The sequence below is a fragment of the Blautia aquisgranensis genome, from assembly GCF_040096615.1.
Taxonomy (GTDB): Bacteria; Bacillota; Clostridia; order Lachnospirales; family Lachnospiraceae; genus Blautia_A; species Blautia_A aquisgranensis.
This window is the reverse complement of the sequence record NZ_JBBMEJ010000004.1, coordinates 115343-173013: the sequence shown is the minus strand read 5'-3', so window position 1 is coordinate 173013 and position 57671 is coordinate 115343. Positions and strand designations below refer to the sequence as shown.

The window sequence follows — 57671 nt, the reverse complement described above, 5'->3', positions numbered from 1 at the left end:
TTCCTACTGTATCCTGATCATGCGAGGTTTTATGCTGGGAATTCCGAAGGATATTGATGAGGCAGCATGTATTGACGGTTGTAACAAATGGCAGCTTTTCTATAGGATTATCCTGCCGATCGCAAAACCGGCGATCGCAACACTGTTCATTACAGACTTCCTTTCCACATGGAATGAGTACCTTCTGGCCAGCGTTATCATCAACGACAACACAATGAAAACAGTACCGGTTGGTATTATGACCTTTGTTGGTGAGCATGGAACGGATTATGGTTATCTGTGTGCAGGTGTACTTGTTTCCGTTATCCCGGTTATGGTTGTATATCTGATCTTCCAGAGATACTTTGTAGAAGGTATGGCAGGAGCAGTTAAATCCTGATTTACAGAAAGAAAGAGGACGAATTATGAGTACTTGCAAATTTACGGAATCTGTAGAAAAATGGGGAACATTCGAAGCAGAGATGCCGGGAGAACGTGACGGAAATCCGTTTACCGATTATGCGATACAGGGAACCTTTAAAGGCAAAGAAGAGACAAAAACTGTAGATGGTTTTTATGATGGAGACGGAATCTACCGTGTACGTTTCATGCCTTCCTTTGAGGGAGATTATACTTTTGAGATCAAAGGCAGCTTTTCTGATGAAGTGTACATCGGTGCATTCCATGTAACACCTGCAACAGAAGGCAACCATGGACCGGTTCGTGTATCCTATACTTACCATATGGCATACGAGGATGGAAAACCTTATTATTCCATTGGAACGACCTGCTATGTATGGGAGCTTCAGAGTGAGGAGCTTCAGAAGCAGACACTGGAGACACTGGCAGACAGTGCGTTTAACAAGATCCGTTTCTGTGTATTCCCGAAACACTATGATTACAACCTGAATGAGCCGATCAGCTACCCGTATGAGGGAACTCCTATGGACAGCTCTGTGCTGACATCTGATAACTTCCAGGAATATGTTGGCTGTGCAGAAGGCAATAACTTCGATTACAAGAGATTCAATGTGAAACATTTCCAGCACATTGATGACTGTGTGAAGAAGCTGATGGATCTGGGAATCCAGGCTGATATCATTGTAATGCATCCGTATGACCGCTGGGGATTCAGCGAGATGAGCGCAGAGTGCGATGATCTTTACTGGAAATATCTCATCGCCAGAGTAAGCGCATACAGAAATGTATGGTGGTCTCTTGCAAATGAGTACGATCTTTTCCCGAAAAAGGCCACAGAGGACTGGGAGCGTTACGCATCCATCATTCAGGAGAAAGATGTTTATAATCATCTTCGTTCCATCCATAACTGCAAGAGCTTTTATGATTATACAAGACCGTGGATCACACACTGCAGTATCCAGAGACAGGATCTTTATAAATCCTCGGAGATGGTAAATGAGTGGCGTATCCGCTATAAAAAACCGGTAGTTCTGGATGAGATCGCTTACGAGGGAAATATCCAGCACGGCTGGGGAAATATCAGCGGAAAAGAAATGACAAGACGTTTCTGGGAAGCATTCTGCAGAGGTGCATATCCGGGACATGGCGAGACATATATGAATGATGAGGGAATTCTCTGGTGGTCCCATGGCGGCAAGCTTCATGGAGAGAGCCCTGAGAGATTCAAGTTCCTTCAGAAGATCATGGAGGAGACTCCTGCACCTGGACTTCGCCCTCTTGAAAATCAGTGGGATGAGGTTGGGGCATCTGTAGACAACAGTCTTCAGGATATTAAATATTATATTTTCTATTACAGCTTCATGCGTCCGTCATTCCGCGAGTATCATATTGATGATGAAACAGAGTTTGAGGTAGAAGTAATCGATACATGGAACATGACCATCGAGAAAAAAGGAACCTTTAAAGGCAAGTTCCGGATTGACCTGCCGGGAAGAGAGTATATGGCTGTGCGCGTGCGCGAGGTTAAGTGATTTATGGGGAGCTGCCGGAGAGGCGGCTCCCTGCTTTATGTTGACAGGAAAACCAAAAGTGTTTAGAATCAAGGAGAAGTTTAAATCAAGAGGGATCAGAATGAAGATAAAGGCAGCAGATATAGCGAGAAATCTTAATCTTTCCAAGGCAACGGTATCCCTGGTTTTAAACAATAAACCAGGAGTCAGTGAGAAAACCCGACGAAGGATTTTTGATTATATTGGAGAGGTCACAGGAGAAGCAGAACGACAAAAAGAAGAAAAAAACAAGCAGGAATTAGAGAATAAAAATATCATCAAGGTACTTTTTATTGATAATGATCTCAGATTCCTCAAGAATTTTGAATTGGATGTATGCCCGGACAGCCTGACGGTATTTGAACAGGAAGCCAGAAGAATGGGCTGTATCATCAGCGTGACTTACGCTTCTTCACAAAAAAAAGAAGATGTGGAGCGTGTAGTGCGTGAGGCCAATGAGGAAAATGTGGCAGGTGTGATCCTGTATGCAACGGAGATGCAGCCGGATCAGTTTCCACCGTTTCGGGCAATCCGAAAGCCAATGGTGATCTATGATAATGATCTTGGGAATGAATATCATTGCGTTACCTTCGGTGGGGTGGAAGGAATCAGGGATGGTGTGGATTATCTGGTTTCCAGAGGCTGCCGGAATATCAAATATCTGGCCAATACCCAGAATATTTTTAATTTTCAGCAGCGTCGTGCGGGATTCCGTGCAGGACTTCGGAAGAATGGTCTGCCACTGGAGAAAGAATCTATCTACCCGCTGGGAGAAACTACCAGTGAGGTATGTGAGGCAACATTGAAATATCTGGAGACGCATGAATTGCCGGATGCCTTTATCATGGAAAATTATCAGATTTCCATTGGAGTGATGCGTGCGTTACGGCAGAAGAAGATTTCGGTTCCGGAAGACATCTCTCTTCTGGGAGTAGATGAGCTCCCGGATTATCTTACCGGAGATATCCTTCTTACCACGCTTCGGATGGAGCATCTGGAACGTGCACATGTGGCCATGCTTTTTCTGGAACAGGAGATGAAGGGGGCGATTTCCTGTAAATTCAAATCGTTTTCCACCTGTAAGATCATTCCGGGGCAGACGGTCAAATAAAATGGAAATACAGATGAGGAGAAAATAAAATGTTATTTTTTGTAAACGATTACTGCGAGGGAGCGCATCCGGCGATCCTTGAAAAACTTGTGGAGACAAACATGGAGAAGCTTTCCGGATATGGCACAGATAAATACTGTGATTCTGCAAAAGAAAAGGTCCGCAAGGCATGTGGCTGTCCGGATGCAGAGGTGTTTTTTCTGGTAGGAGGAACTCAGACCAATGCGACAGTTATCGGTTCCGTGCTGAACAGATACGAGGGTGTACTGGCAGCTGAGACTGGTCATGTAAACTGCCATGAAGCCGGTGCTATCGAGTATACCGGACATAAGGTTCTGGCACTTCCGGCAGAGAACGGAAAGATCAAAGCAGAGAGTATAACCGAATATATCGAAACTTTTTACGGGGATGAAAGTCATGACCATATGGTATTTCCGGGAATGGTATATATTTCCCATCCTACAGAATACGGAACGCTTTATACAAAGAAAGAACTGGAAGAAATCTTCAATGTGTGCAGACATTATGAGCTTCCGCTGTTCCTGGACGGAGCAAGACTTGGATACGGCCTGGTAAGCCCGGAAACAGATGTGACACTTGAGGATATTGCGAGATATACAGATGTATTCTACATCGGCGGAACCAAGGTAGGAGCACTCTGTGGTGAGGCAGTTGTTTTTACGAAAAAAGCTCCGAAACATTTCATGACTATGGTGAAGCAGCAGGGAGCTCTTCTGGCCAAGGGGCGTCTTCTGGGAATCCAGTTTGATACTTTATTTACAGATGATCTGTATACAAAGATCAGCCGAAACGCCATTGACACTGCTATGAAGCTGAAAAAAGCTCTTCAGGAAAAAGGCTACCAGCTTTATATTGATTCTCCGACAAACCAGCAGTTCATAATCCTGGAAAATAATAAAAAAGAAGAACTTGCAAAAAAAGTCCGGTTTGATTTCTGGGAGAAATATGATGAGGATCATACAGTGATCCGTTTTGCTACAAGCTGGGGAACGAAGATGGAAGATATTGATGCGCTGATCGAATTGCTGTAGTGCGTATCATCCTGAGAAGATCATAAAGTAGAAATAATTGCAGGAAATTTGGTATAAAATAATTCCCTGCAGGATCTGCAAAATCAGGTACAGATATAATATCCTTGGCAGTATGCCCGATGAAGAGATATATTTATATCATCTGTTTTGTAAATTCCTGCGGGGTTTTTATTTTTTGGTCTGTGAGGAATTATAATTTTTTGCCCTTCTCAGCGGCAGCAGTCAGAGCTTCAAATACAGCACTGCGGAAACCGTTTTTCTCCAGTGTGCGTACACCTTCGATGGTAGTTCCGGCAGGGGAGCAGACCATGTCTTTCAGATCGCCGGGATGTCTGCCTGTTTCAAGAACCATCTTTGCACTGCCAAGTACTGTCTGGGAAGCGAATTTGTAAGCCTGTTTACGGGGCATTCCCTGACTTACGGCGGCATCTGCCATAGCTTCGATGAACATAAATACATAAGCCGGTGCACAGCCGCCTACAGCACCTGCAGCATCCATAAGACGTTCGGGTATCACTTCTGTGCATCCGAAGCTGTCTGTGATTTTAAGAATTTCATCGAGTCCTTCTTTGGAAACGCGCTCGTTGGCGCATACAGCAGTCATGCCTTCACCAACCTGTGCGGGAGTATTTGGCATGAAACGGACAACTTTCAGAGGAAGGCCGGCTTTTTCTTCCAGCCATGCAAGGGTCTTGCCCGGGGCAATTCCAATGATAGTGTGATCTGCTGTGAGGCTGTTGTGGACTTCATCTAAGACTTCCTCGTAGAACTGGGGTTTTACTGCAAGTACAATAGTTTTTGCAGATCTGACCACCTCGTTGTTATCCGGAGTGGTGACAACACCGAGATTTTTTTTGCTGCGTTCTCTGCCTTCTTCTGTAAGGTTGGAAACAATGATCTCATCTTTTGAAAAAATCCCCTGTCGGAGAATACCGCCGATCATTGCAGAGCCCATATTTCCACATCCGATAAAACCGATCTTCATAATAAAAATCCTCCTTGAAATTATGTTTTATAAAAAAAGACACGCTCCCAAAAGCGTGCCTCCCTTGGCAATGAAAGCAGATAACGGGAGTCGAACCCGCCTCCTCAGCTTGGGAAGCTGATGTTCTACCGATGAACTATATCTGCCTGCAATCCCAATTATAGCACTGGAAATAAGAAATACAAGAGCTGATTTTCCGTCAGGGAAATTCCCTAGTTTTATTGCGAAATGTTGGCTTATATGACTTTTTGAGATTTATTACCATCCCTGGCTCATAGTGCTGTTATGATATTTTGTAGAATAAGTTACATCTTCTCCGAACCATTCCGGAGCCGTGTAGGCATTGGCAGCTTCCTCTGTAGGAAATTCTACCTCTGCAAGAAGAACCCCCTCGTATTTGCCATGAAAAACATCCAGCTCAATGAAAAGTCCGTCTTTTTCCGGAATCACGTAGCGGTCTTTTGTAATAAGAATCCCATCGGCCTTAGGTTTCAGATGTTCATATGCCTCGGAGGTGAGAGGAAGATTGTATTCTTCACGGGCCATCAGCCCTTTGGATTTATAAGTGAGAAAATAATCATCGTCCTGTCTGCGGATGCGGACGACCGGCGAGGTGCATAAGTATCCCTGTTCGATTCTGTGACAGGGATAGGGAGCCAGATCATCCGGAAGATTTTCTTTCGGGATCAGAAATTTTCGTTCGATTTCCATGAAAAAGATACCTCCTGTCTGAAATTTGCTGAGTCCAGTTTACACGAAAAAGAACAGATTTGCAACGCCGGAGCTTTTTTACCGCATTTTCCTTGACATTTCGGGCAGAAAAAAGCATTATGAAAAGGAAAAAAGATGCCGGCATGAACCGGAGATACACGTAATGAAAGGACGGGAAATATTATGAGCAAAGTATATATTTTTTTCGCAGATGGTTTTGAAGATATTGAAGGTCTGACGGTGGTAGATCTGATGCGTAGAGCCGGTATTGATATTCAGACTGTATCTATAAAAGAGACAAAAGAGATTCGGACTTCTCATGGAATCAATCTTCTTACAGACGCTGTTTTTGGCGAGTGTGATTTTTCTGATGCGGATATGCTGGTGATTCCGGGAGGAATGCCAGGAACCAGATATCTGGAGGAATATAAGCCGCTTACAGACCTTCTCGGCGATTTTTACAGGAAGGGCGGCAAGGTGGCTGCAATCTGTGCGGCACCGGGTGTTTTTGAGAGACTGGGCTTTTTAAAGGGCAGAAATGCCACTTCCTATCCGTCTGTAATGGAACAGCTTACCAGCGCAAAAACCTCTCTGGAGCCGGTAGTCGTGGATGGAAATGTGACTACAAGCAGAGGACTCGGAACAGCTATTGATTTCAGTCTTTCCCTGATCCGTCAGCTGGAAGGAAGAGCGAAGGCAGAGAAAATCGCGGAAGAGATCGTATATTCCACAGAGATTTTTTATTAAAAAGAAGCTTAAGCGTAACCTTTTAAGGATAAGATGGAAGATACAGGACGGAGATTGGAGAGTTTTACGAAAAAGAAAGGCTTTCCGGCTACATAACCCGAAAAAAATACTGGCGTTTTTACAGTGGTTATGCTATACTACAGAAATGACTGTAAATATATAAAATGCGAGTATTAACTATTATATAAGGTATTTAACTCGATATAATTAAGGAGGAACAAGAAACATGAGTTTACAGGTGGAGAAAATGGAGAAAAACATGGCGAAACTTACAATCGAGGTTTCCGCCGAGGATCTTGACAAGGCAATGCAGAACGCATATCAGAAAGCAAAAGGCAGAATTTCCATTCCGGGATTCCGTAAAGGAAAAGCTCCTAGAAAGATGATCGAGCAGATGTACGGTAAGGGAGTATTCCTTGAAGATGCAGCTAACGCTCTGATCCCTGAGCATTACAGCAAAGCACTTGCTGAATGTGACCTTGAGATCGTTTCCCAGCCTAAGATCGATGTAACACAGGTTGAGCCTGGCAAACCATTTATCTTTACAGCAGAAGTAGCTACCAAACCAGAGGTAACTCTTGGCGACTATAAAGGACTTGAGGTTCCGAAGTCTGAGACAGAGGTAACAGACGAGGAAGTTGAGGCAGAGCTTAAGAAAGAGCAGGAGAAGAACTCCAGAACTATCACAGTTGAGGATCGCGCAGCTGAGAACGGCGATACAGCAACAATCGACTTCGAGGGCTTCGTAGACGGAGAGGCATTCGAGGGCGGTAAAGGAACAGATTATCCGCTGACACTTGGTTCCAACACATTCATCCCGGGATTCGAGGAGCAGCTTGTGGGTGCTAAGACAGGTGACCACGTAGAGGTTAAGGTTACATTCCCGGAAGAGTACCAGGCAAAAGAGCTCGCTGGTAAAGAAGCAGTATTCCAGTGCGACGTTAAGAAGATCGAAGCAAAAGAGCTTCCGGAGCTTGACGACGATTTCGCTAAAGATGTATCTGAGTTTGATACACTTGCTGAGTACAAAGAGGATGTTAAGAAGAACCTCGTAGAGAGAAAAGCAGAAGAGGCTCGTCGTGCTAAAGAAGACGCAGCAGTAGATAAAGTGATCGAGAATGCCCAGATGGATATTCCGGAAGCAATGATCGAGACACAGACACGCCAGATGCTTGATGACTTTGCAAGAAGAATGCAGTCCCAGGGTCTTTCCATGGAGCAGTACTTCCAGTTCACAGGCCAGAGCGTTGAGAAGATGATGGAAGACATGAAGCCACAGGCTCTTAAGAGAATCCAGACAAGACTGGTTCTTGAGAAGATCGCTGAGGTAGAGAACATCCAGCCAACAGAGGAAGAGGTTAACGAAGAGATCTCCAAGATGGCAGAGATGTACAAGATGGAAGCAGACAAATTAAAAGATCTCATCGGTGAGAACGAGATGGAGCAGATGAAGAAAGATATGGCTGTTCAGAAAGCTGTTACATTAGTTGCCGATGCAGCTGTAGAGGCATAATAAACCTCGGAAATGGAGGGCAAAATGAGTTTAGTACCTTACGTCATTGAGCAGACCAGCAGAGGAGAAAGAAGTTACGATATCTATTCAAGACTTCTTAAGGACCGAATCATTTTCCTTGGAGAAGAGGTAAACGATGTCAGTGCTAATCTGATCGTTGCGCAGCTTCTCTTCCTGGAAGCTGAAGATCCGTCCAAGGATATCCAGCTTTATATCAACAGCCCGGGCGGTTCTGTAACTGCCGGAATGGCAATCTATGATACAATGCAGTATATCAAGTGTGATGTATCTACTATCTGCCTTGGAATGGCAGCCAGCATGGGAGCTTTCCTCCTGTCCTCCGGTGCCAAAGGCAAAAGATACGCACTTCCGAATTCAACGATCATGATTCACCAGCCGTCAGGCGGTGCACAGGGGCAGGCTACTGAGATCCAGATTGTAGCTGACCAGATCGCAAAAACTAAAAAGAAGCTGAACGAGATTCTTTCCATGAATACCGGACAGCCTCTTGAGATTGTGGAGCGGGATACTGACCGTGACAACTATATGACAGCTGAAGAAGCTAAGGCATATGGGCTTATCGATGGTGTTGTGATCCACAAATAATGCGTAAGAAAAGACTCCTGTAAAAACACAGGAGTCTTATCTTGCTTTAAAAAGAAATTTTAAATGTCTGCGGGAGGCGGACATTTACGCTTAGAAAGGAAACAAAATCATATGGCAGATAAAGTAAGAGAAGGAAAGGTAAGATGCTCCTTTTGCCATAAGACCGAAGATCAGGTACGTAAGCTGATCGCAGGTCCGGATGGAGCATATATTTGTGATGAATGTATCGGTATCTGTTCCGAGATCATGGAAGAAGAGTTCAGCATGTATGACCGCGAAGATGATTACGGAACAGGAATCAATCTTCTGAAACCGGAAGAGATCCACAGCATTCTGGACGAATATGTTATTGGACAGGACGATGCCAAGAAGGCTCTTTCCGTAGCTGTTTACAATCATTACAAGAGAATTCTTGCTTCCAGAAATCTGGATGTTGAGCTGCAGAAGAGTAATATTCTGATGCTTGGCCCGACCGGTTCCGGTAAAACACTTCTTGCACAGACCCTGGCAAGACTTCTGAATGTTCCTTTTGCCATCGCAGATGCCACAACTCTCACAGAGGCAGGCTATGTAGGCGAGGATGTTGAAAATATTCTTCTGAAGATCATCCAGGCAGCAGATTATGATATTGAACGTGCACAGTACGGAATCATCTATATCGATGAGATCGACAAGATCACAAGAAAATCAGAAAACACTTCTATTACAAGAGATGTGTCCGGCGAAGGCGTACAGCAGGCACTTCTTAAGATTCTTGAGGGAACCGTTGCAAGTGTGCCTCCGCAGGGAGGCAGAAAGCATCCGCATCAGGAATTTATCCAGATCGATACCACCAACATTCTGTTCATCTGTGGTGGAGCTTTTGACGGACTTGAGAAGATTATCGAGTCCAGACAGGATACCAAGTCTATTGGCTTTGGCGCAGAAGTTTCCGAGAAGGAAGAGCGCAACGTAGGTGAAGTTCTCAAGGAAGTAATGCCGGAAGACTTTATCAAGTTTGGTCTGATTCCGGAGTTTATCGGACGAGTTCCGGTTGTTGTAACACTGGATTCACTGGATGAGAATGCACTGATCCGTATCTTAAAGGAGCCTAAAAACTCCCTTACCAAGCAGTACGATAAGCTTTTTGAGCTGGATGGCGTAGAGCTTGAGTTTAAGGATGAGGCACTTGAAACCGTTGCACGGAAATCGCTTGAGAGAAAGACCGGCGCCAGAGGACTTCGTTCCATCATGGAGCATACGCTGATGGATCTGATGTACAAGACACCGTCTGATGATACGATCCGTAAGTGTATTATCACAAAAGAGGCAGTGGAGGGAACCGGCGAACCGGAGATCATCCACGGGGAGGCCCCGGCTCCTGCGAAGAAGGCAGGGCACAGAACATCCCGTTCAAGAAAGAAAGGCAAGCCGGAAACAGCTTGATGAAGGGAATGACATAAATGACAAATCAGGTCAATATATTGCCAATGATCGCTCTCCGTGGGACAACCGTCCTTCCGGAGATGATCGTACACTTTGATGTAAGCAGAGAGAAATCGATCCGGGCCGTGGAGGCAGCCATGCTCCATGACCAGAAAATTTTTCTGCTGACGCAGAAGGATCCGGAGGTTGAGAATCCGGAGCTTGAAGATCTGTATCAGGTAGGAACCATTGCCTATATCAAGCAGGTCGTGAAACTTCCACAGGATCTTTACCGGGTTCTGGTAGAAGGACTGGATCGTGCAGAGATCTTAAGCCTGGAGCAGGAGGAACCTTATCTGAGGGCAGAGTGTGAGAGCGTTACAGCTGAGGAAGAAAATTATCCGGAGCCTGTGAAAGATGCCATGCTTCGAAGTATCCGGGAACTTTTTCAGAGATATTGCAGAGAAAGCGGCAAGATTAGTAAAGATCTGGTTAATCAGATCCTGATGATTGAGGATGTCCGTGAGACGATCGACCAGATTGCCGTAAATCTTCCGATGTCCTACCAGAATAAGCAGAAGCTTCTGGAAGCAGTTTCTTTGAATGACCGTTATGAGATTCTGGGCGCGCTTCTCGGCAGTGAAATCGAAGTGATCCATATCACGAAAGATCTTCAGAGAAAGGTGAAATCTCATATTGATAGAAACCAGAAAGAATATATTCTCCGTGAACAGCTGAAGACGATCCGAGAGGAACTGGGTGAGGATAACACAGCAGATGATATTGAGGAATTCAAAAAACAACTGAAAAAACTGGACGCTTCTGATGATGTGAAAGAAAAGATTTCCAAGGAGATCAGCCGTTTTAAAGGAATGGCAGCCAGTGCGGCGGAAGCAACCGTTCAGAGAGGCTATCTGGAGACGGTTCTTTCACTTCCGTGGAATAAGAAATCCGAGGATTCCGAGGATCTTGAGAATGCATGGAAGGTTCTCGAGGAAGGTCATTACGGACTGAAAGACGTAAAAGAGCGTATCATGGAGTTCCTTGCTGTACGTAAGCTTACCCACAAGGGCAAGAGCCCGATTCTCTGTCTGGTAGGCCCTCCGGGAACAGGAAAGACTTCCATTGCCCGTTCTGTGGCAGAGGCTATGAATAAGAAATACGTTCGGATTTGCCTTGGCGGTGTCCGCGATGAGGCGGAGATCCGCGGCCATAGAAAGACTTACGTCGGCGCCATGCCGGGAAGGATCACCGTAGCTCTGAAGGAAGCCGGTGTCAGCAATCCGCTGATGCTTCTTGATGAGATCGACAAGACAAGCAGTGACTATAAGGGAGATACCTCCGCAGCTCTTCTTGAGGTGCTGGATCCGGAGCAGAACAGTAAGTTCAATGATCATTATGTAGAGATTCCACAGGATCTCTCCGAGGTGCTGTTTATTGCAACAGCCAATGATGTGCAGGGAATTCCGAGACCACTTCTGGACCGTATGGAGCTGATGGAGATTCCGGGATATACCGAGAATGAGAAAGAGCATATTGCAAGAGAGCATCTGATTCCGAAACAGATGGAGATCAACGGAATTCCGGAAGGAAAACTGGTGATCCAGCCGGCAGCACTTGGCAAGCTGATCAACAGCTACACCAAAGAAGCAGGTGTCCGTTCCCTTGAGAGAAATATCGGCCGCATTTGCCGCAAGACAGCACGTGCGATCATGGAGGACGGCAAGGATAAAGTCGTAGTCACATCCAGAAATATCTCAAAATTCCTCGGCAAGGAGAGATATGATTATCTCATGGCCAATGAGAAGGATGAAATCGGAATCGCCCGTGGCCTTGCCTGGACCCAGGTGGGTGGAGACACTCTTCAGATCGAGGTCAATATCATGCCGGGAAAAGGCGAGCTGCTTCTCACCGGACAGCTGGGAGATGTGATGAAAGAATCCGCACAGGCAGGTATCAGCTATATCCGTTCTGTTGCAGATCAGTATGATATCAAGCCGGAATTTTTTCAGAAAAATGATATCCACGTACATATTCCGGAGGGGGCTGTTCCGAAGGATGGCCCGTCTGCGGGTATCACCATGGCAACAGCCATGCTTTCCGCGATCATTGAGAAACCGGTACGTGCGGATCTTGCCATGACCGGTGAGATCACCTTAAGAGGCCGTGTGCTTCCAATCGGCGGACTGAAAGAGAAGCTTCTTGCAGCCAAATATGCAAGAATAAAAGAAGTCCTTGTTCCGGCGAAGAACCGTCCGGATATCGAGGAGATGGATAAAGAGATCATTCAGGGACTGAACATTCAGTTTGTTGAAAACATGAAGGAAGTTCTCAGTGAAGCTCTTGCATAAATCAAACATAAAAAGCCCCTGCCCTGGGAATCAGGACAGGGCTTTTGAGAGAAAAGGGAGGAATAACGAATGGTAATCAAAAACGTATCGCTGGACATTGTATGCGGAATCACAAGCAAGATCCCGGACACAGGAAGACCGGAGGTGGCTTTTGCGGGAAAATCAAATGTAGGGAAATCCTCCCTGATCAATGGTCTGATGAACCGCAAGGCTCTGGCGCGTACCAGTGCACAGCCGGGAAAAACACAGACCATCAATTTTTATAATATCAACGAAGCAATGTATCTTGTAGACCTGCCGGGCTACGGCTACGCCAAGGTTTCCGCAGCGGAAAAAGAAAAATGGGGCAAGATGATCGAGGGCTATCTTCACAAGTCTAAAGAGCTCAGGGCTGTATTTCTTCTGGTGGATATCCGTCACAAGCCATCTGCAAATGACAAGCAGATGTATGACTGGATCTGCCATAACGGATATGAGCCGGTGATCATTGCGACCAAGCTGGATAAGCTGAAACGAAGCCAGGTAGCAAAAAGCCTGAAGGAGATCCGCACAGGACTGGGACTTCCGAAAGACGGAAAGATCCTTCCGTTTTCCGCGGAGACGAAGCAGGGAAGAGATGAGATATGGGCACTGATCGATGAGTTGACCGGGCTTTTGGAGCCGGCAGCTACAGAGGATTAAGGAGAACAGAAAAATGGGAATTATCAAGGCGCTCAAGCTGGGATTTGACTATCAGAGATATGACGATGACGGCAATGTTGTAGATACACAGCGTGCAGTCAATGATGTGAACCTGGACATTGAAGCGGGGGAATTTGTGGCAGTTCTGGGCCATAACGGTTCCGGAAAATCCACACTGGCAAAGCATATGAATGCGCTTCTGATCCCTACAGAGGGAACCATGCTGGTGGACGGGATCGACACAGCCAGAGAATCCAAGCTCTGGAAGGTACGCCAGAAAGCAGGTATGGTATTTCAGAACCCGGATAACCAGATCATAGGAACCGTAGTGGAAGAGGACGTAGGTTTTGGTCCGGAAAACATGGGAATCCCCACAGATGATATCTGGAAACGGGTCAATGACAGTCTGGAAAAAGTGGGCATGACAGCCTACCGCTATCAGTCACCGAACAAGCTGTCCGGCGGACAGAAGCAGAGGGTAGCCATTGCAGGAGTTATGGCCATGCGGCCAAGATGTATCATTCTGGATGAGCCTACAGCTATGCTGGATCCTAACGGCAGAAAAGAAGTTCTGGAGGCAGTGCGGGAGCTGAACCGCAAGGAAAAAGTGACCGTTATCCTGATCACACATTACATGGAGGAAGTGATCCATGCAGACCGTGTCTATGTGATGGACAGCGGAAACGTTGTGATGCAGGGAAATCCGAAGGAAATCTTTTCCCAGGTGGATACCCTGAAGGCCTATGGCCTGGATGTACCGCAGGTAACACTGCTTGCATATGAACTGAAAAAATCCGGTGTGGATGTTCCGGATGGAATACTGACTACAGAGGAGCTGGTGAGCGCATTATGTCAATCGAATTAAAAAATGTAACTTATACCTACAGCCCCGGGACAGCCTATGAGAGCCATGCACTGAAAGATGTCAGCCTTGTGATCCCGGACGGCCAGTTTATCGGAATCATCGGACACACAGGAAGCGGAAAATCCACACTGATCCAGCATCTGAATGCGCTGGTGCAGCCGACATCCGGACAGGTTCTCTACAACGGAGAGGATGTGTGGGCGGAGAAATACGACCGGAAACAGCTTCGAAGCGAAGTAGGACTGGTATTCCAGTATCCGGAGCATCAGCTTTTTGAGAATGATGTGATCTCCGATGTATGCTTTGGTCCCATGAATCAGGGACTTTCCAGAGAGGAAGCAGAGAAAGAGGCCAGACAGGCACTGACACAGGTTGGAGTAAAAGAATCCAATTTTAAGAAATCCCCATTTGAGCTTTCCGGAGGCCAGAAAAAACGAGTAGCGATCGCAGGAGTTCTTGCCATGAACCCGAAGATCCTGATTCTGGATGAGCCTACCGCAGGACTGGATCCGAAAGGTCGTGATGATATCCTTGATCAGATCGCAGAGCTTCACAAAATGAGAGGAATTACCATTGTTCTGGTGTCACACAGCATGGAAGATATTGCAAAATATGTAGAACGTCTCATTGTTATGAACCATGGAGAAGCAGTATTTGATGATACGCCTAAGGCTGTTTTTACCCATTATAAAGAGCTGGAAGCCATGGGACTTGCAGCACCGCAGATCACTTACATCATGCATGCACTGAAGGAGCACGGACTTGCTGTGGATGCAGATGCTACAACTGTGGAGGAAGCCAGGGACAGCATTCTTGCTGCACTGAAAGAGGCGGATTCTCCACTTCTCAAAAAAGGAGGGGCGGAAAAATGATCAGAGATATCACTATCGGTCAGTACTATCCGGCCAAATCCGTTCTTCACAGACTGGATCCCCGGACGAAATTTCTGGGAACGATGGGATTCATTATTTCAGTATTTCTGTTCCATACATTTCTGGGATATGCAGTAGCTACGGTATTTCTTGTAGCCATGATCGCGATTTCGAAGGTACCTGTGAAATTCATGTTCAAGGGTCTGAAGGCAATCGTTATGATCCTTCTGATCACGGTTGTGTTCAATATCATCCTGACACCGGGTGAAGTACTGTGGAAATTCGGAATTATAAAAATTACAAAAGAAGGTCTTGTTCTGGCAGGAAGAATGGCTATCCGTCTTGTATATCTTGTGATCGGATCCTCGATCATGACGCTGACCACCACACCGAACCAGCTGACAGACGGACTGGAGAGACTGCTCCGCCCGTTAAATAAAATTCGTGTGCCGGTTCATGAGATCGCCATGATGATGTCCATTGCCCTTCGTTTTATCCCGATCCTTCTTGAGGAGACAGACAAGATCATGAAGGCACAGATCGCCAGAGGTGCAGATTTCGAGAACGGAAACCTGATCCAGAAGGCAAAAAACATGGTACCGCTTCTTGTGCCGCTGTTCATTTCCGCGTTCCGCCGTGCAAATGACCTGGCCATGGCTATGGAAGCCAGATGCTACCATGGAGGAGATCACAGAACCCAGATGAAGCCACTGCATTATGAAAAACGGGATTACGCAGCATACGGAATCCTGGTGGCTTACCTTGCTGTAGGTGTTGTATTCCGCGTAGTGGGACTGTAAAAGGGAGATTGTTTTATGAAACGAGTAGGACTTGTAGTAGCTTATGATGGAACCAATTATTCCGGCTGGCAGACACAGCCCAACGGAACCACCATTCAGGGTGTTTTAAATGATACCTTAAGTGAGCTTCTTGGAGAAAAGATCGAGACCATCGGTGCCAGCCGTACAGATGCCGGTGTTCACGCTCTTGGAAACGTGGCAGTTTTTGATACAGAATCAAGGATCCCCGGGGAAAAATTCTCCTATGCACTGAATCAGAGACTTCCGGAGGATATCCGTATTCAGCTCTCTGAGGAGGTGGAACCGGACTTTCATCCCCGCTACTGCGACAGCGAAAAAACATACGAATACCGTATCCTGAACCGGAAATTTCCGGTCCCTACAGAGCGGCTGTATTCTTATTTTTATCATTACAAGCTGGATGTGGACAAGATGAAGGAGGCCACTTCCTATCTGATCGGACGTCACGATTTTGCCAGCTTCTGCGGCTCCGGAGCCCAGGTAAAAACGACCATCCGGACTGTTACTTCCATGGATGTATGGAGAGATGGTGACATGGTAACGATCCGTATATCCGGAACAGGTTTTCTTTATAATATGGTACGCATCATTTCCGGAACACTGATCGAAATCGGAAACGGACAGTATCCGCCGGAACGTATGGATAAGATACTGAAGGCCTGCAACCGTGGGGCAGCGGGTCCTACAGCTCCGGCTCAGGGACTGACACTTATGGGAATCGAGTTTTTCTGATCATTCAGATTTTTCAAAAGATACATTAGAGGTACAAGATGAAAAATACGCAGGATCTGCTGCATGGAAATATCAGGAGAGAACTGATCGCTCTGACCATTCCCCTGGTGCTGGGAAATATCCTGCAGCAGTTTTATAACACCATAGATTCTTTTATTGTGGGACGATACGTAGGAACAGAGGCTTTCGCGGGCATTGGCGTTGCAGGAAGCATTATGAACCTGTTTATCTTTATTCTGAATGGTGGCTGCAATGGAATGTCCATTATTTTTGCAGAGCTTTACGGGCAGAAAAATTATGAAAAGCTTCGAAAAGAAAGCTTCCTTTCGCTGAGCGCGGGAGGAGGCTTTACCATTGTTCTAAGTGTCATAAGCCTTCTGGTGCTGTATCCGGTACTGGCGCTGATCCAGACACCAGCAGAGGTGGAGCCTTATGCTGTGGCGTATCTCCGGATCATTTTTATCGGGCTTCCGGCAACATTTCTCTATAACTGGTGCTCAGCCGTTCTGCGGGCAGCAGGGGATACGGAAACGCCGTTGTGGACGCTGTTTATTGCAATGGTCATGAATCTGGGGCTGGATATTGTGTTTGTATTAGGATTACATATGGGAACTTCCGGCACAGCACTTGCCACAGTTATTGCCCAGCTGTTTTCTGCCATCGTGTGCTTATGGATCATGAAGAAAAAGCATCCGATCTTTTTCTTCGGGCGAAAGGAAATGGTGATGGATCTGCCGCTTCTGAAGCGGACTGCCAATTTCGGTGCAGTCTCCGCCCTGCATCAGTCCAGCATTTATATAGGCAAGATGCTGGTGCAGGGAGCGGTAAATTCCGGCGGAACGGATATCATTTCCGCTTACACAGTAACGACCAGAATCGAGGGCTTTTCCAATTCCTTCGGAGACAGCGGTTCCACGGCTATTTCTGTATTTGTGGCTCAGAACCGTGGTGCAGGCGACAAAAAAAGAGCACTGAAGGGCTTTCACCAGGGACTTGGACTGATGATCGTATTCGTGATCATTCTCTCTGTACTGCAGGCGGCTCTGACCAGAGGTGCGGTGCTGCTTCTCATGGGAAATCCTTCTGAGGTGGCAATGAAGAACGCAGTGCTCTATATGAATGTGATTTCTGTTTTTTACATTCTGAATTTTATCGGAAATGCAGGTGTGGGATTCTTCCGTGGAATCGGAAAGATCTCCGTCCCGGTGATCGGAAGTACACTTCACATTTCTATCCGTGTGATCCTTTCCTATCTTCTGATTGGAAAAATGGGACTGGAGGCAGTTGCATTTGCTACCGGAATCGGCTGGATCAGCGTTGTGCTCTACCAGATCGTGGTTTACCGGAATGTGCGGAAAAAAGGATTTATCTGAAAAATAAAATAGAGCAGAGGCGGCTTTTCGTAAACGGTCATGTTTTGACCGCCAACTGTGTTTGCATTTTTGAGGTGCAGCAGGTATAGTGGAAAGCAGAGAAAAGCAGCCGGGTTCCTGGGTACGGGATGAACAGGAACACAGCCGGACAACACTGAAACATGTGGTGCCCGGCTTTTTTATATGGCTTGTTCGAAAAAACAGGAATGCGGATGTACATGTTCGCTTTAGTATCTGGAAGAAAAGGAAGAAACGAAAAAGATGGAAAAAAGAGAGTTCAATAAAAACTGGACATGCAGATGTATCACAAGGAAGGAGCCGGAGATAAAAGTAACACTTCCACACGATGCCATGAGAAGTGAGGCGCGTACGGAGGAAAGCCAGGGAGAGGGCAATATCGGATGGTATATTGGCGGAGATTATGAATACACAAAGAGCTTTTTTGTACCTGCTGAGGATGTGGATAAGAAGGCAGTTCTGGAATTCGAAGGTGTATATCATAACGCGGAAATTTATATTAACGAAAAAAAAGCAGCTTTTCGCCCTTATGGATACACGAATTTTTATGTGGAGCTGAATGAATTTCTGCGTTACGGAGAGGAAAATACGATCCGCGTGATCGCCAGAAATGCAGATCAGCCAAACAGCCGCTGGTATTCAGGAACGGGAATCTACCGTCCTGTGAATCTGTATCTTGGGGGAAAAGAGCACATTCCGGTCAATGGCATCCGCATCCGCACCATCAGCCTGGAGCCTGTGCAGATTGAGGTGGAAGTGAAGACTTCCGTTCCGGGAAACGCGGAGATCCAGGTTCTGGACGGAGAAAGAATAGTTGCTTCTGGAAAAAAAATATCCGAAAAACGGGCTCTTTCCAAAAAAGAAACAGCAGCTCCAGAAGCGGTATTTCTTCTGGAAATCCCGGACGCAAAGCTTTGGAACCCGGATTCGCCTTACCTTTATACCTTGAAGGCCACCTTTGGAAATGATCAGGTATATGAGAGCTTTGGCGTCCGCACACTTCACTGGAATGAGTGCGATGGTATGACCATAAATGGAAAAAGAGTGATCCTCCGTGGTGCCTGTGTCCATCATGACAACGGTCTTCTGGGAGCCTGTACATTCCCGGAGGCAGAAGAGCGAAAGGTGCGTATTCTTAAGGAAAACGGCTACAATGCCATCCGTTCTTCTCACTATCCATGCTCAAAGGCACTTCTTGATGCCTGTGATCGCCAGGGAATGCTGGTGATGGATGAGTATGTGGATGTATGGTATATCCACAAAACAAAGTATGACTATGCCACCGAGCTGAAAGACTGGTGGAAAGAAGATCTTCGGGATATGGTAGAAAAGGATTTCAACCATCCTTCTGTGATCATGTATTCCACAGGAAATGAGGTGGCAGAAACTGCCCAGAAAAAAGGAATCGCGTTTACGAAATGTATGACAGAATATCTGCACAGCCTGGACGGTACAAGACCAGTCACCTGTGGAATCAACATTTTCTTTAATTTTTTAAGCTCCATCGGTCTTGGTGTATACAGCGATGACAAGGCAGAAAAAACAGCAGAAAAGGCTGCAAAAGATGCCTCCAAAAAGAAAAAGCCGGTAGGCAGTGAATTCTATAATACCCTGGCATGCCTTGCCGGAGATTATTTTATGAAAATGGGTGCGACCCTTCCGCCATGCGACTGGAAGACCCGTGACGCCTATGCAGCAATGGATATCGCAGGTTATAACTATGGACTTTTCCGCTATAAGCATGATCTTAAGAAATATCCGAAGCGCCTCATTCTTGGAAGTGAGACTTTCTGCAAGGATGCCTATGATTTCTGGGAGATCGCAAAAAAGAACAACCGGATCATCGGGGATTTTGTCTGGGCAGGCTGGGATTATATCGGTGAGACAGGAGACGGCGCTGCGGAGTACAGTGATTATAAAAACGAGGCACCACATACCAGAATGACCGGAAACAACGGCCGTATTGACCTTCTGGGTAAACCAAGAGCAGAGGCGGCTTACGCAAGAGTTGCTTTCGAACAGGAAAAAGGACCGTTTATTGCAGTGAAGCCAGTATATCAGAAAGAAAAATTGCAGCTCACAGGCTGGGCACTCACCAAGGCACTGGAGAGCTGGTCATGGCGGGGATGTGACGGCGAGAGTACCGAGGTGGAGGTTTTTGCCAGGGCAGCAGAGGTGGAGCTTTTGATCAACGGCGAGACTGTGGGCAGAAAAAAAGTAAAGAAATGCCGGACAAAATTCCAGGTGACTTATCATGACGGTGAGATCACAGCCATTTCCTATGATTCGGATGGCCGTGAACTGGGACGTCAGACATTACAGACAGCAGGGGCAGATACGATCCTTTCCATTTGCCCGGAAAAAACGCTCGCAGAACCGGAAGAGCTTCTTTTTATCCCCCTGCAGTACACAGACAGCAAGGGCAGCTGGAAGCCAATGGAAAAGCATGAGCTGAAGGTTTCGGTGGAGAACGGAACGCTGGAAGGACTGGGAAGTGCCTGCGCTTATGTGGAAGGAAATTACGCACAGGATACAACAAAAACATACTACGGAGAAGCAATGGCTGTGGTCCGTGCAGGAAAGAACGGAAGCGTAATGCTGACCGTTTCCGATGAAAAAGAAACTTATAAATGTGAAATTCCTGTCAGACAGTAGAAAATGGTCAGAAATTGTGAAAAGTGCATAAAAATAGCACAAAAAAACTGTGCAACATAAATAAAGTATGTTAAATCTATACAAAAAACACGTTCCGATTACGTTAAAAAAATTACCGTTGGCGGTCAGAATGTAAAAGAATCAAAAATCAATGCTATACTCGGGACAACTGATAAACAGAACTTCGGGAGGAATAGAGAAGATGAAGAACAAACGATCCACAAGAGCTCTTCGAGGCCTTACAGGTCTCACATCCTCGCTTCTGGTGGTGGCACTTGGAACAACGACCATTGCCAATGCGTGGGCATCCAAGATCAACGAATATCTGGGAACGACCAACATTTCCGTTACCGGTGAGACCAGCGACAGCGATGATGCTTATTACTACAAATCAGATTATGACAATACCACAGATCTGATCAATGCCAGAAATGAGGTCATGACAAAGATTCAGGAAGAGGGAACTGTACTTCTGAAAAACGAAGATCAGGCACTTCCTCTTAAGAAATCTCCAAAGGTCACTCTTTTCGGAATGACAAGCTACGCTCCGGTATATGGCGGAACCGTAGGAAGCAGCTCTCCTGCAAAACAGGACTTAAGCTTCAAGGAATGTTTTGAGGATGCAGGAATTGAAGTCAATCCTACTATGTGGAGCTTCTATGAGAGCATGAGCAAGGATTACAAACGTATGGCACTGGCACCGACCTGGTTTGGCTTTACAGGCGCAGAGATGGAGCCGCAGACCATTCGTACCGGTGAGGTTCCGGTTGACAAGTACACAGATACTGAGCGCGCAAGCTACAGTGATTATAACGATGCAGCGATCGTTGTGATCGGACGTCAGGGCAGTGAGGCAGATGATTTCGGAACCAGTACAGACAATGTAAAAGACGGTGACGGAACACATCTTGCACTTGGACTTCAGGACGTAGAACGTGACATGATCAACGAAGCGAAGAAGAATTTCGATAAGGTCATTGTTCTGATCAACTCCGATAACCCGATGGAGATCGAGGAGCTGAAAGAAGATAAAGATATCGACAGCATTCTCTGGATCGGCGAGCCGGGAACTGTAGGACTGAAAGGTGTTGCTTCTGTTCTTACCGGTGAGGTAAGCCCTTCCGGACATCTGCCGGATACTTACGCGGTAAGCTCTGTATCTTCCCCGGCTATGGCAAACTTCGGAAGTTATACATTTACAAATGCAACAGAGAAAAACTTCGGAGCTTCTAACTACAGTGGTTCTAATTACGTGGTAGAGAGCGAGGGTATCTACACAGGCTATAAATATTATGAGACAAGATATGAGGATACCGTACTGAAACAGGGCAATGCAGACTCTGAGGCAGGAGCTTCCGGCGACAACGGTTCCTGGAATTATGACCAGGAGGTTTCCTACGGATTTGGTTATGGTCTTTCCTACACAAGCTTTGAGCAGAATATCAAAAACTTTGATTATTCCGGAGATACCGTAACACTTTCTGTTGAGGTCACAAACACAGGAGATGTGGCAGGAAAAGACGTAGTACAGCTTTATGCACAGACTCCGTATACAGATTATGATAAAGAAAACAATGTAGAAAAAGCTTCTGTCCAGCTGATTGGTTTTGAGAAGACAAAAGAGCTGAAACCGGGCGAGTCTGAAACAGTGGAAGTCAGCGCTCCGAAGGAATACTTCGCTGCTTATGATTACACAACAGCAAAGACCTATATCATGGACGCGGGTGATTACTATTTTGCAGTAGGAAACGGCGCACATGAGGCACTGAACAACATCCTTGCAGCAAAAGGTTACACAACAGCAGACGGCATGGATGTTGATGGAAATAAAGATCTGGCAGTGTCCTATAAAGAGGACAGTCTGGATACCACAACTTATGCAATGTCTTCTGTAACAGGAAATGAGATCTCCAACCAGTTTGATGATGCAAATCTCAATACCTACCAGGATGGCACAGTTACCTATCTTTCCAGAAATGACTGGGAGGGAACCTGGCCGAAAACTTACGACAGTATTGAAGCGACCGAAGAAATGCAGGATCTGATCAAAGGAGATTCTTATACAGTTTCCAAGGATGATGATACCTCTGAGGTGAAATGGGGACAGGCCGGAGATCTTCACATCATTGATCTGAAAGGGATTGACTACGACGATGAGAAATGGGATCAGCTTCTGAGCCAGATCACACTGGATGAGGCTACCAACTTTATCCAGCTTGGCGGTTCCGGTATCGAGCCGATCGCTTCCATTGACCTGGTTGGCGGACTGGACGCAGACGGACCGAACGGAATCATTGATGCTTTTGGTGGAAAAGTACTTTCTACATACTGGAAGGCAAGTGAGTCTGAGGATCCTGCTTATGTTTCTTCCAAAGATGAGAATGCTTCCTATGAATGCGGAACATTCCCGACAGAGCCGACACTTGCAGCTACCTTCAACAAAGAGCTTGCAGCAGATCAGGGCGATATTTTTGCAGAGGATTCTCTGTGGACCAACATTACAACCATGTATGCACCGGGCCTGAACCTTCACCGCACACCATACTGCGGAAGAAATCAGGAATACTTCTCTGAGGACAGTGTTCTTACCGGAGAGCTGGGAGCGGCAGAGATCCTCAAAGCACAGGACAAAGGCTGTATCCTCGCTCCAAAACACTTTGCATTTAACAACCAGGAAGTAAACAGAAGCGGCCTTGCTACATTCGGAAATGAGCAGGCACTTCGTGAAAACGAGCTCCGTGGATTCCAGATCAGCTTTGTAAAAGGTCAGGCGAAAGGTCTTATGAATGCCTACAACCGTATCGGCTGTACATGGGTCGGAATGAGCGAAGGCTTAAGCACAGAGGTCGTAAGAAATGAGTGGGGCTTCAAAGGCTGGGAAAACACAGATATGCTTTCCTCTGAGGATTATCAGAGATGGGACGAGGGACTTCTTGCAGGAACAGACCTTCTCCTTAACACAAGCCTGGATTCCTACAGTGATCTGAATGCAAAAACAGTACAGAACGATCTGGCACTCCAGAAACGTATCAAGGAATCTCTGCACTACACATTATATGCGTATGTAAACAGCAACCTTATGAATGGTGTAACAGACAGCACAAGCGTTGATTATGTACTCACTGTATGGCAGAAAGGTCTTATCGGTGTGGATGTACTCTTCGGTGCACTGACACTTCTGTGTCTGGTACTTTACATCCGCAAGGCGCGTAAGATCAAGAAAGAACAGTAGGAGGAAGAGCTGATGAATATCAAGGAATTTTTCGGAAAAGCAGCAGCCGGCATCTATGTCTCAGGAATTTCTGTGATCGCCCTTGTGGTTGCGCTGATCGTATATATCATGTATGGACTGGAAAAAAATAATCTGGAAGCTGTAATCGTTGTATTTACAGTGATCGCCATCGTAGCAGGTCTTATGGAGATGATCCTGACACTGGCAAAGGGATATCGCCCGATGTGGGATAACATGACAATCGTGTATTCCATTCTGGAAGCTGTTGCAACTGCCATTTTTGCAAAAAGCGCAGCATCTTATATCCAGAGCGTCAGCGTCGGACTTGCAAAACTGACTGTTACTTTTGAGGTAGCTGTGGTAGCTTACGTACTGGCACTTGTGATCGCCATCATCTCCGGCTTCCTCAACAGAAGAAAGATCGAAGCATAAAGAAACAAAAGAGTTTAAATGGAGGAATTTAAATGAAGACAAAACAGGCATTCAACCCGTATCTGCCAAGCTACGAATACGTACCGGATGCGGAACCGCATGTCGTAGATGGAAGAGTTTATATTTACGGTTCCCATGACCTGTTTAACGGACTGAACTTCTGCCTTGGTGACTACGTCTGCTGGTCAGCACCGGTAGACGACTTGGGCAACTGGAGATACGAAGGATGTATCTATAAGAGAGAGCAGGATCCTGCGGCACCGCGGATCCGACTGACCAATGGCCTCGCTGCACCGGATATGGTGCAGGGGCCTGATGGTCGTTTTTATCTTTATTATTTCATGGGTGGTACCAAGATGATATCCGTAGCTGTCTGCGATAAACCGGCAGGTAAGTATGAATTCTACGGATATGTTCATTATGAGGATAACACCCCGATCGGAAAAAAAGGAGAGCCTTTCCAGTTTGATCCGGCTATTTTTATGGATGATGACGGAAAGCTTTATCTTTACACCGGTTTTGCACTGCAGGGAAACCCGATCCTTCTGGACGGCTCCAAGCCTACAGAGCACGGTCCGATGTGCTTTGAGCTGGATCCTTCCGATATGCTTACTGTAAAAAAAGGCCCCGGCTACATCGGTGTTGCAGGAGAAAAAGAGTCTAAGGGAACGGCTTATGAAGGTCATGCATTCCTGGAGGCAAGCTCCATGCGTAAATTCAACGGAACCTATTATTTTATTTACAGTTCCTTAAACAGCCATGAGCTGTGCTACGCCACCAGCGATCACCCCACAGGCGGATTTGAATATGGCGGCATCCTGGTCAGCAACGGAGATATCGGACTTCCAGGTGTGGATGATGTAAAATATGCAAAGAATTCCACGGGAAATACCCATGGAAGCCTTATTGAGATCAACGGAAAATACTATATTTTCTATCACAGACACAGCAACCGCAAGCAGTCCTCCAGACAGGCATGCGCTGAAGAAATCCGTTTTGAGAACGGAAAATTCCTCCAGGCAGAGATGACATCCTGTGGACTGAATAACAGTCCGTTAAATGGGACTGGACATTATCCTTCCTACATTGCCTGCAATGTATATGGAAAGAAAGGAACCCGTTTCTTAAGCATGCTGAAGCATCCGAAGGCAGGACATCCGTATCTTACCCAGAAGGGGGGAGACAGGGAATCCGGTGAGGATCAGTATGTGGCACATATGTGTGATGGAGCTGTGGCAGGATATAAATATTTTGATCTGTCAGAGACAAAGGAGATCTGCATCAATATCTGCGGAAATGCTTCCGGAACTGTTTACGTAAGAACTGCAGAAAACGGAAAACCGGTAGCTGAGATTCCTGTAAAGGCATCCAGAGCGCGGAAGGCTTTTTCAGCGAAGATAACAGGCCTTGAAAAAAAAGAAGCTCTGTTTTTCTCTTATGAGGGAAAAGGCTCCTTTGATTTCCACTCATTTGATCTGAAGTAGGAGGAAAGCATCTGTGAAAATCACAAAAATTGTGGAAAACCCGATTTTCCGCACAAAAATAAAATCAGAGAATGTGAAGATCCTTGAGATGATCATCGGATATTTTCTGGCACCTTTCTGCGCCATGCTTGCAAACTCCATTTTCGGTGCATATCTGAACCGTTACTATGTGGATGTTCTGGGATGGACGAAGTTCGGTGTGTTTGCAACTATGCTGCCGGTGGTATCTGTGATCTTTGTAGTACTTGGAAATCTTCTCATTGGAAGATGGATCGATAACACAAGAACTTCACAGGGAAAAGCAAGACCGTACATGCTTTTGTCCGCGCCGATGGTGGTAGTTGCAGTGCTCCTTCTGTTTATGACCCCGACCGGAAAAAGTGATGCAGTGCAGATGATCTGGATCGCAGTGTCCTATAACCTGTACTATGCTCTTGCGTATCCGTGTTTTTACACAGCACACAGTTCCATGGTAGCATTGTCTACAAGAGATTCCTCACAGCGAGGCATGCTGGCTACATTTTCCAATGCAGCCATGGTTGCTTCCGCGGGAATCGGTGCCAGCATCATCGTACCGATCCTTCTTCAGAGCTATCTCTTTGTTTCAGATAACGGTGAGATCGATGTTACGGCAAGCTATGCACACTGGAGAATCATTTCTATTGTACTGTGTCTGTTCTGTTTCTTTGGTATTCTTCTTGAGTATTATTTTACAAGAGAGCGTATCACAGAGGAGAACATCAACCTTAATATAAAAGAAGAAAAAATTCCTCTGAAAAAACAGGTACAGGGATGTATCCGCAACAAATACTGGTGGATCATCATTCTCTATTTTCTGCTTTTCCAGCTGGGACAGCTGGTAAAAAACAGCTCCATGAGCTTTTATGCCAGATGGATGTTTGACAGCGTGATCAATTCTGCCAATCCTGAGCAGACCTCCGGAACACTGATGTCAACACTGGGACTGATCGGTGGGCTTCCTACAGCTGTGGGTATGTTCGTTGCATGGCCGATCGCCAACAAGCTTGGAAAAAAACGTGCAGTTGTTTTAGGCTTATGTTTTTCTGTGATCGGCGGTCTGGTATGCTTTATCAATGTGCACAGCTTCGTGCTGGTGTGTGTGGGAATGATCCTTAAAGGAATCGGCAGTATTCCGGCTATGTATGTGACCATGGCACTTCTGTCTGATGTGCTGGATCACCTGGAGGCGAAGAACGGTTTCCGAAGCGATGGATTTACCATGTCTGTATATGGTTCCATCATGGTCGGACTTACCGGAATCTGTACAGGAATCATCAATGGCCTGCTTACTTTTGCAGGATATACCAACACAGGTGTTGCCTGTGATCCGTCCACACTTACCATTATCAGCAATGTGGCAGATTACACAGGAAAGATCGTGTACCGTCAGATGGGCGGTGTGGAAAATGTGCTTGCTTTTGCATTCCTGGGAATGGAAGTCATTTCCTTTGCCATCATCGTATTTATGATGAGCAGACTGGATGTGGAGAAGCACATTGAAGAGGATCATAAGATCATCAAGGAAAATCAGAAGAAAGCAGTTCTCGCAGCCGGTGGAACCTGGGAGGAAGACTGATTTTTGTATTGTTTCAAAGCGGCTTTCTTGGTATACTGAACTCATGTGAAAAGTAGTTTTCATGGGGGTGAAGACAGCTATGGTCCGCATTGCAGTAGTAGAGGATAATGAGCAGGACAGAAGGGCGCTTCTGTCCTGTCTCCACAAATACGAAAAAGAACAGAAGCTGAAATTTTCCATAAGGGAATTTCAGGATGGAGAGGATATCGTTACGGGATATTCGGCAGACTATGATCTGCTTCTTATGGATATAGAGATGACTTTTATGAACGGAATGAAGGCAGCAGAGAAGATCCGGGAGCTTGATAAAGATGTGGAGATCATTTTTATCACCAATGCACCGCAGTATGCCATACAGGGCTATAAGGTCAATGCACTGGATTATATGCTGAAACCAATTTCCTGGTTTTCTTTTTCCGAGAGTATGGGAAGAGCTCTTTCCCGTGTAAAGACCTCAGCGAGTGAATATATTACGATCTCGTTGAAGGGCGGAATGCAGAAGCTGGATGTGGCGAAGATCTGTTACGTGGAGGTACAGGATCATCTTCTGATCTATCATACCACAGAAGGGGAATACAGTACCAAGGGAACTATGAAGGATGCAGAGAGCCAGCTGGACCCGGCGGGATTTTTCCGGTGTAACCGGTGCTATATCGTGAATCTTGAGTATGTGGAGAATTATGTGGGAAGTGACGTATGCGTAAACGGTGACGTGATCCAGGTCAGCCGCAGCAGACGGAAGCCTTTCCTTGACGCATTAAATGAATATCTGAATGAGGTGGGCAAATGAATGCAGGAGAGGTGTTGAATACACCAGGTTATTACTATGCCATAGCTTATGCCATGTCGGGGCTTGTGATCGCAGGCTCCAACGAAAGAAAATTAGAGGGATGGAAGCTGGGTGCGGTAAGCTGTCTTCAGTTTGCCCTCCTTTTATTGTTTATGACATGGACCCATGGTGTTGGAAATGCGTTGTTTCTTCCGGCTATGGTGGTGATCATCGGGCTTTTATATTTTTATATTTACATATGTAATCGTTTTACAGTACGGGAAGCTGGATTTTTCTGTGTGAAGGCTTTTATCAATGGAGAGTTCGCGGCGTCTCTGTGCTGGCAGGTTTTTTATTACATCCATGAACTGACAGATTGCGGGTTTTACTGGGAATGGGTGATCATGGCTGTGGTTTATGCACTGCTTTTCGGAATCCTTTTTCTTATGGAACGTTATCTGAAAAAAGATATCGAGGAGCTGAATGTGACACGCCGGGAGCTGCTTGTTGTGGTTATCGTTGCGGCTGCTGTTTTTGGAATGAGTAATTTAAGCTATCTGGATCAGAACGGACTGTTCAGCGGGCGTTTTGCAATGGATATCTATATCATCCGTACACTGGTGGACTTAAGCGGGATGGCGGTGCTGTACGCTTATCATATCCAGGTCAAGGAGATGCAGCTCCGCCTGGAAAAAGATGCTCTCCGCAACATCATGGAGATGCAGTATAAGAATTATCAGCTTTCCAGGGAGAGTATTGATGTGGTCAATCAGAAATATCACGATCTGAAGCATCAGATCAATCTTCTGAGAAGCCAGACAGACACCGGAAAATCAAAGGAATATCTGGATAAGATGGAGCATGAGATCAAGGTTTATGAGACGCAGAACAAGACCGGAAACCGGATTCTGGATGCTATGCTTACAAATAAATCTATGGTATGCCAGAAACGGGAGATCGAGCTGAAGGTGATCATGGAGGGACAGAGCCTGTCATTCATGGATGATATGGATATCAGTGCACTGTTTGGAAATATGCTGGATAATGCCATTGAGAGTGTCAGCCGCCAGAAGGAAAAAGAGAAACGTCTGATCTGGCTGTACGTATCCAGAGAAAAACAGTTCGTCCGCATCCGTACTGAGAATTACTGCGATGAAAAGATCCAGTTCCGAAACGGAATGCCGGTGACAACCAAGAAGGATAAGCGGCTTCATGGATACGGCATGAAAAGTATCTGCGCTACTGTGGAGAAGTACGGCGGCTCCACTGTGGCCTGCCAGAAGGACAACTGGTTTGAACTTAAAATCCTGATCCCGATTCGATGAGAATTTTGTTGAAAATTACATGAAAAAACAGTTGACAGGCACAATTCATTATAATATAATAACTCAATGTGACGTAGTGCGAAGATGCTTGAGCCAATAGCCCCGGCGACGGCATTTTATCAGCGGTTTCGGACATTTCCGCGATTTATTTTGCACCCGCGTTTCCATTTACTTTTTCGCGGAAGTACCGCGGTTTGAGAAACATTATCGTTGATAAATAACAGGAGGTAGGACCATGCAGACTTATATGGCTAATCCGGATAAAATCGAAAGAAAATGGTATGTAGTTGACGCAGAGGGTTGCACTCTGGGACGTCTGGCATCCGGTGTTGCAAGTGTTTTAAGAGGAAAGAACAAACCTCAGTTTACACCGCACGTTGACACAGGAGATTATGTAATCGTTGTAAACGCTGATAAGATCAAAGTTACAGGCAAGAAGCTTGAGCAGAAGATTTATTATAACCACTCCGAGTATGTTGGTGGAATGAAAGAGACCACATTAAAAGAAATGTTAGCAAAGAAACCTGAGAAGGTTATCGAGCTCGCAGTTAAGGGAATGCTTCCGAAAGGACCTCTTGGAAGAGCTATGAACAAGAAACTTTTCGTATACGCAGGACCAGAGCACAAACATGAGGCTCAGAAGCCTGAAGTTTTAACATTTTAATAGGAGGTAGAAAACATTGGCTAGCGCAAAATTCTACGGAACAGGAAGAAGAAAGAAATCAATCGCAAGAGTTTACCTGGTACCTGGAACAGGTAAAATCACTATCAATAAAAGAGACATCGATGAGTACTTCGGACTTGAGACTCTGAAAGTTATCGTTCGTCAGCCACTCGCTCTTACAGAGACAGAGGGTAAATTCGACGTGATCGTTAACGTTCACGGCGGTGGATACACAGGACAGGCTGGAGCAATCCGTCACGGTGTTTCCAGAGCACTCCTTGAGGCAGACAGCGACTACAGACCAGCTCTTAAAGCTGCTGGATTCCTTACACGTGATCCACGTATGAAAGAGCGTAAGAAATACGGTCTCAAAGCTGCTCGTCGTGCACCACAGTTCTCCAAACGATAATTTGGAGCGAAGCGACAACGAGAGAAAGAGAAGTCTTTTTCGAGTTCAGTTTGTGGAGCTTATGCAGAAATTTATTAAAACCTCGGAAAACATTGATTTTCCGAGGTTTTTTATGCCTGGAATTTAAGTAAATAGAGAAACCCCTAAAGGGACATTTAAACACAACAACAATAAGTTTATTATAAAAACGTCAAAATATGCTGATAAATAATTATAATGACGGCACAATAAGACTATCCAGAAATCTTTACAAGATATAATAGAACTGTTAATCCGGGCAGAACAAGAAAGAAAAATTACGGTAAAATGTATAAAAGATGGAATTGCTGCCAGCAGTAAGAAATCTGGACGCAAGACAGGACAGCTTGATAAAATGTCACCAGAGCTTGAGGAAGATATAAAGAAATTTCTTACCGATAGAAGTATAAAACAAATAGATTTGATGAATAGATATAATATAAGCAGGAATACGCTGAAAAAGCATATTAGGTATATTGCAAACAAAAAATTCATATGATATAATGCCAATAGGCAAAAGAAGTAATAGATATTCAATGTAAGACAAAAGCTCTCGGAGGTGCGAACTCCGGGAGCTTTCTTTTTGTGCTTTTGCGGTACACAAACCGAGGTTAGTTGCTGTTATTTATCGCTGTCTAACCATTTGATGATGTAGTGGCAGGCTACACCAGCCGCGACAGCGACTAAAAAAGAAGTAATAGGATTCAATGAAGACACCCCCTTTCCGTTGCCAGATTGGGGCAGCAACATAATTATTATATCACAGAACAATGTGTACGAAAAATATACATCAGAACGTTATAATAAAGCATAGAGCGGTTTTTTCTTTTGACATTTACATACTTTTTTGATACTATATTTTCATATAGATCTCTCATAGGTGTTGATCCTGTGAGATTTTTTTTTACACAGGATAATATAAGGAGGTTTTATGGATGAATGAAGAGAAAAAATCCGGTCACAGCCATCAGCGCGGGCGTTTTTCCGGGAAGATCGGTTACGTGCTGGCTGTTGCCGGATCTGCGGTAGGTCTGGGAAATATCTGGCGTTTTCCCTACCTGGCGGCGAAATACGGTGGCGGAATGTTTCTGCTGGTTTACATTCTGCTGACAGTGTCATTTGGATATGTGCTGATCATGTCTGAGACAGCACTTGGCCGAATGACAAGAAAGAGTCCGGTAGGAGCATTTGAGCATTTTGGAAAAAGTGCACCGTTTAAAGTAGGCGGATGGCTGAATGCAGTGATCCCGATGCTGATCGTGCCATATTACAGTACGATCGGCGGCTGGGTAATCAAATATTTGGCAGAATATTTCAGAGGAAATGTACAGAAGGTTTCCGAAGACGGTTACTTTGGAAGCTTTATTGCAGATTCCTGGCAGGTGGAAGTATGGTTCCTTATTTTTGCCGCACTTGTATTTGCCATCATTCTTGGTGGTGTCAAGAATGGCGTGGAACGCATGTCAAAGATCATGATGCCGCTTCTTGTAGTACTGGCGGTGATCGTTGCAGCATATTCCATCAGCCGCCCGGGAGCCATAGAAGGAGTGAAATATTTTCTGGTGCCGAACTTCGAGAATTTTTCCTGGATGACGGTCGTGGCAGCTATGGGGCAGATGTTCTATTCCCTGTCTATTGCCATGGGAATCCTTTATACCTACGGTTCTTATATGCATAAGAAGCTGGATATCGAGCAGTCCACCACGCAGGTAGAAATCTTCGATACCGGTATTGCGATCCTTGCAGGACTGATGATCATTCCGGCAGTATTTGCTTTTTCCGGCGGAAACCCGGAGACACTGCAGGCGGGGCCGTCCCTGATGTTCATTACACTGCCGAAGGTTTTTGCGACCATGGGAGTTGGAACAGGAGCAGGAATCCTGTTTTTCCTGCTGGTACTTCTGGCAGCACTGACCAGTGCGGTTTCGCTTATGGAGACCAGTGTATCCACATTTATGGATGAGCTTCACTGGAGCAGAGGAAAAAGCTGTATTCTCATGGCAGTGATCATGCTTGTATTCGGAAGTGCATCCTCCATGGGCTATGGAATTCTGGATTTTCTGAAGATCTTCGGAATGAATTTCCTGGATTTCTTTGACTTTATGACCAACTCTGTGATGATGCCGCTGGCAGCACTTGCGACCTGCTTCCTGGTTACGCGTGTTGTGGGCTACGACAGGATCGCGGCTGAGATCGAGCAGTCCTCTAAATTCCATAGAAAAGGGCTGTATCGTTTCTTTATCAGGTATCTGGCACCGGTCTGCCTGATCATTGTACTGCTGAGCTCTATTGCAAATGTGCTGGGAATCATCAGTATGTAACAGAAAAATGATCGATTATAAAAGATTGAGGAATTTTGATTTATGAGTATTTTAAACGTTGAACATCTGACACACGGTTTTGGCGACAGAGCGATTTTTGAAGATGTGTCGTTCCGGCTTCTGAAGGGAGAACATATCGGACTTGTGGGTGCCAATGGCGAGGGAAAATCCACATTCATGAGTATCGTAACCGGAAAACTGATGCCGGATGAGGGCAAGGTAGAATGGGCAAAAAATGTCCACGCAGGCTATCTGGATCAGCATGCAGTCCTGGGAAAAGGCATGACCATCGGCCAGGTGCTGAAATCTGCTTTTGACCCGCTGCTGAAAAAAGAAGAGCGCATGAACGAGATCTGTGACGAGCTGGGAACTGCAGATCCGGAGGAAATGGATACACTCATGGAAGAACTGGGAACTATCCAGGATGAGCTGACGCTTCATGATTTTTATTCCATTGATGCAAAGGTGGAGGAGGTTGCCAGGGCACTGGGACTTCTTGATCTCGGTCTGGACCGTGATGTTACGGACTTAAGTGGTGGCCAGAGAACCAAGGTACTTCTTGCCAAGCTTCTGCTGGAGAAGCCGGATATTCTTCTTCTGGACGAGCCGACCAACTACCTGGATGAAGAGCACATTGCATGGCTGAAAAGATATCTCCTGGATTATGAGAATGCGTTTATTCTGATCTCCCATGATATTCCGTTCTTAAACTCCGTGGTAAATATCATTTATCATATGGAGAATCAGGAGCTGAACCGCTACGTAGGAGATTATGATCATTTCCAGGAAGTCTATGCAGTAAAAAAAGCGCAGCTTGAGGCAGCCTACCGCAAACAGCAGCAGGAGATCAGCGAGCTGAAGGACTTCGTAGCCAGAAACAAGGCGCGTGTTTCTACAAGAAATATGGCCATGTCCCGCCAGAAAAAGCTGGATAAGATGGATGTGATTGAGCTGGCTGCAGAGAAACCGAAGCCGGAGTTCAATTTCCGCTATGGACGTACACCGGGCAAGATGCTTTTTGAGACACATGATCTGGTGATCGGATATGACGAACCACTTTCCAAGCCTCTGAATTTCACTATGGAGCGTGGCCAGAAGATCGCACTGGTGGGAACCAACGGTATCGGTAAGACGACACTGCTTCGAAGCCTTCTGGGGCTGAACAAGCCGATTTCCGGAAGCGTAGAGCAGGGAGAGAATCTGGAGATCGGATATTTTGAGCAGGAGGTCAAGGGTGAGAACCGGACTACCTGTATCGAGGAGCTATGGCAGGAATTCCCGTCCTTTTCCCAGTATGAGGTGCGCTCCGCACTGGCAAAATGCGGCCTGACAACGAAGCATATTGAGAGCCAGGTACGGGTATTAAGCGGTGGTGAGCAGGCGAAGGTACGTCTCTGCAAGCTGGTGAACCGCGATACGAATATTCTCCTTCTGGACGAGCCGACCAATCATCTGGATGTGGACGCTAAGGACGAGCTGAAAAAAGCACTCCGCGAGTACCGCGGAAGTATCCTTCTCATCTGCCACGAGCCGGAATTTTATCAGGATGTGGTAAATGAAGTCTGGGATATGAGCAAATGGACCACTAAGATATTCTGATAAAGATTCTGATAAAAACGAACTAAATTCGACTTATACCCCTTTCTATGATATGATAGTGAGTATCACTACAAGACAGAAAGGGGTATTTTTATGGAAAAAAAACCTCAGAATATAGAAAAAGCGAAAAAAATAAGCCTTGGTGTTCTGGCTCATGTTGATGCAGGAAAGACGACATTATCGGAAGGCCTGCTTTTTAAATGTGGAAGGATCCGTAAGGCCGGACGTGTGGATCACAAGGACGCATATCTGGATACCTACGAGCTGGAGCGGGAGCGGGGCATTACCATTTTTTCCAAGCAGGCAGTTTTTTCTATGGGAGATCTGGAAGTGACCCTGCTGGACACGCCGGGACATGTGGACTTTTCGGCGGAGATGGAGCGTACGCTGCAGGTACTGGATTATGCGATCCTGGTGATCAACGGAGCCGATGGCGTGCAGGGGCATACACAGACTCTTTGGAGACTTCTGAATCAGTATCAGATCCCCACATTTCTTTTTGTGAACAAGATGGATCAGGAGGGAACTGACAGGGATACACTTCTAGGTGAGCTGAAAAAGAAACTGAGTGGAAATTGTGTGGATTTCAGTGGAGAACTGGACTGTACTGGTGCAGAAAAGGCTGCAATACGATCAGAAACGGTGGATAACTCCGGAATGCAGACAAGGCAGCTTCAGACGAATAGCGGGCAGAACCCGGCACAGGAATCCGGAAGCGGAGAGTCTGTCAACGGAACCGATGATTTCCTGGAAAATATCGCCATGTGTGACGAAGAGCTTCTGGAAAGCTTTTTGGAAACTGGCGAGATCCCAAAGAAGGAAGTGGCGAAGCTGATCCTGGAGCGGAAACTTTTCCCTTGCTTCTTCGGGTCTGCACTGAAAATGGAAGGTGTGGATACCTTTATTTATGGAATGGAGTCGTATATGGCAGTTCCGTCCTACCCGTCTGAATTCGGTGCCAGAATATTTAAGATTGCCAGGGATGATCAGGGCAACCGTCTCACGTATATGAAGATCACCGGAGGAAGCCTGAAAGTTAAGGAAACCCTGACAAATGCAGAACGAAAAGGGATCCCAGAGGATGAGGTCTGGGCGGAAAAGGCCGATCAGATCCGCATTTATTCCGGTGCAAAATTCGATATGATAAAAGAAGCAGAGGCAGGAACCGTCTGTGCTGTAACAGGCCTGACCAGAACCTACCCGGGCGAGGGTCTTGGAATCGAGAAGGAATCTGCCATGCCGGTTCTCGAACCTGTCCTGAATTATCAGATCATCCTTCCGGAAGGCTGCGACGCCCACAAAATGCTGAAAAGCCTGAAGGAGCTGGAGGAGGAAGAACCACAGCTTCATATTATGTGGGACGAGCAGCTGGGAGAGATTCACGCCATGCTGATGGGCGAGGTACAGATCGAGATCCTGAAGCATCTGATCTGGGAGCGTTTTCACGTGGCTGTGGAATTCGGAACCGGAAATATCGTATATAAAGAAACCATTGCTGCACCGGTAGAAGGTGTGGGACATTTTGAACCGCTGCGACACTATGCGGAGGTGCATCTTCTTCTGGAGCCTGGCGAGCGCGGAAGTGGGCTGCAGTTTTTTACAGCGGTCAATGAAGACCAGCTTGACCGGAACTGGCAGCGGCTGATCCTGACTCATCTGGAGGAAAAAGAGCATCTGGGCGTTCTTACAGGTTCCCCGATCACGGATATGCAGATCACGCTGCTTACCGGTCGGGCACATCTGAAGCATACAGAAGGTGGCGACTTCCGTCAGGCCACTTATCGGGCTGTGCGTCAGGGATTAAAGAAAGCACAGACAGTATTACTGGAGCCATATTACAGCTTTCGCCTGGAACTTCCGGCAGAGAATGTGGGACGTGCCATGACGGATATCCAGCGGATGCAGGGCAGTTTCCAGGGGCCGGAGACGGAAGGCGAGATGGCTGTGATCACAGGAAGCGCGCCTGTGGAAAAAATGCGCGACTATCAGAGCCAGGTAGTTTCCTACACAAGAGGAAAAGGGCATCTCACCTGTACCTTAAAAGGCTATGAGCCATGCCAGGATCCGGAAAAGATCGCAGAAGAGATCGGCTATGATTCGGAGCGGGATCTGGAGAATCCCACAGGCTCTGTATTCTGTGCCCATGGAGCAGGCTTTGTAGTTCCCTGGTATGAGGTGGAGGAATACATGCATCTGGAAGGCACAGAGCTTCCGGAATGGGACGATGCGTATGATGATTTGCAGGAAGGAACCGGCAGCAGAGCACCGCAGAACCACAGCGTTCAGAATGGAGATTCAAACAGTACGGTTTATAGGACAGGAAATAAATCCCGTGGAAAATACACCTCCATGTATGGAAGTTATGAAGAAGAAAAAGAGCTGAAAGCGATCTTTGAGAAAACTTTTGGACCGGTGAAATCGAAGAAATATAACGATAACGGCCGGAACTTCGGAAATGTGGAAAGTGGCAGCAGCTTTTCCAAGGGGACTGCCACACCGGCAAAAACCAGTCAGGGCGCATGGAAAAACAACAATCCTGTGATCCATCGAGATGAATACCTTCTGGTGGATGGATGTAACATTATTTTTGCATGGGAGGACTTAAGAGATCTGGCGCAGACAGATTTTCATGCAGCTCAGACCAAATTAATGGACATTTTAAGTGATTATCAGGGAATCAAGGGCTGCATCCTGATCCTGGTATTCGATGCCTACCGCGTGGAGGGACACCCGGAGGAAACTTTCCAGTATCATAACATTCATGTGGTATATACGAAAGAAGCGGAAACAGCAGATCAGTACATTGAACGTACAGTCCATGAAATCGGACGGAAACATAATGTGACAGTTGCAACTTCCGATGGTCTGGAGCAGATCATCATCATGGGACAGGGCGCAGCAAGAATCTCAGCCCGTGGTTTTCAGGACGAGATTGCTTCCGCGAAAAAACAGCTCAGGGAGGAATGGAAGGATCGCCGTGACAACACGAAGAACTACCTGTTCGACAATATGACACCGGAATTAAAGTCTCATATGGAAGATATCCGTCTGGGAAGAAAGAAAAAAGAAGAAATATAATGCAAAAGCAGGCTGTACATCTGAAAAATGTGCGGCCTGCTTATTTTCGGAAAATATGCACATATGCACTGTAAAAACTGCACAAATCCCATACACGTCCAGTTATGAGCATATTTCACAAAAATAAAAAAGCTTTTTGAATTCTTTTGCAAATAAATGGAAAAAGTAGTAAAATAAGGATAGAATCCTCAGTGAGAAACTCCTTGTCTGGATCTTATACCAGCCAGGGAGTTTTCATTAGAGCAATTCAATAAATATTGGAATGCTTAAAAAGCACAATGAACGCCACAGAAAAGCAGTAAAGACAAGAATAACAGAGGAAGGATGTGGAAAAATGTTTGAAACAGGCGAATATGTTGTGTATGGTCGTACCGGAATCTGTCAGGTGACAGGAGTTACCACTATGAAGGTGGACGGCTCTTCCGCAGAGAGGCTTTATTATGTACTGAAGCCGGGAGGAGAGACAGAAGGGAAGATTTTTACACCGGTGGAAGGCGGCAAGCAGGTGCTTCGTGCAATTATCTCAAAAGAAGAAGCAGAGCGGCTGATCGATGAGATTCCTTCAATAGAGACACTGAGTATTGAGAATGAGAAGTTCCGTGAGGACAGCTACAAGAAATGTATCCGCACCTGTGAGTGCAGAGATCTTTTACGGATCATCAAGACCATCTATCTTCGTAAACAGGCCAGACTTTCCCATGGCAAAAAAACAACCGCTACTGATGAACGGTATCTGAAAATGGCAGAGGATCATCTCTATTCTGAATTTTCCATGTTACTGGATATTCCAAAAGAACATATGGCAGTCTATATTGAACAGCGTATAAGACAACGTACGGAAGAGGCAGAGACAGCCTGCGCTGTTTGACAAACAGGAAACTATCTGATATGGTATTTTCGGTAAACAGAAAAAAAGGAGATGCCACAGATCATGAGAGAGCAGCTTACACGCAAGGACGTTGAAAAAATAGAGCAGGAAATCGAATACCGCAAACTGGTGGTACGTAAGGAAGCCATCGAAGCCGTGAAGGAAGCACGTGCCCAGGGTGACTTAAGCGAGAACTTTGAATATTACGCGGCAAAGAAGCACAAGAACCAGAACGAGAGTCGTATCCGCTATCTGGAGAGAATGTTGAAGACAGCATCCATCGTATCCGATGATTCCAAAGCAGATGAGGTGGGAATGGACGATATCGTAGAGGTGCTTTTTGAGGAGGACAATGAGATCGAGAAGTACAAGCTTGTCACTTCAATCCGAGGAAACTCCATGGAGAACCGTATCAGTATCGAATCCCCCATCGGAAAAGCTCTTCGTGGCCATCGCGTTGGCGACCGTGTTGAGGTGAAGGTTAATGATGGCTACAGCTATTACCTTGTGATCAAGTCTATTGACAAGACAGGATCTGAAGACGAAGAGATCCGTGGATTTTAACCGAAATGATAAGGCAGGAGAACCTGCCTTATTTTTTTACACAGATTTTACATTCCGGTGGGGAAAACTTTACAAAGGGCCGCTATCATGAAAAATGTCGAAATGAGAAATCGAAGATCAAACATATCAAATATGAGAAAGTGAAGGAGAGAATCATGGATTTTTTCAGTGTACTGGCATTGCTTGGCGGCCTTGCCATTTTCCTTTATGGAATGAACCTGATGGGCGACGGTCTTGCAAAGGTAGCAGGCGGAAAACTTGAACGTATTCTGGAAACACTTACATCCAGTCCGATAAGAGCAGTTCTTCTTGGAATGGGCGTCACTGCAGTTATTCAGTCATCTTCTGCGACTACAGTCATGGTCGTAGGATTTGTAAATTCAGGAATTATGAAGCTTTCCCAGGTTGTGGGAATCATCATGGGAGCGAACATCGGAACAACAGTTACCTCATGGATTTTAAGTCTTACAGGAATCCAGAGTGATAACTTTATCATCCGTCTTTTTAAACCGACATCATTTTCACCGATCCTTGCGTTGATCGGCGTGATCCTGATCATGTTCACAAAGAGCCAGAAGAAAAAAGACATCGGAACCATCTTTGTAGGCTTTGCCATTCTGATGTATGGAATGAACGCCATGAGCGGGGCTGTGGAGCCGCTTGCAGAGGTACCGGAGTTTACCGGACTGCTTGTGAAATTTTCTAATCCGCTTCTGGGAGTAGTGGCAGGAGCTGTACTTACAGCTATTATTCAGTCTTCCTCAGCATCGGTGGGTATTCTGCAGGCACTCTGTCTGACAGGAATGGTGCCGTTCAGCGCAGCACTTCCGATTATCATGGGACAGAACATCGGTACCTGCATCACCGCACTTTTATCTGCGATCGGAGCAAACAAGAATGCAAAGCGTGCGGCGATGGTGCATCTGTACTTTAACCTGATCGGAACAATGCTTTTTATGGCAGTATTTTATACCGTCAATGCAGCCGTACATTTTTCCTTTATGTCACAGGCAGCAACACCGGCTGGAATCGCAATTCTGCACAGTACGTTTAACGTAAGTGCAACACTGGTACTGCTTCCGTTTTCCAAAGGACTGGAGAAGCTTGCCTGTCTTACCATCCGTGATAAGAAGGAAGAAGAAAAAGCACCTGCAGCTGATCCGGATTTCATGATTCTGGAGAGCCGTTTCCTGGAGAAACCGGCATTTGCAGTTGAGCAGAGCAGAAATGCAGCAAGAAAAATGGCAGAGGATTCACACAGAACGCTGTTCACGGCACTGGATCTTCTGAAGCATTTTACGGAGGAAGGAAAGAAAGAGGTCGAGGAATCCGAGAAGAAGGTAGACCGCTACGAGGATGAGCTTGGAACCTATCTTGTAAAGCTGAACCAGAAAGATCTTTCTGTTCATGACAGCCACAGCATATCCATTATGCTGCACTGTATCGGAGATTTTGAGAGGATATCCGATCACGGTGTGAACATTATGGAATCAGCCCAGGAGCTTTACAGTAAAGGACTTCATTTTTCGGAAAAAGCCCTGGAAGAGCTTCGTGTGATGGAACATGCAGTTGAGGATATTGTGGATATTGCATATAAAGTTTATGAAAATCAGGATGTGCAGCTGGCCAGAGAGATCGAGCCACTGGAAGAGGTAATCGATGAGCTGAGCAAAGAGCTGAAATACAGGCATATTCAGAGGCTTCGCGCCGGGGAATGTACCATTGAAATGGGCTTTATTCTCTCGGATGTAACTACCAGCCTGGAGAGAGTTGCGGATCACTGCTCCAACATCGGCGTCTGTGTGACGCAGGTTCATGAGGATTCCTTTGATACGCATCAGCATCTGAAGCAGCTCAAGCACAGCCCGGATGAGACCTTCTATCACGAGCTTGAGATGATACGGAATCAGTATCCGCTGCCGCCGCTGTCAGGAGAAGCCGCTGCCGGTAAGAAGGCCGGACAGGCAGTAGCACTGTCAGGAGCACAATAAGATAAGAAAATAAACACACACGCCCTGGTTGTCTGTCTATAAAGCAGATACCAGGGCTTGTGCAGTAAAAAGAAAGAAGTTATACTGAAGATACAGAGAAATTTTTTTGAGAGTTATAAATAAAACAAACGGAGAGGTATGGAGAATGATCTACTGTGTGGAAGATGAAAGAAACATCCGGGAGCTTCTTGTCTATACCCTGGAGACAACAGGCTTTGAGGCGGAAGGCTTTGAAACAGGGTCAGAGCTTGACACAGCCATGAAAAAAAATCTGCCGGAGCTGATTCTGCTGGATATCATGCTTCCGGGAGAGGACGGATATAATATTCTGAAACGGCTGAAAAGTGATACCAGGACGAGAGATATCCCGGTGATTATGGTAACAGCAAAGGAAGCAGAATTCGACAAGGTAAAAGGTCTGGAAGGCGGAGCAGATGACTATATTACAAAGCCTTTCGGAATGATGGAATTCGTAGCCAGGGTAAAAGCAGTCCTTCGCCGCTGTGCGAGACAGAGTGAGGAGCGGGAGCTGCACTGCAAGGGACTCCGTGTGAATGTGTCCCGCCATGAGGTCAGCTATCAGGGAGAGATGAAGGAGCTTACCCGAAAAGAATTCGAGCTTCTGGAATATCTTCTGGAAAACAAGGGGCTGGTCATGTCCAGGAACCAGATCCTCTGCCATGTGTGGGGATATGATTTTGACGGAGAGACGAGAACTGTGGATGTTCATGTGAGAACTTTGCGCCAGAAGCTTGGGGAGGCAGGAAATCTCATTGAAACCGTGCGAGGTGTGGGATACCGGATAGGAGATCACTTATGAAAAAAAAGATTCTGAATCACACCAGTGTCATGATCGTTCTGGCTGTTCTGGTTACATTCCTGGCAGCCAGTGTGGTAACCTATAACCGGTTCAACACATATATGCAGCAGGGAGTCCGGGAGGAAGCTCAGTACATCTGCGTTGGTATGGAAGAGCTTGGAGATTCTTATCTCACAGAGAAGCTTGGAAATGTATCGACCAGCCGTGTAACACTGATCGCGAAGGACGGAACCGTTCGTTATGATTCCGAGGCAACACCGGAAAAGCTGGAAAACCACAGCAACCGGCCGGAATTCATCCAGGCAGAAAAAGAGGGAACAAGTGAAAGCATCCGCTATTCCGAGACTTTTGCGAAAAAGACCTTCTACTACGCAGTAAAACTGGATGACGGAAGTGTGCTCCGCGTTGGAAAGACAGTGGATTCCATTTATTCTACCTGGTTTTCTAGCATTGTGGTTCTGGGAATTCTGATGCTTCTTGTCCTGATCATGGAGTTCATTTTTGTCCAGAGGCAGACAAGAGAGCTGATCCAGCCGATCAACGACCTGGATCTGGAAAATCCGTTGAAAAACGTATGCTATGAGGAGCTTCGGCCGCTTCTTGTGCGGGTAGATGAGCAGAACCGTCAGATCCGGCAGCAGGTAAAAGAGCTCAAAGAGGCAGAGGAGATCCGAAAGGAATTTTCGGCAAATGTTTCCCATGAGCTGAAAACACCGTTAATGTCCATTTCGGGCTATGCAGAGCTTATGATGAACGGAATGGTACCGGCCGACCATGTACAGGAATTTTCCGGAAGAATCTACCATGAGGCGGTAAGGCTTTCCGATCTTGTGGCTGATATTATTCAGCTTTCCAGACTGGATGAGAGCAACAGTGAGGTGCCTTTTGAGGAAGTGGATCTCTATGAGCTTGCGGAAGATGTGACCAACAATCTCAGAAATGCAGCAGGAAAGAAGAATATTGAGCTTGAACTTTCAGGCTCCTCTGAGAAAATTCAGGGAGTACGCCATGTTCTGTACGAAATGGTCTTTAACATTGCGGATAATGCCGTGCGTTACACAGAAAACAACGGACATGTGCGTATTATGGTAGGAAACCGGAAGGGGCATCCGTTTTACTGTGTTGTGGATGATGGAATCGGAATTCCGAAAAGTGAGCAGGGAAGAATCTTTGAGCGTTTTTACCGGGTGGACAAAAGCCACTCCAGGCAGACAGGCGGAACAGGACTTGGCCTTTCCATCGTGAAACACGGAGCGACCCTTCATCATGCGGAGATCAATGTGGAGAGCGAACAGGGACAGGGAACAAGAATGGAGATCGTTTTTCCGGAGATATCCGAAAAATAACGGATAGGATTCCAGAGTAAATTGTAGTATAATAAAATACAGGGTTCAGAAAGCCGGACGGATGAGAATCTGCCCGGCTTTCTGACATATTGTGGATAAAAAAATCTGAAATAGTGAATAACAGGAGGAATAAGTTTATGAAAGAGCCAGTTCTGGTAGTAATGGCAGCAGGAATGGGAAGCCGCTACGGCGGACTGAAGCAGATTGATCCTGTGGATCAGGAAGGCCATATCATCATGGATTTTTCCATTTATGATGCTGTGCGCGCAGGCTTTAAAAAAGTTATATTTATCATAAAGAAAGAGAATGAGCAGGATTTCCGTGACGCCATCGGAGACCGTTTAAGCGATAAAGTGGAGATCGTGTATGTCCACCAGGATCTGAACAACATTCCGGAAGGATTCCAGGTACCGGAAGGCCGTGTGAAACCATGGGGAACCGGACATGCAGTACTGAGCTGTGCAGGAGAGATCGACGGACCGTTTGTTGTGATCAACGCAGATGACTACTATGGAACACATGCATTTAAGATGGCATATGATTTTCTGATTCAGGCACAGGAGGAGAGTACTCCGGCTCAGTACATGATGGTAGGATACCGTCTTGAGAATACACTGACAGACAATGGCTACGTATCCCGTGGTGTGTGCGAGACAGATGAGAACGGATATCTCGCAGATATCAATGAGAGAACACATATTGAGAAACGCGACGGTGGCGCAGCTTATACCGAGGATGACGGAAAAACATGGGTAAGTCTTCCGGTTGATGCACCGGTATCCATGAATATGTGGGGCTTTACCGGCGGATTCATGAAGGAACTGCAGGCACGCTTCCCTGTATTCCTTGAGAAAAGCATCCCGGAGAATCCGCTGAAATGTGAGTATTTCCTGCCATTTGTAGTAGATGAGCTTCTTAAGGAGAAAAAAGCTACTGTAAAAGTTCTTACCACACAGGATAAATGGTATGGTGTGACCTATAAAGAAGACAAGCCGGTTGTAGTTAAAGCAATTCAGAGTCTTAAAGATCAGGGACTTTACCCACAGGGACTTTGGGATTGATTTACTCTATTGTGCAAAGTGCCGAACAGTGCTAAAATAAACAGGAATTGTTAAATCCAATCAGAGGAGGAGAGAAACTATGGCAATTTTAGTAACAGGAGGAGCAGGATACATTGGAAGCCATACAGTTGTAGAGCTGCAGAATGCAGGCTATGATGTAGTCGTTGTTGACAACTTATGTAATTCCAGTGAGAAAGCTCTTGACAGAGTATCCAAGATCACAGGCAAACCGGTGAAATTCTATAAGGCAGACATCCTTGACCGTGACGCAATGAATAAGGTTTTTGACAGCGAGGAGATCGACTCCTGTATCCATTTTGCAGGACTGAAGGCAGTTGGTGAATCGGTTGCCAAACCATGGGAATACTACGAGAACAATATCGCAGGAACCCTGACACTTGTAGATGTGATGAGAAAACATAATGTAAAGAACATCATTTTCTCTTCCTCAGCAACGGTATACGGAGATCCGGCTATCATCCCGATTACAGAGGAGTGCCCGAAGGGACAGTGTACCAACCCGTACGGCTGGACGAAATCCATGCTGGAGCAGATCCTTACCGATATCCAGAAGGCAGATCCGGAATGGAATGTAGTACTTCTTCGTTACTTCAACCCGATCGGTGCTCATAAGAGCGGAACCATCGGCGAGAACCCGAACGGAATCCCGAACAACCTGATGCCATACATCACACAGGTTGCAGTAGGCAAGCTGAAAGAGCTTGGCGTATTCGGAAACGATTACGATACACCGGACGGAACAGGTGTCCGTGACTACATCCACGTAGTAGACCTTGCAAAAGGCCACGTAAAAGCCCTCAAGAAGCTTGAGGACAACTCCGGTTTAAGCATTTATAACCTGGGAACAGGAAAAGGCTACAGCGTTCTTGACATCGTTAAGAACTTCGAGGCAGCTACCGGTGTTAAGATCCCATACGTAATCAAAGCCCGCCGCCCTGGCGATATCGCAACCTGCTATTCTGACGCATCCAAGGCAGAGAGAGAGCTGGGCTGGAAAGCTGAGAACGGAATCCGCGAGATGTGCGCAGACTCCTGGAAATGGCAGAGCCAGAACCCAAATGGATATGAAGATTAAGGACCTGCCTGTAAGAATATAAAGAAAAGCCAAAACAGACAGTCAATTATAAAGACTGTCTGTTTTATTTACAGCAGAGAAAGTGTGTATAAACAGCAAATAAGTACAGATTTAACAGAAGGGTTCAGTCATTAAAACTTGACAATGTATATCAGCGATGATATCATAATTTGTAAACTTGAAATTATACATTTGTGTAAGAATATTCAAGAACAAAATCTGTTTTTATTACTGATAATTAAAAAAAAGATGGATCAATCCTATAACATTATAGAAAATGTAGGTGTTGTAGGGTTGGTGCGTCCATTTTTTGTGTCAAAGAAAGATTATTTTATAGGATTAAGAACCGGATTATTATATTGAAAACTGAATAAAATACATAAAAATTATACACTGCTCTCAAAGCTTCCGTGTATTTCTCATATTACTTTGAGTTTATTAGGAATATAATTTGAAATAGTTCAGTGTTCTTATGTGTTTTTTTCAGTTTTCAATGACGCAGATAAAAGAAAGGAACTGACTTATGCCTGAAAATCAGATTTTCGGACAGAATGGGGGGAGATGAATGCAGCAGGAAAATGACGTACAACATGTATTCTTGGTAGGAGCCAAAAGCTTAGGCGCATACGGTGGATATGAAACTTTTGTATATAAACTTACAGAGCATCATCAGAATAAGAAAAATATAAAATATCATGTAGCATGTAAAGCTAACGGTGATGGCTATATGGATGAGACAAAGCTGGAAGGCGTGACCAGAATCAATGATCACGAATTTGAATTTCACAATGCACATTGTTTTAAAATTGATGTTCCTCAGATAGGTGCAGCACAGGCGATTTATTACGATATTGCGGCATTGAATATCTGTTGCAAATATATAAAAGAGCATGGGATCAAGCACCCGATCGTGTATATCATGGCTTGTCGTATCGGACCATTTGCAGCATATTTTCATAAGAAGATTCACAAGCTGGGTGGCCGTGTATATTTAAATCCGGATGGACATGAGTGGATGAGAGCGAAATGGTCTGCTCCAATTCGGAAATATTGGAAAATTTCAGAACAGTTAATGGTTAAATATTGCGATCTTGCTGTTTGTGATTCTGTAAATATAGAGAAATACATTCATAAGTGTTACGATGGAAAAGGAATCAGGAAAAAAAATCCGAATACAACATTCATTGCGTATGGTGCGGATCTGACACTCAGCAAATTGTCTGATGATGATGAAAAACTGACAAACTGGTATCTGGAGAAGGGCTTAACCAAAAAGGAATATTATCTTGTTGTAGGTCGATTTGTACCTGAAAATTCATTTGAAGTTATGATTCGTGAATTTATGTGCAGTAAAAGTAAAAAAGACTTTGCCATTATTACAAATGTGAATGACAAATTTTTAAACGAACTGGAAGAAAAATTACATTTTAAAAGTGATAGAAGAATCAAATTTGTTGGCACAGTATATGATCAGGAATTGCTGAAAAAGATTCGTGAGAATGCCTATGCATATTTTCATGGTCATACTGTCGGCGGAACAAATCCGAGTCTGATCGAGGCATTGGGAAGTACAGATCTGAATTTACTGGTGGATGTCGGTTTTAATAAAGAAGTTGCCGAGGATTGTGCATTGTACTGGAGCCGCAAACCGGGAAGTCTTGCCGAATTGATTGATAAAGCGGATAATATGAGTAACGAGGAAATTGCAAAGCTTGGGGAAAAAGCAAAAAAACGTGTGGCAGAAGAATATACCTGGGATAAAATTTGCAGCATGTATGCAGAAATTTTTGCAAATGAGAATTAGATAAAAATATATCAGTATAGGATTAGCAGTTATGGAAAAGTACAAAATTGGGTATACACAAGGTGTATACGACATGTTTCATATTGGACATTTAAATTTATTGAATAACGCCAAGAAGTACTGTGACAGGCTTGTAGTAGGAGTGAATTCAGACAGACTGGTAGAAGCATACAAAAATAAAACACCGGTAATCGATGAAAACAGCCGCCAATATATAGTGGGAAATATTAAAGCAGTAGATGAATGCATTGTTGCAGATACGCTTGATAAGATTGAAATGCATAAGAAAATAGGATTTGATGTGATTTTTATCGGAGATGACTGGAAAGGGAATTCCCGCTGGAAACAGACAGAGCTTGAAATGAAAAAAATAGGTGTAAGTGTAATTTACTTACCGCATACAAGCGGAATCAGTTCAACAGAGCTTCGAACAGTACAAAATAAAAAGGTTGGGGAATAAGATGGCGTTGGAAAAAAATGATAGTTTAAAAGAACTGCATGATGTTGAATTTGAGATGTTGCTCCAGATAAGAAAAATATGCAATGCTCATAATCTTACATATTACTTAAGCGGAGGAACATTTTTAGGCGCAGTCAGACACCATGGCTTTATTCCATGGGATGATGATGTTGATATTGCTCTTCCGCGGGAAGATTACCAAAAATTTATTAAGATTGTTAACAGTGAACTTCCTGAAGGAATGGAATTTAAATCCTATGCAGATGATGTGAATTATCATCATCCGGTAGCACGTTTAATGAATCATAAAGTCTGTGTGAAAAATAACAGCTTTAGTACGGCACGTATAGAACCAGCCTGGATTGATATTTTTCCGTTAGATGGAATGCCGGAGAATAAATTTTTACTGAGTATCCATAAAATTCATTTACTTTGGAGAAAAGTTATGATAGGCTGGGCTAACTATGAAGATCTGCAGGACAGTAAGCCTAACCGTCCATGGTATGAGAAGATCCTGATGTTTATAGCAAAAACTCTGAAACCGGGACGTTTTATGAATCTCCAGAAGCAATATGAAAAGCTTGAAAAGACTTTAATGAAATATCCTGCATCCAAAAGTAAAGTCTATATGAATTTTAATGGAATTTATCGTTTTAACAGTATTATGAGCAAATCTTTTTACTATGGAGATGCAGCATTATATGAATTTGAAGGAGAGAAATTTACGGCACCGGCAAATTATGATGCATATCTGAAAAAGATATATGGTGATTATATGAAACTCCCACCGGTAGAAAAAAGAAATACGCATTCTACAGAACTGATAAGAATTAAAGAGGAAAACTGATGAAAATTAGCGTAATAATTCCAGTATATGAATCAGAACAGTATTTGGAAAAAGCTGTGAATAGTGTGTTGGAACAGTCTTTAAAAGAAATAGAAGTCATTCTGGTGGATGATTGCGGTAAAGATCACAGTGGAGAAATCTGTGACACAATAGCAAAAAAAGATTCAAGAGTAAAAGTAATCCATGCTGAAAAAAATGGCGGTATTTGTAAAGCCAGAAATATGGGAATAAAGGCTGCGACCGGGGAATATATTGCATTTTGTGATGACGACGATATATATATTCCAGGACTTCTGGAAGAAAATTACAGACTGGCCCGGGATTATGATGCTGATATGGTGAAATTCGGTCGAAAACTGATCGATGTGACAAAAGACGGAACTATTGTCAGGGAAAAAGACACAGACGGAAAAGAAAAAATTGTAGTTGACAGAAATACGAAATACGACAGATATTATGATATCCGTAAAAAAAGATATCTGACGAATCTGTGGAATGGTATTTATAAAAAATCTTTGATTGATAAATATGGTTTTGAGTTTGACGAAAATATGAAATTTGGCAGTGAAGATATGGATTTTTCAGTCAGGGTCTATGATGCGGCAGACGTGATTGTTGTCAACCCTAAAACATATTATGTTCATTATCGCAGAGATGCGTCATCAACATCCAGAAAGTTTAATGCCAATAAAATAGAGTCATTACTGACTACTGCGTCAAATGAGTCAGTTATCTGGGATAAAAGAAAAAATAATTTAACTGAAAAAATCCAAAGAAATCAAATGGTTGCCGAGTATGTAAGAACGATCATAACTTTGCAGCTCAACCATAAAGACTGTCCGTATTCCACAAAGGAAAAAGGAGAATGGATCAAAAAGATCGCGGCCTGTGATTGTATGCAGACAGAATTTACCCGTGATGTAAAAAGAGGAATTTTTAAGAAAGATAAAAAGAGCTGGCTCACGATATATCTGATGCATTCCAAAGCATATGTAATGTTGTTGTTTGTCATGAACATACATCAGATACTGTTGGGAGAAAAGTGGAAATAGTACAAGATTAAAAAAGATTATTCGATGCAGAGAGCAGAAAGATAATGGAGCAGAAAAAAATGAATGAAATGATTTCTGTTGTAATTCCGGCATATAACAGAGAAGATATTATAAAAAAGTGTATAGACAGTGTTTTGGCTCAGACATACAGCAATATTGAGGTTATAGTTGTAGACGACTGTTCAACAGACAAAACCGCAGATGTAGTTGATGCCTATGAAGACACAAGAGTAAGAAAATGTATCCGGCTGGAAAAAAACAGAGGTGCCTGTTATGCCAGAAACAAGGGTGCAGACAGTGCAGAGGGATCATATATTGCATTCCAGGACAGTGATGATATATGGATGCCTGAAAAATTGGACAGACAATTACAGTTCATGGAAAACGGAAAATATGATATGGTTTTCTGTGGAATGAAAAGAATCAATCATTTTAAAAACAAAGAATGGTATTTTCCATTATATACCTTTGATGAAAATGGGGATAAGCAGAAACAGATATTAAAAGAAAACTGTGTCAGCACCCAGTGTATTCTGATAAAAAAAGAAGCATTTAATAAAGTGCGCTTTGATGAAAAAATAAAAAAATATCAGGATTGGGATTTTGCAATCCGTGCAGCGGAAATACTTAAGATGGGATATCTTAAAGAATCGTTGGTTGTTGCGGAAGTTCAGGAAAACAGTATTTCAAGAAAAACGTCAAGGTATGATGCACTTAGTGTATTGTATAACAAGTATTTGAATATTATTTCCAAAGATAATTCTCTGAATGCCTTTTTTCTGAAACAAATGGGGGATGAATTTTTCAAAACAGATGCAAAAAAAGCCATTCCGTTTTATAAAAAAAGCCTGAAGAAACAGAAAAAATTAAAAACATTAATTAAACTGATACTTTGTCAGGTGAAAAGAAACGGCAGGATGCAATAAGAGGATAAAAAGATGAAAACACAGAAAACTAGCAGCGTAAAGAAAAATTTTGCATATCAGATGATATATGAAGTTCTCGTTCTGATCCTTCCGTTTGTTACATCGCCATATATTGCACGAGTAATCGGAGCAGAGGGACTGGGAACATATTCATATTCATATTCAGTGGCGTATTATTTTGTGCTGTTTTCATTATTAGGCATTAAGAACTATGGAAATAGGGAGATTGCAAAGGCCAGGGATGATTCTGCAAAATTAAATAAGACATTTGTTAATATTGCAACTCTCCATATCCTGATCTCCATAGTTTGTGTATTAGCTTATATTGGATATATTATTTCATTAAAACAGGTAAGAATATATGCTGAAATTCAGACTTTATATGTATTAAGCGGATTATTGGATATCAGCTGGTTTTACTTTGGAATTGAACGTTTTAAGATGATCGTAACAAGAAATACGATCATAAAAATTATTAACGTTATCTGTGTGTTTGTATTTGTACGATCAGCAGATGATTTATGGAAATACTGCCTGATAATGGCACTGGGAAACCTGATCAGCCAGATCGCATTGTGGGTTCCGTTGAGGCGATATGTGGAATTTGTACGACCGGACTGGGCGAGTATGAAGAAGCATATGAAACCGTTGACAATCTTATTTATTCCGGCAATAGCCGTAAGTATGTATAAATATATGGATAAGATAATGATCGGTGCATTCAGCAGTAAAACAGAATTAGGATATTACGAAAATGCAGAAAAAGTTATAAACATACCAATGACAGTCATTACCTCGTTTGGAACAGTTATGCTGCCTAAAATGTCTAATCTGACAGCATCTTCGAATCATAATTCGGCGGAACGTTATATGACGCTTTCAATGGAATTTGTTATGTGTCTGGCAACAGCATTTACATTTGGACTGGCTGGTGTAGGAACAGTATTTGCTCCTTTTTTCTGGGGAAAAGAATTTACAGTTTCCGGTCAGCTGATTATGGGATTGGCACTTACAATTCCGTTTATTTCCTTTGCAAATGTTATAAGAACCCAGTATCTGATTCCTACATCAAAAGACAGAGAATATATTACATCGGTAATTGCAGGTGCAGTTGTTAATTTATGTATCAATGGTTTACTGATTCCGCAAATAGGTGCATTTGGCGCAATGATTGGTACGATAGCAGCGGAAATGATCGTTTGTATCTGGCAGGTGATAGTTGTCAGAAAAGAACTGCCGATCAGGAAATTCTTATCAGTGTCAGTGCCGTTTATTCCATTTGGAATTCTGATGTTTGCGGTTATAATCGGAATAAAAATTATCTTTAAATCAGGAATAGAAGCACTTCTTCTGCAGGTTGTACTGGGTGGAGGTTTATATTTGGGTCTCTGTCTGTGGTATTTTGTAAAAACGCAAAATGAAGTAGTTCTGAGAATGATAAAGACAGCAAAGAAACGATTTTTAAAAAATAATCAGCTGTGAAAATGTTACGGTTTTGCAGAAAAATATTCAGAACCCTTGTCAGATGAGAGGATTAGGTGTTAGAATAGCATCATCAAGTAATAAGGAGAAAAAACAAAATGTACGATTATCTTATCGTAGGCGCTGGTCTCTATGGTGCTGTATTTGCCCATGAGGCAAAGAAAGCGGGCAAATCAGTTCTTGTGATCGACAAACGCCCGAATATTGCGGGAAATGTGTACACAGAAAAGGTTGAGGGAATCAATGTACATAAATATGGTGCCCATATTTTCCATACAAATAATAAGAAAGTATGGAACTATATCACACAGTTTGCAGAGTTCAACCGTTTTACCAACAGCCCGGTTGCAAACTATCATGGAGAACTGTACAGCCTTCCGTTTAATATGTATACTTTTAATAAAATGTGGGGTGTTGTAACTCCTGGAGAAGCTGCGGCTAAGATCGAGGAACAGCGTAAGGAAGCCGGAATCACAGAGCCGAAAAATCTTGAAGAGCAGGCAATCAGCCTTGTTGGTACAGATATTTATGAGAAGCTGATCAAAGGATATACAGAGAAGCAGTGGGGACGTCCGTGCACAGAGCTTCCGTCCTTTATTATCAAGAGACTTCCGGTGCGTCTGACTTTTGATAATAACTATTTCAATGCTCTTTATCAGGGAATTCCGGTTGGTGGTTATACAAAGATGGTTGCCAATCTGCTGGAAGGCATTGAGGTTCATCTGAATGAGAATTATCTTTCAAAGAAAGAAGAGTATGATGCACTGGCTGAGAAAGTAATCTATACAGGCGCTATTGATGCATATTTTGATTACAAGCTTGGAACTCTTGAGTATCGTTCAGTACGTTTTGAGAATGAGACTCTGGATAAGCCGAATTTCCAGGGAAATGCAGCTGTAAATTATACAGATGTGGAGACACCCTGGACACGTATCATTGAGCATAAATGGTTTGAGTTTGGCAAGGATGAGGAAGGCAATGATCTTCCGAAGACGGTGATCAGCCGTGAATACAGCTCTGAATGGAAACCGGGAGATGAGCCGTACTATCCGGTTAATGATGAGAAGAACGGACAGCTTTATGCACAGTATAAGGAACTTGCAGAGAAAGAGTCGAAGGTAATCTTTGGAGGACGTCTTGGTGAGTATAAATACTATGACATGGATGCAGTGATCGCTTCTGCGTTGGATATGTGTGAGAAAGAGCTGGCATAGCTCATTCGCGGATACATAACCTGATCAATATAACAAATGATAAGATCCTCTTATATTTCGGGCAGAAGAAGTATAAGGGGATTTTGTGTATATGAATCGTGGACGCCAGGTGAATGTGTTACCGGCTGGCAGCGTTATATTTATGATGGTTTTAAAGGGAGGAATTTTCTAATGAAAAGATTCAGGAATGTAATCCTTGCAGGTATTTGTGTATTGAGTCTGACGGTTTCTGTTTATGCAGACCATTCAGAGAAAACAGAACTTCCGCAGAGCAGTACGGACTATTATATGACCGTTGATTCCGGCGGAATCGGAGTGGATATTTATCCGGAAACCAGCAATAAGAGTGAAAAACTGAATAATGCGACAGTGGAAGATGGAACAGTTCTGCATATTGAAGGTGAGACGGAAAAAAACGGGAAAAACTGGGGATATACAGAATATAATGGCATTCATGGCTATGTTCCGTTGGATGAACTGCGGCCTTCGAAGGATGAGGAGCTGAAGGCAGATGCAGTATCTGCAGATATTGGCACCGGAGCTGAACCGGACATTAATGAAAAGAAGGTTAATAAGAATCAGGTTACAGAGAAGGAAAAAGATACATCAGAGACAGAAAAAGCAAATGCGGAAAAGACAGATGCAGATGATGCTTCAGAAGATTCCCCGCAGAAAGAGGCCAGACCTGTAAATGGTACTATGGCAAAGTCTTTTAAACAGGATAATATCTGGTATGAGAATCCGTTTCTGTGGATCGGAGCTGCAACAGTATTGGGAATAATCGGAATTTTGGGATATCATTTGAAAAAAAGGTGATACATAAAAGAGTGGAACATGAGGAGGTTCGAGTGAAGCGTTTACAGATGATCAGAAAGAAAATACTTCCATTTATGATAAGTCTGGCAGTTGCAGGAAGCCAGATTTCAGTTATGGCAGCTGATTTTGATGATGCACAGGTGTTCAGTGAAGATGTGAACGATGATTATGTACAGAAACTGTCCGAAAATGGCAATGATGGTGATGTGTCAGAAGAAGCTGTTTCTGAATCATTACTGGATGATGGGACAGAAGAGAATGAAAATATGGATGATTCTGATACAGATGATGATATACAGGAAATAACAGAGAATCCGCAGGATACTTCCACAGAAATACAGCTTTCGCCTGAAAGCACAGATGTATCAGAAGTGGAAGATCAGGAAGAACTGACAGATTTACAGGAAGAAGAACTGTTTGGAGACGGAGAAACTGAATCGGAAGAAGCTGGAGTTGAGTATATTAAGGGACGACCGCTGACTGAAGAGGAAGAGAAAGAACAGCTTGCTCCGTTTGATACACTGACTTCTTATTCTACCGCTGTGGAGATTGGTAATGATGCGGATGAGATTCCTATGGGAAGAGCTGCCTCCTATCCTTCTTATTATAACGCAGCAGACATGGGCTATGTCACTTCCGTAAAAAATCAGGAGCCATATGGAATGTGCTGGGCATTTGGAATGGCGTCTCTCATGGAAACATCGCTTTTATCTCAGGACCTCGGGGCATATGATCTGTCGGAAGAACATCTGGCATATTTTTTTGCGAACAGAAGTAATGATCCACTGGGAAATACAGCAGGTGATATAAACCATCATTATGGAACGGATGACAATGGGAATGTTGATTATCATGAAGGAGGAAATGATCTGCTGGCTTCCATGTTTCTGAGTACATGGTCAGGAATGACCACGGAGAATAATGTTCCACTGGCTACAGATGCGACACATACACAGAAAACAGGTGTAATTCCGGGCAGATCAAAAGAGTATAATGCAGCTGCATATCTTAAAAATGCATATTTTTCGGATTATTCAGTGAATGCCATGAAAAGGCTTCTGACTTCTAGGCATTCTGTCAGTGTGATGTATAACGCGCAGAATATATATTATAATGCCAGTACCGGTGCATATTCTTATCCCACAAGTACAAAGAGTGTAAATCATGTAGTTACCGTGGTTGGATGGGATGATAATTATTCGGCGGCGAATTTTCAGGCTGCTTCAAATGTGACTTCCAACGGAGCATGGATCGTCAAAAACAGCTGGGGAACAAACTGGGGAAATAATGGCTATTTTTATATATCTTATGAGGACAAATCCGTCTGTGAGCTTGTGGCCGTGGCTGCGACAAACAAGCCGGAGTATGCAAACAATTATTTTTATGACGGAACTTCGGGGCTTGCATCGATCAGCCTGTATTCAGGGGAGAAGATTGCCAGTGTCTTTAAAGCTACAGCAGGAAAGGGAAAGGCGGAAAAGCTGGGCGAGGTAACACTTGCGTCTACGACTGCCAATAATTCTTTTTCTGTACAGGTATATACCAATCTGAGAGATGCCGGTAATCCTACAAGCGGAACACCAGCTTATGCAAGACCGGTGTCATGTACACAGTCAATGGCAGGAATTCAAACCTTTAAGATTCCGGAAGTTCTGATACAGCAGAACAGTTTATATTCGATTGTTGTGACAAATACCGGAAGTAAGACCGTGAAATATTATGTGGAAGCCAGTGTTGATTACGGATGGTGCAAATTTGAGGCATCTGTTCCGAGTGGGAAGAGCTTTATTTGTGGCAGTTCTGAAAATGTATGGTCAGATACAAGGAATTTTGGCCCGGCTATAACACCGCGTATCAAAGCACATACCAGAACACTTCAGACTGCGGCAAATATGAATATATCGGCGACTTCGCTGAATCTGTATGCAGGAGAAAAAAGAACGCTGAAGGCAGCTGCAAGTAGATCGGAAATGACAGCATCCGGAATCAGCTGGTCAAGCTCAAATAATAATGTAGTGAAGGTCAGCACAGGCGGTATGATCACAGCAGTACATCCGGGAACTGCAACAATATACTGTTGCGGTAATAATGCAAAAGGAATCAGGGCATCCTGTAAGATTACGGTAAAACTCAGAAAAACATCAGGGGTAAAAATTTCAGAGAAATCTTATAATAAAATAAAAATTACATGGTCAGCGGTTTCAGGATGTAATCGTTATGAAATTTACCGTCGTGAGAATAACGGAAAAGAAACAAAGATGACAACAGTCAGTTCCAGTGTGCGTACCTGGCAGGATACGAAAGTAAAAACAGGAAGTACCTACAGCTACCGGATTCGGGCTGCCTATCTGTATAATGGAAAAATAACAGCGCGTGGAGAATATTCGGATAAGGCATCTGCCAAAATCGAGCTTACCAAAGTAAAAGCCAAAGCAGCAGCAAAAGGTGGCCCGTATAATTATATTTCCTGGAATAAAGTTTCAGGAGCAAGTGGATACCGGATTTACCGAAAAACAAAAAATCAAGGCTGGAAAAGCATAAAAGAAGTAAAGAATACAGCGCTCAGTTATAAAGATTACAATATTCAGGGAATTACTTCATACGCTTATGCAGTCCGTGCATATCGCCTTGTAGATGGAAAAAAAGTTCTGAGCAGTTATACGGCCAGTTCGTATATAATGTCATATCCGGCAAAGCAGAATATATCAAAAATTACCAGAACGTCAAGAGGACTGAAGCTTTACTGGAAGACTCAGAAAAATGCAGACCGCTATCAGATATACCGTAAGACAAAAAATGCTTCCTGGAAAAGAATAGCAACCGTTTCCGGCGGAAAGACTTCATCCTTTGAGGACAGAACGGCGAAAAAAGGGATAACCTATTATTATGCAGTGCGCGCTGGTGTAAAAATATCTACCGGCAAGGTTCTGTGTGGAAGCTATACAGCAAAATCAGCAAAACGATAAAAATAAAAAAAACTCCCGGTCTCAGTTCAAAAATCACAGGAACTGAAACCGGGAGTTTCTGGTTGAATATGTGTGTATGTATATCAGGCTGCTTCGTAAGGCGATCAGTCGTTGTTGATAACAACGCCCTTCTGAAGCATTACGTTTGCATAGAGAGCTTTTTCACTTGTGGAGATGATGCAGTATGCTGTCTTGGCTTCGTCGTAGAATGCGAAACGCTCGATGTTTCCAATGGCTTTCCCGCCACGCTCGTCATGTTTGGAAACGATTTCTTTATATGTATCCCAGATCGGTGTCTCCACATCATCACCAGGCATTACTTCCATCAGGTTTACCGGATGCTCTACATAAGTATCAAGTGGGAAGAGTTTCAGGATCGCATCAAGGATCTCAGGAACGCCATGTCCGTCGCAGCGGATGGTGATCGCATTCTTGCCCATGGATTCTACAGGAAAGTTACCGTCTGCGATAACAAGACGGTCGCTGTGACCCATCTCACATAATACTTTCAGTAATTCTGGTGATAAGATTTCTGGAATTCCTTTTAACATAGTTCATATCCTCCTAAGATAAATTGGTTGTCTCATAATGCCGGTCGTATCAGACTTGCCTGCCCGGCAACAGGCTTTGTATCTCTTGTAATCTAATCTAACGGTATTTTCTCTTCTTTTCAAGGTAATATTTTCCTGTAAATGATGAAAATTTTATGGTTGACAGAAACGTTTCGGCGCGTTATGATGAACTCAAACAGAAACGTTTCGGTTTCTGCGCGAATTAAAGAAAAAATATGGAAAATAAACACAATAATTCCAAGGAGGAAAAAGATTATGCCACTGGTTACATCAAAAGAAATGCTGTTAAAAGCACAGAAGGGCGGATACGCAGTCGGAGCATTCAACGCAGAGAACATGGAGATGGTAAAGGCAATCATCCAGGCAGCTGAGGAGCTGAAGGCTCCGGTCATGATCCAGACAACACCGTCTA

At 44.4% G+C, this 57671-nt stretch carries 47 protein-coding genes and 1 tRNA gene (2 of these 48 running past the window's edge); 44 read left to right on the top strand and 4 right to left on the bottom strand.

Going from position 1 to position 57671, the window contains the following annotated elements:
- The 4 genes from WMO28_RS05310 to WMO28_RS05295 form a co-directional block, all read left to right on the top strand.
- Positions 1–379, top strand: the end of a protein-coding gene (locus WMO28_RS05310) for a carbohydrate ABC transporter permease (protein WP_349056275.1). The gene continues 461 nt to the left of window position 1, outside the view; the window shows 379 of its 840 coding nt (coding positions 462–840); its start codon lies off the left edge, out of view; the stop codon is at positions 377–379.
- Between the two features lie 25 nt (positions 380–404).
- The gene (locus tag WMO28_RS05305; protein ID WP_349056274.1) at positions 405–1931 is read left to right on the top strand and encodes a DUF5605 domain-containing protein; all 1527 of its coding nucleotides are present in this window, start codon (positions 405–407) and stop codon (positions 1929–1931) included.
- A gap of 100 nt (positions 1932–2031) precedes the next feature.
- Positions 2032–3060: a LacI family DNA-binding transcriptional regulator gene (locus WMO28_RS05300; protein WP_349056273.1), complete on the top strand. Its 1029-nt coding sequence runs from the start codon at positions 2032–2034 to the stop codon at positions 3058–3060.
- A gap of 29 nt (positions 3061–3089) precedes the next feature.
- Positions 3090–4112, top strand: a complete 1023-nt coding sequence (locus WMO28_RS05295) for a threonine aldolase family protein (RefSeq protein ID WP_173738605.1) — start codon at positions 3090–3092, stop codon at positions 4110–4112.
- Positions 4113–4302: 190 nt separating this feature from the next.
- Here the strand turns inward: WMO28_RS05295 and proC are convergent, their stop codons facing one another.
- From proC to WMO28_RS05280, 3 genes are all read right to left on the bottom strand, one after another.
- Positions 4303–5097 carry a pyrroline-5-carboxylate reductase gene (gene proC, locus WMO28_RS05290; protein ID WP_119238697.1) on the bottom strand — a complete coding sequence of 265 codons (795 nt, stop codon included), beginning with the start codon at positions 5095–5097 and terminating at the stop codon, positions 4303–4305.
- Positions 5098–5172: 75 nt separating this feature from the next.
- Positions 5173–5243: transfer RNA gene (locus WMO28_RS05285), tRNA-Gly, on the bottom strand.
- A 112-nt stretch (positions 5244–5355) separates the two neighbouring features.
- Positions 5356–5808 carry a CYTH domain-containing protein gene (locus WMO28_RS05280; RefSeq protein WP_349056271.1) on the bottom strand — a complete coding sequence of 151 codons (453 nt, stop codon included), beginning with the start codon at positions 5806–5808 and terminating at the stop codon, positions 5356–5358.
- Between the two features lie 180 nt (positions 5809–5988).
- On the opposite strand from WMO28_RS05280, the gene WMO28_RS05275 reads away from it, so the two are divergent.
- The 39 genes from WMO28_RS05275 to WMO28_RS05085 all read left to right on the top strand — a co-directional run bounded on the left by WMO28_RS05275 (position 5989) and on the right by WMO28_RS05085 (position 56687).
- Positions 5989–6555, top strand: coding sequence for a DJ-1 family glyoxalase III (locus WMO28_RS05275; RefSeq protein WP_349056288.1), 567 nt, complete (start codon positions 5989–5991; stop codon positions 6553–6555).
- 226 nt (positions 6556–6781) lie between these two features.
- Positions 6782–8068, top strand: a complete 1287-nt coding sequence (gene tig / locus WMO28_RS05270) for a trigger factor (RefSeq protein WP_178644216.1) — start codon at positions 6782–6784, stop codon at positions 8066–8068.
- 24 nt (positions 8069–8092) lie between these two features.
- Positions 8093–8674, top strand: coding sequence for an ATP-dependent Clp endopeptidase proteolytic subunit ClpP (gene clpP, locus WMO28_RS05265; RefSeq protein ID WP_173738312.1), 582 nt, complete (start codon positions 8093–8095; stop codon positions 8672–8674).
- Between the two features lie 111 nt (positions 8675–8785).
- On the top strand, positions 8786–10099 hold the full coding sequence (gene clpX / locus WMO28_RS05260) for an ATP-dependent Clp protease ATP-binding subunit ClpX (RefSeq protein WP_178644218.1): 1314 nt from the start codon (positions 8786–8788) through the stop codon (positions 10097–10099).
- 17 nt (positions 10100–10116) lie between these two features.
- Positions 10117–12429 carry an endopeptidase La gene (gene lon, locus WMO28_RS05255; RefSeq protein ID WP_349056270.1) on the top strand — a complete coding sequence of 771 codons (2313 nt, stop codon included), beginning with the start codon at positions 10117–10119 and terminating at the stop codon, positions 12427–12429.
- A gap of 69 nt (positions 12430–12498) precedes the next feature.
- Positions 12499–13110, top strand: a complete 612-nt coding sequence (yihA, locus tag WMO28_RS05250; RefSeq protein WP_178644222.1) for a ribosome biogenesis GTP-binding protein YihA/YsxC — start codon at positions 12499–12501, stop codon at positions 13108–13110.
- 13 nt (positions 13111–13123) lie between these two features.
- A complete protein-coding gene (locus WMO28_RS05245; protein ID WP_349056269.1) occupies positions 13124–13975 on the top strand; it encodes an energy-coupling factor transporter ATPase in 852 nt (283 codons plus the stop codon).
- Positions 13960–14847 carry an energy-coupling factor transporter ATPase gene (locus tag WMO28_RS05240; RefSeq protein ID WP_178644226.1) on the top strand — a complete coding sequence of 296 codons (888 nt, stop codon included), beginning with the start codon at positions 13960–13962 and terminating at the stop codon, positions 14845–14847. The genes WMO28_RS05245 and WMO28_RS05240 overlap by 16 nt, the downstream gene beginning before the upstream one ends.
- Complete coding sequence (locus WMO28_RS05235) at positions 14844–15647, top strand: energy-coupling factor transporter transmembrane protein EcfT (RefSeq protein WP_178644228.1); 804 nt, start codon at positions 14844–14846, stop codon at positions 15645–15647. The genes WMO28_RS05240 and WMO28_RS05235 overlap by 4 nt, the downstream gene beginning before the upstream one ends.
- A gap of 15 nt (positions 15648–15662) precedes the next feature.
- Positions 15663–16400 (top strand): tRNA pseudouridine(38-40) synthase TruA, encoded by a 738-nt coding sequence (truA, locus tag WMO28_RS05230; protein ID WP_349056268.1) that lies wholly within the window; start codon positions 15663–15665, stop codon positions 16398–16400.
- A 38-nt stretch (positions 16401–16438) separates the two neighbouring features.
- The gene (locus tag WMO28_RS05225; protein WP_349056267.1) at positions 16439–17773 is read left to right on the top strand and encodes an MATE family efflux transporter; all 1335 of its coding nucleotides are present in this window, start codon (positions 16439–16441) and stop codon (positions 17771–17773) included.
- 261 nt (positions 17774–18034) lie between these two features.
- Complete coding sequence (locus WMO28_RS05220; RefSeq protein WP_178644235.1) at positions 18035–20446, top strand: glycoside hydrolase family 2 TIM barrel-domain containing protein; 2412 nt, start codon at positions 18035–18037, stop codon at positions 20444–20446.
- A gap of 202 nt (positions 20447–20648) precedes the next feature.
- Entirely contained in the window at positions 20649–23678 is a 3030-nt protein-coding gene (locus WMO28_RS05215; protein ID WP_349056266.1) for a glycoside hydrolase family 3 C-terminal domain-containing protein, read from the top strand.
- A 12-nt stretch (positions 23679–23690) separates the two neighbouring features.
- Complete coding sequence (locus tag WMO28_RS05210; RefSeq protein WP_178644239.1) at positions 23691–24110, top strand: hypothetical protein; 420 nt, start codon at positions 23691–23693, stop codon at positions 24108–24110.
- A gap of 32 nt (positions 24111–24142) precedes the next feature.
- Positions 24143–25594, top strand: a complete 1452-nt coding sequence (locus WMO28_RS05205; protein ID WP_349056265.1) for a family 43 glycosylhydrolase — start codon at positions 24143–24145, stop codon at positions 25592–25594.
- A gap of 13 nt (positions 25595–25607) precedes the next feature.
- Complete coding sequence (locus tag WMO28_RS05200) at positions 25608–27191, top strand: MFS transporter (RefSeq protein WP_349056264.1); 1584 nt, start codon at positions 25608–25610, stop codon at positions 27189–27191.
- A gap of 61 nt (positions 27192–27252) precedes the next feature.
- The gene (locus WMO28_RS05195; RefSeq protein ID WP_349056263.1) at positions 27253–27981 is read left to right on the top strand and encodes a LytR/AlgR family response regulator transcription factor; all 729 of its coding nucleotides are present in this window, start codon (positions 27253–27255) and stop codon (positions 27979–27981) included.
- Positions 27978–29285, top strand: coding sequence for a GHKL domain-containing protein (locus WMO28_RS05190; RefSeq protein WP_349056262.1), 1308 nt, complete (start codon positions 27978–27980; stop codon positions 29283–29285). Before WMO28_RS05195 ends, WMO28_RS05190 begins: the two co-directional genes overlap by 4 nt.
- A gap of 235 nt (positions 29286–29520) precedes the next feature.
- Positions 29521–29949, top strand: coding sequence for a 50S ribosomal protein L13 (gene rplM, locus WMO28_RS05185; protein WP_118608682.1), 429 nt, complete (start codon positions 29521–29523; stop codon positions 29947–29949).
- A 16-nt stretch (positions 29950–29965) separates the two neighbouring features.
- Positions 29966–30358: a 30S ribosomal protein S9 gene (rpsI, locus tag WMO28_RS05180; protein WP_296047082.1), complete on the top strand. Its 393-nt coding sequence runs from the start codon at positions 29966–29968 to the stop codon at positions 30356–30358.
- A 953-nt stretch (positions 30359–31311) separates the two neighbouring features.
- Complete coding sequence (locus WMO28_RS05175; protein WP_349056261.1) at positions 31312–32697, top strand: sodium-dependent transporter; 1386 nt, start codon at positions 31312–31314, stop codon at positions 32695–32697.
- A gap of 42 nt (positions 32698–32739) precedes the next feature.
- Positions 32740–34296 (top strand): ABC-F family ATP-binding cassette domain-containing protein, encoded by a 1557-nt coding sequence (locus WMO28_RS05170; RefSeq protein ID WP_349056260.1) that lies wholly within the window; start codon positions 32740–32742, stop codon positions 34294–34296.
- 93 nt (positions 34297–34389) lie between these two features.
- A complete protein-coding gene (locus WMO28_RS05165; protein ID WP_349056258.1) occupies positions 34390–37374 on the top strand; it encodes an NYN domain-containing protein in 2985 nt (994 codons plus the stop codon).
- Between the two features lie 334 nt (positions 37375–37708).
- A complete protein-coding gene (locus WMO28_RS05160) occupies positions 37709–38242 on the top strand; it encodes a CarD family transcriptional regulator (protein ID WP_349056256.1) in 534 nt (177 codons plus the stop codon).
- Between the two features lie 63 nt (positions 38243–38305).
- Complete coding sequence (gene greA, locus WMO28_RS05155; protein ID WP_349056255.1) at positions 38306–38806, top strand: transcription elongation factor GreA; 501 nt, start codon at positions 38306–38308, stop codon at positions 38804–38806.
- A 155-nt stretch (positions 38807–38961) separates the two neighbouring features.
- The gene (locus WMO28_RS05150) at positions 38962–40797 is read left to right on the top strand and encodes a Na/Pi cotransporter family protein (protein ID WP_349056253.1); all 1836 of its coding nucleotides are present in this window, start codon (positions 38962–38964) and stop codon (positions 40795–40797) included.
- 145 nt (positions 40798–40942) lie between these two features.
- Positions 40943–41617 (top strand): winged helix-turn-helix domain-containing protein, encoded by a 675-nt coding sequence (locus WMO28_RS05145; RefSeq protein ID WP_178645491.1) that lies wholly within the window; start codon positions 40943–40945, stop codon positions 41615–41617.
- Positions 41614–42963 (top strand): sensor histidine kinase, encoded by a 1350-nt coding sequence (locus WMO28_RS05140; RefSeq protein ID WP_349056252.1) that lies wholly within the window; start codon positions 41614–41616, stop codon positions 42961–42963. The genes WMO28_RS05145 and WMO28_RS05140 overlap by 4 nt, the downstream gene beginning before the upstream one ends.
- A 137-nt stretch (positions 42964–43100) precedes the next feature.
- A complete protein-coding gene (locus WMO28_RS05135; protein ID WP_349056251.1) occupies positions 43101–44024 on the top strand; it encodes a sugar phosphate nucleotidyltransferase in 924 nt (307 codons plus the stop codon).
- 79 nt (positions 44025–44103) lie between these two features.
- Positions 44104–45120 (top strand): UDP-glucose 4-epimerase GalE, encoded by a 1017-nt coding sequence (gene galE / locus WMO28_RS05130; RefSeq protein WP_178645484.1) that lies wholly within the window; start codon positions 44104–44106, stop codon positions 45118–45120.
- 565 nt (positions 45121–45685) lie between these two features.
- Positions 45686–46924, top strand: a complete 1239-nt coding sequence (gene cps2T / locus WMO28_RS05125) for a beta 1-4 rhamnosyltransferase Cps2T (protein ID WP_349056250.1) — start codon at positions 45686–45688, stop codon at positions 46922–46924.
- A 31-nt stretch (positions 46925–46955) separates the two neighbouring features.
- On the top strand, positions 46956–47384 hold the full coding sequence (locus WMO28_RS05120) for an FAD synthase family protein (RefSeq protein WP_349056249.1): 429 nt from the start codon (positions 46956–46958) through the stop codon (positions 47382–47384).
- Between the two features lies 1 nt (position 47385).
- On the top strand, positions 47386–48231 hold the full coding sequence (locus WMO28_RS05115; RefSeq protein ID WP_349056248.1) for a LicD family protein: 846 nt from the start codon (positions 47386–47388) through the stop codon (positions 48229–48231).
- On the top strand, positions 48231–49283 hold the full coding sequence (locus tag WMO28_RS05110) for a glycosyltransferase family 2 protein (protein ID WP_349056247.1): 1053 nt from the start codon (positions 48231–48233) through the stop codon (positions 49281–49283). Before WMO28_RS05115 ends, WMO28_RS05110 begins: the two co-directional genes overlap by 1 nt.
- Positions 49284–49342: 59 nt before the next feature.
- Positions 49343–50209, top strand: a complete 867-nt coding sequence (locus WMO28_RS05105; RefSeq protein ID WP_349056246.1) for a glycosyltransferase family 2 protein — start codon at positions 49343–49345, stop codon at positions 50207–50209.
- Positions 50210–50221: 12 nt separating this feature from the next.
- Entirely contained in the window at positions 50222–51691 is a 1470-nt protein-coding gene (locus tag WMO28_RS05100; protein ID WP_349056245.1) for a flippase, read from the top strand.
- Between the two features lie 98 nt (positions 51692–51789).
- Complete coding sequence (gene glf, locus WMO28_RS05095) at positions 51790–52905, top strand: UDP-galactopyranose mutase (RefSeq protein ID WP_349056244.1); 1116 nt, start codon at positions 51790–51792, stop codon at positions 52903–52905.
- A gap of 171 nt (positions 52906–53076) precedes the next feature.
- Positions 53077–53721 (top strand): hypothetical protein, encoded by a 645-nt coding sequence (locus WMO28_RS05090; RefSeq protein WP_349056242.1) that lies wholly within the window; start codon positions 53077–53079, stop codon positions 53719–53721.
- 32 nt (positions 53722–53753) lie between these two features.
- A complete protein-coding gene (locus WMO28_RS05085) occupies positions 53754–56687 on the top strand; it encodes a C1 family peptidase (protein ID WP_349056241.1) in 2934 nt (977 codons plus the stop codon).
- A gap of 104 nt (positions 56688–56791) precedes the next feature.
- Here WMO28_RS05085 and WMO28_RS05080 read toward each other — a convergent pair whose 3' ends face one another.
- Positions 56792–57238: an RbsD/FucU family protein gene (locus tag WMO28_RS05080; protein ID WP_349056240.1), complete on the bottom strand. Its 447-nt coding sequence runs from the start codon at positions 57236–57238 to the stop codon at positions 56792–56794.
- A gap of 276 nt (positions 57239–57514) precedes the next feature.
- On the opposite strand from WMO28_RS05080, the gene WMO28_RS05075 reads away from it, so the two are divergent.
- On the top strand, positions 57515–57671 hold the beginning of the coding sequence (locus tag WMO28_RS05075; protein WP_178644458.1) for a ketose-bisphosphate aldolase. 695 nt of this gene lie beyond the right edge of the window; only the first 157 of its 852 coding nucleotides appear in the window; the start codon lies at positions 57515–57517; its stop codon lies beyond the right edge, outside the window.

Bases quoted from the DNA above. Each gene is read 5' to 3' on its own strand.
- WMO28_RS05215 (WP_349056266.1), top strand. From the start codon at position 20,649: ATGAAGAACAAACGATCCACAAGAGCTCTTCGAGGCCTTACAGGTCTC.
- WMO28_RS05170 (WP_349056260.1), top strand. From the start codon at position 32,740: ATGAGTATTTTAAACGTTGAACATCTGACACACGGTTTTGGCGACAGA.
- truA (WP_349056268.1), top strand. From the start codon at position 15,663: ATGAAACGAGTAGGACTTGTAGTAGCTTATGATGGAACCAATTATTCC.
- WMO28_RS05090 (WP_349056242.1), top strand. From the start codon at position 53,077: ATGAAAAGATTCAGGAATGTAATCCTTGCAGGTATTTGTGTATTGAGT.
- WMO28_RS05110 (WP_349056247.1), top strand. From the start codon at position 48,231: ATGAAAATTAGCGTAATAATTCCAGTATATGAATCAGAACAGTATTTG.
- WMO28_RS05210 (WP_178644239.1), top strand. From the start codon at position 23,691: ATGAATATCAAGGAATTTTTCGGAAAAGCAGCAGCCGGCATCTATGTC.
- WMO28_RS05080 (WP_349056240.1), bottom strand. From the start codon at position 57,238: ATGTTAAAAGGAATTCCAGAAATCTTATCACCAGAATTACTGAAAGTA.
- WMO28_RS05135 (WP_349056251.1), top strand. From the start codon at position 43,101: ATGAAAGAGCCAGTTCTGGTAGTAATGGCAGCAGGAATGGGAAGCCGC.
- WMO28_RS05305 (WP_349056274.1), top strand. From the start codon at position 405: ATGAGTACTTGCAAATTTACGGAATCTGTAGAAAAATGGGGAACATTC.
- WMO28_RS05120 (WP_349056249.1), top strand. From the start codon at position 46,956: ATGGAAAAGTACAAAATTGGGTATACACAAGGTGTATACGACATGTTT.
- WMO28_RS05145 (WP_178645491.1), top strand. From the start codon at position 40,943: ATGATCTACTGTGTGGAAGATGAAAGAAACATCCGGGAGCTTCTTGTC.
- WMO28_RS05105 (WP_349056246.1), top strand. From the start codon at position 49,343: ATGAATGAAATGATTTCTGTTGTAATTCCGGCATATAACAGAGAAGAT.
- WMO28_RS05165 (WP_349056258.1), top strand. From the start codon at position 34,390: ATGGAAAAAAAACCTCAGAATATAGAAAAAGCGAAAAAAATAAGCCTT.
- WMO28_RS05115 (WP_349056248.1), top strand. From the start codon at position 47,386: ATGGCGTTGGAAAAAAATGATAGTTTAAAAGAACTGCATGATGTTGAA.
- WMO28_RS05100 (WP_349056245.1), top strand. From the start codon at position 50,222: ATGAAAACACAGAAAACTAGCAGCGTAAAGAAAAATTTTGCATATCAG.
- WMO28_RS05225 (WP_349056267.1), top strand. From the start codon at position 16,439: ATGAAAAATACGCAGGATCTGCTGCATGGAAATATCAGGAGAGAACTG.
- proC (WP_119238697.1), bottom strand. From the start codon at position 5,097: ATGAAGATCGGTTTTATCGGATGTGGAAATATGGGCTCTGCAATGATC.
- WMO28_RS05300 (WP_349056273.1), top strand. From the start codon at position 2,032: ATGAAGATAAAGGCAGCAGATATAGCGAGAAATCTTAATCTTTCCAAG.
- lon (WP_349056270.1), top strand. From the start codon at position 10,117: ATGACAAATCAGGTCAATATATTGCCAATGATCGCTCTCCGTGGGACA.
- WMO28_RS05190 (WP_349056262.1), top strand. From the start codon at position 27,978: ATGAATGCAGGAGAGGTGTTGAATACACCAGGTTATTACTATGCCATA.
- cps2T (WP_349056250.1), top strand. From the start codon at position 45,686: ATGCAGCAGGAAAATGACGTACAACATGTATTCTTGGTAGGAGCCAAA.
- WMO28_RS05160 (WP_349056256.1), top strand. From the start codon at position 37,709: ATGTTTGAAACAGGCGAATATGTTGTGTATGGTCGTACCGGAATCTGT.
- WMO28_RS05220 (WP_178644235.1), top strand. From the start codon at position 18,035: ATGGAAAAAAGAGAGTTCAATAAAAACTGGACATGCAGATGTATCACA.
- WMO28_RS05205 (WP_349056265.1), top strand. From the start codon at position 24,143: ATGAAGACAAAACAGGCATTCAACCCGTATCTGCCAAGCTACGAATAC.
- WMO28_RS05150 (WP_349056253.1), top strand. From the start codon at position 38,962: ATGGATTTTTTCAGTGTACTGGCATTGCTTGGCGGCCTTGCCATTTTC.
- WMO28_RS05295 (WP_173738605.1), top strand. From the start codon at position 3,090: ATGTTATTTTTTGTAAACGATTACTGCGAGGGAGCGCATCCGGCGATC.
- clpP (WP_173738312.1), top strand. From the start codon at position 8,093: ATGAGTTTAGTACCTTACGTCATTGAGCAGACCAGCAGAGGAGAAAGA.
- WMO28_RS05235 (WP_178644228.1), top strand. From the start codon at position 14,844: ATGATCAGAGATATCACTATCGGTCAGTACTATCCGGCCAAATCCGTT.
- WMO28_RS05195 (WP_349056263.1), top strand. From the start codon at position 27,253: ATGGGGGTGAAGACAGCTATGGTCCGCATTGCAGTAGTAGAGGATAAT.
- clpX (WP_178644218.1), top strand. From the start codon at position 8,786: ATGGCAGATAAAGTAAGAGAAGGAAAGGTAAGATGCTCCTTTTGCCAT.
- WMO28_RS05175 (WP_349056261.1), top strand. From the start codon at position 31,312: ATGAATGAAGAGAAAAAATCCGGTCACAGCCATCAGCGCGGGCGTTTT.
- greA (WP_349056255.1), top strand. From the start codon at position 38,306: ATGAGAGAGCAGCTTACACGCAAGGACGTTGAAAAAATAGAGCAGGAA.
- galE (WP_178645484.1), top strand. From the start codon at position 44,104: ATGGCAATTTTAGTAACAGGAGGAGCAGGATACATTGGAAGCCATACA.
- WMO28_RS05245 (WP_349056269.1), top strand. From the start codon at position 13,124: ATGGGAATTATCAAGGCGCTCAAGCTGGGATTTGACTATCAGAGATAT.
- WMO28_RS05240 (WP_178644226.1), top strand. From the start codon at position 13,960: ATGTCAATCGAATTAAAAAATGTAACTTATACCTACAGCCCCGGGACA.
- tig (WP_178644216.1), top strand. From the start codon at position 6,782: ATGAGTTTACAGGTGGAGAAAATGGAGAAAAACATGGCGAAACTTACA.
- WMO28_RS05140 (WP_349056252.1), top strand. From the start codon at position 41,614: ATGAAAAAAAAGATTCTGAATCACACCAGTGTCATGATCGTTCTGGCT.
- rplM (WP_118608682.1), top strand. From the start codon at position 29,521: ATGCAGACTTATATGGCTAATCCGGATAAAATCGAAAGAAAATGGTAT.
- yihA (WP_178644222.1), top strand. From the start codon at position 12,499: ATGGTAATCAAAAACGTATCGCTGGACATTGTATGCGGAATCACAAGC.
- glf (WP_349056244.1), top strand. From the start codon at position 51,790: ATGTACGATTATCTTATCGTAGGCGCTGGTCTCTATGGTGCTGTATTT.
- WMO28_RS05280 (WP_349056271.1), bottom strand. From the start codon at position 5,808: ATGGAAATCGAACGAAAATTTCTGATCCCGAAAGAAAATCTTCCGGAT.